Genomic DNA, 55175 nt, shown 5'->3' with positions numbered 1-55175 from the left:
TCCGCTTGGTCTTCCCTGCACCCATGCGAATCAGCGTACGGTCCGTGCGGCGGTGATCAGGACGTCAGCGCGACGCCGGCACCCGGTGAAGGTCGGTCAGACGGCGGCCGGAACCGGCTCGGACGTCTGCTTCTCCTTCTCCGGCTCCTTCTCGGGCTCCCGCTCCGGCTCGTCGATCGGCGAGCTGTGCGCCGCGTCGTAGGCCTTGTGGTCCAGCAGTCCCTCGCGGGCCGAGACGATGACCGGGACCAGCGCCTGTCCGGCCACGTTGGTCGCCGTGCGGATCATGTCCAGGATCGGGTCGATCGCCAGGAGCAGGCCGACACCCTCCATGGGCAGGCCCAGGGTGGACAGGGTCAGGGTCAGCATGACCGTGGCGCCGGTGAGACCGGCCGTGGCGGCGGAGCCGACCACCGAGACGAAGGCGATCAGCAGGTAGTCGCCGACGCCGAGGTCGATACCGAAGATCTGCGCGACGAAGATCGCGGCGATCGCCGGGTAGATCGCGGCGCAGCCGTCCATCTTGGTCGTCGCGCCGAACGGCACGGCGAAGGACGCGTACTCCTTCGGCACGCCGAGGCGCTCGGTGACCTTCTGGGTCAGCGGCATGGTGCCGACGGAGGAGCGGGAGACGAAGGCCAGCTGGATCGCGGGCCAGGCGCCCTTGAAGAACTGCAGCGGGCTGACCTTGGCGACGGTGGCGAGCAGCAGCGGGTAGACCACGAACATCACGATCGCGCAGCCGACGTAGATGTCGGCGGTGAAGGTGGCGTACTTGCCGATGAGGTCCCAGCCGTAGGTGGCGATGGCGTTGCCGATGAGGCCGACGGTGCCGAGCGGGGCGAGGCGGATGACCCACCACAGGGCCTTCTGGAGGAGTTCGAGGACGGACTCGCTCAGGTTCAGGATCGGCTGGGCCTTCTCGCCGAGCTGGAGGGCGGCGATACCGGCGACGGCGGCCATGAAGACGATCTGGAGCACGTTCAGCTCGGTGAACGGCGTGATCACGTCGGTCGGCACGATGCCGGTCAGGAAGTCGATCCAGGACCCGGTGTTCTCGGGCGCCGCGCCGTCGGCCGGGGTGAGACCGGTGCCGGCGCCGGGGTTGGTGACCAGGCCGATGGTCAGGCCGATGGCCACCGCGATCAGCGAGGTGATCATGAACCAGAGAAGGGTGCGGGACGCCAGGCGGGCCGCGTTGTTGACCTTCCGCAGGTTGGTGATCGACACCAGGATCGCGAAGAAGACGAGCGGTGCGACGGCCAGCTTCAGCAGGCCGATGAAGGTGCCGCCGACCTTGTCGAGGGTGGTGACCAGCCAGGAGAGGTCCTGGCTGCGGGCCAGCCAGCCCAGCAGGACACCGAGGACGAGACCGGCGAGTATCTGGGCCCAGAAGGGCACCTTGAAGTACTTCGTGAGGGAAGACACGGACGGGCTCCGTAAGGGGGACGGGACGCGGGGACGGACGCGCAGGGCTGACGTGGAGGACGACGGATGAGGGGGGAACGTCAGGGGCGACAGTTCGCGGACGCGCACCGACAGAGGTCCACGTGCAGGCGCGCCACGAGCGCGAGGCTCGGCGGCGTGTGGGGCGCGGCTGCGTGCTTCATGCACACGACTTTAACACCTGCGCTTTGAGACCCCCAAAGCCTCACTTTGAGAGGTGCGGGGCACCTATTGCCCGTAAAACGCAGATCGCCCCGGTTTCCTGTGGTGCGGGAAACCGGGGCGTGCGTGTGCGTGACGTTCGTTACGAGGTCTGGCCCTGTGCCCGTGCCGCGTCGTCGGCGGTGTCCTCCTGGCCGCGGTTGGCCTCGAGGTTGGCCTTCATCCGCTCCACGCGGCCGACGACCTGGACCGAGGCCCGGTCCCGCTCCTTGCGAAGGGCGACGTAGCTGATGGGGGCCGAGAGCAGCAGGGAGAGCAGGAGGATCCAGATGCCGTTGGAGTCGCCGAGACCACGTGGGAACACGCCGGCGTAGACGAGCCCCCAGACGGCCACGAGGCAGCCCACGAAGATCCCGAGGCGCATCAGCGTGTAGCGGAGCATCTCAATCCACTCTTCCGTTTCTGGCACAAAGAGGCACTGTCCAGTGAAACATGCCGTGTCGCCGGTCCCGCACGCGGGTCGGACGTCCCGCGGACGCGTCCCCGCGGCGGCTCCCGCGGACGAGTCCGCGGGCGGTCCCTGCGGACGGGACCCTGGGGAAGGGCCGGGCTCAGGCCAGTGGCAGCAGCATGAAGACGTCGTCGCGGTCGTCGCCCGGCGCCACCCGGATCGCGCCGGGCACCCGGCCGACCTCCTTGTAACCGCAGGACTCGTAGAACCGCTCCAGGCCGAGGCCGCCGCGGCAGGTGAGCCGGATCGCCTCGACGCCGCCGACGGTACGGGCCGCGTCCGCGGCGGCGGCCATCAGGTCCCGGCCGTAGCCCCGGCCCTGGTGGCGGGGGTGGACCATGACCGTGTAGAACCACAGCCAGTGCTTCATCAGCCGGTGCGTGTTCAGGGCGAGGAACGCGGTGGCGGCCACCCGTCCCTCCTCGTCGTGGCCGACGAGCAGGCGGATACGGCCCTCGGCCATGCCCACCATGTGTTTGACCAGCTCGGGGCGGATGTCCTCCCGCGTCACGGGCGGTACGAAGCCCACGGAGCCGCCCGCGTTGGAGACGTCGGTCCACAGGTCGAGTACGCCGTCGCGCAGGGCCGGGGTGACGGGCGGATCGAAGGTGAAAGTAAGGGACACAGTCCCATCGTAGCCATTACGCGAGTGCTTGTGCCGCCACCCGCAGATCCGAGACCAGGCCTCGGTACGCGCCGTCCCGGTCCTCGTGCGCCGCCCGCAGTACCGCCGACGGGTGCACGGTCGGCACCAGCCGTTGCGGGTGTCCGTGGATCTCCTCCTCCAGCACCGTGCCGCGCACCTGTGTGACGCGGAAGGAGGAGCCGAGCAGCGCCTTGCCGGCCGTGGCGCCGAGCACCACGATCAGTTCGGGTTCCACGCGGGCCGGCTCGGCGGCCGGCCAGGGGCCGCAGGCGGTCGTCTCGCGCAGGGTGGGCGCCTTGTGGATCCGGCGCTTGCGGGGCTCGGCCCGCGTGAACTTGAAGTGCTTGACGGCGTTGGTGACATACGCGTCCGCCGGGTCGATGCCGGCCTCCGCCGGCGCCCGGTCGAGGAGTTTCCCGGCGGGCCCGACGAAGGGTTCGCCCTGCCGGTCCTCCTGGTCGCCGGGCTGCTCGCCGACCAGCATCACGCGGGCGTCCGCCGTTCCGGCGCCGAACACCGTCCGGGTGGCGTCCCTGTGCAGCGGACAGCCCCGGCAGTCGGCGGCGGCCTCGCGCAGGGCGGGCAGGCCGCCGCGCGCGGGCACGAAGGGTTCTGCGGTGCAGCGGTCCTCCGGGGCAGTCGTCCGTGGCTTCACGGCTGCCGGGTACCCCGCTTCCCACCGACCGAGCCGGGTGGTGAGTGGGCGAGGAGGGCCCTCCAGGAGGCGGAGCCCCTGGAGGGCCGAAGGGAGCTGAGGCCCTTCACACCCGCATCGGCTGCGGCGACTCCCTGCGCGCCGCGTCGGGACCCTCGAACTCCCGGAGGATCTCGTACCGCGTGTTGCGCTCGACCGGCCGGAAACCGGCGTCGCGGATCAGGTCCAGCAGATCGTCGCGGGTCAGTTTGTTCGGCGTGCCGAAGTCGTCCGCGTCGTGCGTGATCTTGTACTCGACGACCGAGCCGTCCATGTCGTCGGCGCCGTGCTGAAGGGCCAGCTGGGCGGTCTGCACCCCGTGCATGACCCAGAAGACCTTGACGTGCGGGACGTTGTCGAACAGCAGCCGCGACACCGCGAAGGTCTTCAGCGCCTCGGCGCCGGTCGCCATCCGGGTGCGGGCCTGGAGCCGGTTGCGGACCTTGCCGTCCTTCATGTCCACGAAGTCGTGCTGGTAGCGCAGCGGGATGAAGACCTGGAAGCCGTTCGTCTCGTCCTGGAGCTCACGCAGGCGCAGCACGTGGTCCACGCGGTGGCGCGGCTCCTCGATGTGGCCGTAGAGCATGGTGCACGGGGTCTTCAGCCCCTTCTCGTGCGCCAGGCGGTGGATGCGCGACCAGTCCTCCCAGTGGGTGCGGTGGTCGACGATGTGCTGCCGCACCTCCCAGTCGAAGATCTCGGCGCCGCCACCGGTCAGGGACTCCAGACCGGCGTCGATCAGCTCGTCGAGGATGTCGGAGGCGGACATCCCGGAGATGGTCTCGAAGTGGTGGATCTCGGTGGCCGTGAAGGCCTTCAGCGAGACGTCGGGCAGCGCGGCCTTCAGTTCCCGCAGCGAGCGCGGGTAGTAGCGCCACGGCAGGTTCGGGTGCAGGCCGTTGACGATGTGCAGCTCGGTGAGGTTCTCGCCCTCCATCGCCTTGGCGAGCTTCACCGCCTCCTCGATGCGCATCGTGTACGCGTCCTTCTCCCCCGGCTTGCGCTGGAAGGAGCAGTACGCGCAGGAGGCCGTACACACGTTGGTCATGTTGAGGTGGCGGTTGACGTTGAAGTGGACGACGTCGCCGTTCTTCCGCGTCCGCACCTCGTGCGCGAGGCCGCCGAGCCAGGCCAGATCGTCCGACTCGTACAGCGCGATGCCGTCCTCGCGGGTCAGCCGCTCCCCGGAGCGGACCTTCTGCTCCAGCTCCCGCTTGAGCCCGGCGTCCATGCGATACCTCTTTCTGAGACTGACTCGTCAACCGTACGCCTCTGCTACTGGACCTCTTCCGGCAGCTCGCCCACCCGGTTCTCCCATTTGGTGGAGAGCACGATGGTCGTGCGGGTCCTGGACACGCCCTTCGTGCCCGACAGCCGGCGGATGATGCTCTCCAGGCCGTCCACGTCGGCCGCGCGCACCTTGAGCATGTAGGAGTCGTCGCCGGCGATGAACCAGCAGTCCTCGATCTCCCGCAGCTCCTTGAGCCGCTGTGCCACGTCCTCGTGGTCGGCGGCGTCGGAGAGGGAGACGCCGATCAGGGCCGTGACGCCGAGACCGAGCGAGGCGGCGTCCACGGTGGCCCGGTAACCGGTGATGACGCCGGCCGCCTCCAGCCGGTTGATGCGGTCGGTGACGCTGGGCCCCGACAGTCCGACGAGGCGCCCCAACTCCGCGTACGAGGCCCGGCCGTTCTCCCTCAGAGCCTGGATGAGCTGCCTGTCCACCGCGTCCATGCGATCGAAGCCTTCCACTGAAGAGTTCTGAAGATGTGGGTAACAAACGTGTGGGGGGAGGTGGTACTCAGATGATGCTCGGGTGCCGCTCGGACGGGCTCAGCCGGTCGGGCGTGCCCCGCCGAGGTCACCGCGCCAGCGGCGGTAGAGGTCGTGCCCGACGCCCGCCGCGTCGAGTACGCGTCCGGCGACGAAGTCCACCAGGTCCTGGATGTGCGTCGCCCCCGCGTAGAAGGCCGGCGAGGCGGGCACCACGGTCGCGCCCGCGTCGTCCAGTGTCACCAGGTGCCGCAGCGTCCGGCCGTCCAGCGGGGTCTCCCGTACGGCCACGACCAGCTTGCGACGCTCCTTCAGAATCACGCTCGCCGACCGCTGCAGCAGGTCCTTCGACAGCCCGAGCGCGACACCCGCGACACAGGCCGTCGACGCGGGCACGATCAGCATGCCCTTGACGGGGTACGACCCCGAGGACGGACCGGCCGCGAGGTCGCCCGCGCTCCAGTGCCGTACCCGGTCGCCGGTGAGGTCGACGTCGAAGGTGTCCGGCTTGCCGTCGGCGCCGCGGGCCAGCCACTCCCGCAGGTCGTGCCGCCAGTGGGCGTCCCGGAAGGAGATGCCGGTCTCGTCGAGCAGGGTGAGCCGCGAGGCCCGGCTGACCACCAGGTCGACGCTCTCGCCCGCGGCGAGCAGCGCCCGCAGTACCGCCGCCGCGTACGGCGTACCGGATGCTCCGGATACCCCCACGATCCAAGGCGTGCGCTGCGTCTGTCCTGGCTTCATGATGCCGAGCCTAGTCGCAGGCTCAGAGTGTTCAGACCGTGAGGCCCCGCACGAGCAGATCCAGCAGCGCGCACACGAACAGGGCGATGCCGATGAAACCGTTGACGGAGAAGAAAGCCCTGTTCAGACGGGTCAGGTCGTGCGGGCGCACGATGGTGTGCTCGTAGACGAACGCGCCCGCGACGATCAGCAGGCCGAGCCAGAGGAAGACGCCGGCGTCGGTGGCGACCGCGTACCAGGCGAAGAGCGCGGTGGTGACCGCGTGGCAGGCTCGGGCGCCCCAGATCGCCGCCGGGATGCCGAAGCGTGCCGGCACCGACTTCACGCCGACCTGCCGGTCGGTCTCGACGTCCTGACAGGCGTAGATCAGGTCGAAGCCGCCGATCCAGACGCCGACCGCGAGGCCGAGGATCACGGCCTCCCAGGACCACTCACCGGTGATCGCCAGCCAGCCGCCGATCGGGCCCATCGCCTGGGCGAGGCCGAGGATGGCCTGCGGGAAGTTCGTGAACCGCTTGCCGTACGGGTAGACCACCATCGGGATCACGGCGACGGGGGCCAGGGCGAGGCAGAGCGGGTTGAGCAGGGCCGCCGCGCCCAGGAAGACGACGAGGGCGACCAGCGCGCCGGTCCAGGCGTGCCTGACCGACATGGCGCCGGTGACCAGCTCGCGGTGAGCGGTGCGCGGGTTGCGGGCGTCGATCTCGCGGTCGATGATCCGGTTGACCGCCATCGCGAAGGTGCGCAGGCCGACCATCGCGACGGTGACCAGGAGCAGCCGGCCCCAGTGGATGTTCTCGTCCCACTCGTACATCGCGGTGAGGGCGGCGATGTAGGCGAAGGGCAGCGCGAAGACCGAGTGCTCGATCATCACCAGGCGCAGGAACGCCTTGGTGCGCCCCGGCTGCTGCGGTAGCGCGGCGGAAGCCGACGTCACAGTCCGTACTCCTTCCAGCGGCGGTCGACCTTCGCCGCCGTCTCGGGGTCGGACAGCACCATGTCCGGCCAGCCCCCGTCCCGCGTGTACCCCTCCTCGGGCAGCTTCTTCGTGGCGTCGATACCCGCCTTGCCGCCCCAGAACTGCTGGTAGGAGGCGTGGTCGAGATGGTCGACCGGGCCTTCGACGACGGTGAGGTCGCGGCCGTAGTCGGTGTTGCCGAGCGCGCGCCAGGCGACCTCGTGCAGGTCGTGGACGTCGCAGTCGGAGTCGACGACCACGATCAGCTTGGTCAGGGACATCATGTGCGCGCCCCAGATGGCGTGCATCACCTTCTGGGCGTGCTTGGGGTACTTCTTGTCGATCGAGACGATCGCGCAGTTGTGGAAGCCGCCGGCCTCGGGAAGGTGGTAGTCCACGATGTCCGGGACGATGATCTTGAGGAGCGGGAGGAAGAAGCGTTCCGTCGCCCGCCCGAGCGGGCCGTCCTCCGTCGGCGGACGGCCGACCACGATCGACTGGAGCAGCGGACGCTTCCGCATCGTCACGCAGTCGATCTTCAGGGCGGGGAAGGGCTCCTGCGGCGTGTAGAAGCCGGTGTGGTCGCCGAAGGGACCCTCGGGCAGCATCTCGCCGGGCTCCAGCCAGCCCTCGATGACGACCTCGGCGTGCGCCGGGACCTGGAGCGGGACCGTCTTGCAGTCGACCATCTCGATCCGCTTGCCCTGGAGGAACCCGGCGAAGAGGTACTCGTCGATGTCGCCGGGGAGGGGGGCGGTGGAGGCGTAGGTCACGGCGGGCGGGCAGCCGAAGGCGATGGCGACCGGCAGCCGCTCGCCGCGACGGGCGGCGACCTGGTAGTGGTTCCGGCTGTCCTTGTGGATCTGCCAGTGCATGCCGATGGTGCGTTTGTCGTGGCGCTGGAGCCGGTACAGGCCGAGGTTGCGGATGCCCGTCTCCGGGTCCTTGGTGTGGGTGAGGCCCAGGTTGAAGAAGGAGCCGCCGTCGTCCGGCCAGGTGAAGAGGGCGGGGAGGCGGTCCAGGTCCACGTCGTCGCCGTGCAGGACGACCTCCTGGACGGGGGCACTGTCGCCCTTCACCTTCTTCGGCGGTACGTGCGTCATCGCGCCGAGCTTGCCGAAGGCCTCGCGCATGCCGACGAAGCCCTGGGGCAGCTCGGGGCGGAGCAGTCCGCCGATCTTGTCCGAGATGTCGGAGTAGGACTTCAGGCCGAGGGCCTTGAGCAGGCGCCGGTCGGTGCCGAAGACGTTCATCGCGAGGGGCATGTCGGAGCCCTTCACGTTCTCGAAGAGCAGGGCGGGACCGCCGGCCTTGTTCACTCGGTCGACGATCTCCCCGATCTCCAGGTGGGGATCCACCTCGGCCTTGATGCGCTTGAGGTCGCCGTCGCGCTCCAGGGCCCTGAGCAGGGAGCGAAGATCGTCGTAAGCCATGCCGTCCAGTATCCCCGAGCGGCTACCCTGACCCTGTACCTGGGGGCCGTGACGCGTCCCCCACCCCTCGCTTCCGCTGGAGAGAGGCCCCATGCTCCGGGTGCTCATGTTCCTCGTGCCACTGGCGTTGAGCGTCTACGCGTTCATCGACTGCATCAGCACGAAGGACGCCGACATCCGTCACATGCCCAAGCCGCTGTGGGCGATCCTCGTGCTGCTGTTTCCGCTGGTCGGCTCGATCTCCTGGCTCATCGCCGGCAAGAAGCGACAGCCGGCCGGGGCCCCGGGAACGGCGCGCGGCGGACGGCGGCAGTGGGTCGCGCCGGACGACAATCCCGACTTCCTGAAGTCGCTGGGCGACCAGTCCGGTGACGCGGACGAGGGCCGGGGCCAGGGCGGCTCCGGCCCTCGGGACTCCGGCCACGGCGGCCCCGAGGACGACGAGGACCGCAAGGGCGGCAGGCGGGACGAGACCTGACGCTCCCTCCCGTCAGATCCTGGTCCAGCGCTGGGAGGCTGAGCCGGTGCACGTCGTGGTCGTCAGGCCGATCATGGACGCCCGGCGGTTGAGATCGAGGCAGCCACCCGTGGTGAGGTTCCTGAGCGAGCCGTTCGCCCCCTCCCGCCACTCTCCTCCCGCCTGACCACAGGCGGCCCTGACGAGCCAGGCGTTCGCGCTCCTGGAGTGGATGCACTGGGCCGTTCCCACGTTGAGGATCCTGAAGGCGCCGCCGGAGGTGCTCTGGAAGCGGAAGACGGCCATGTCGCCCGAGCAGTTGCCGTCGTCGATGGGGTAACCGACGTACATGCACTTTCCGCTCGACCCGTTCTTCAGCATGAAGCTGCCCGACGCGGACCCGCCGCCCTCCGGACCGTCACCGCCGCCCCCACTCACCCCGGACCCGCTTCCGGAGCCGGAGGACCCGTCCGAGCCGGACGATCCCGCTGAACTTGATGCCCCTTCCCCACTGGAGGAGCCACCCGCTCCGGAGGATCCGCCGGAGCCCGAGCCGCCGCCGGACGCCTCCCCCGCGGCTGCCGCGTCCCCGGCCCCGCCGGACGCGGTGCCGTTGCCGTCCTGCCCGCCGTCCTCCTCCCCTGCCTTTTCCTTGCTCTTGTCCTCCGCGTCCTTCTTCCCGTCGTCCTTCCCGTCGTCAGGGCTGCCGGAAGCGGAGGCGCTCGGGCCGGTCGAGCCGGTGGCGGGGTCAGCGGGACCCGGGGTGGCGGTCCCGGTGGCCCCGGGCGGCGCGCCCGCGGCCCGGTCCTTGTCCGATTCGCTCATCACGTACGGCAGCAGCGTGACACTGAGCGTCGCCCCCGTCACGACGACCGGGACCACGAGCGCCAGCACCTTCGCACGACGCCGCCGCTCACGCTTCTCCGGCTGTCCGCCCAGGGCCACGGGGGCGGACGGCAGTGAGGGTGCCGCCTCGTCCGGCTCGGGCATGTCCACGGGCTCCGGAACCTTCGAGGCGAAGGCCGCCCGCTCGGCCAGCGGACCGCTCACCACCTCGGGCCACAGGGGCGGGGTGAACGGCCCGTGCCGCTCCGCGGTCGCCACCAGCTCGGCCGCCGTCGGCCGTCCCTCGTGGTCCTTGTCCAGGCAGGACGCGACGACGTCGGCGAGCTCGGCGTCCAGCTCCCGCAGCGGCTGGAGGTCGGGTTCCTCGTGCACGATGCGGTACAGCACGGCGTGCCCGGACTCGTCGCCGAACGGCGGCCGGCCGGAGGCCGCGTACGCGATCACCGAGCCGAGCGCGAAGACGTCGACGACGCCGCTCGACGCCCGTTTCCCGGAGGCCTGTTCGGGCGACATGTAAGCGGGCGTGCCCACCACCATGCCGGTCCTCGTCAGCTGGCTCTGGTCGGCGGCCCGGGCGACACCGAAGTCGATGAGGGTGAGACCTTCGAGGGTCAGCATCACGTTGGACGGTTTGAGGTCGCGGTGGACCATGTCCAGCGCGTGCACCGACGCCAGGGCGGTGGCGGCCTCCCGCAGGATGAGCCACAGCGCCTCGGCGGGCAGGGGCCCATGCAGGTCGACGGCCTCGCGCAGGGTGATGCCGGGCACGTAGGCGGTGGCGAACCACGGCGGCCGGGCGTCCCGGTCACCCACGAGCAGCGGTGCGGTGGCCTCCTCGGGCAGGCGCGCGAGGTTGTCCAGCTCGTGTCCGAAGCGGCGCAGGAAGTCCTCGTCCTCGCCGGCCACCGAGGGCAGCACCTGCTTGACGGCCGCGTACCGGCCCTCGTGGACGCCGAGATAGACGCGTCCCATTCCGCCGACCCCTAGCCGCCCCAGCAGCGGGATCGGTCCGATCCGGCGTGGGTCGTCGCTCCCCAGCGGCTCGGCGCCACTGCCCGTGAGGCCGAATCCGGCTTCCCCGCTCAACTCTCTCCCCGTTCACCGGCTGCCGCGAGCTCCAGTGTGGGCCGTCACGGCCACAGAGCGAAAGCTACATGTTTAGCATGGCCGCCCCAAGTAACGCCTTGAGGACACTTGGTGAGTGGCCGTCAGGTCGGTCGGGACAGCGACTCGATCCGGGCGGCGGTGAGCGCCCGGTCGAAGGCCCGTACGTCCCGGACGGCACCGGGGAAGGAGTCGGCGGGCTGCCCGTCGTAGGAGGCCCGGCCGATCAAATGGCGGGCCGCCGACAGGGGATGGCGGGCCGCCGGATCAGCGGGCGTACGCGGCGAACTTCTCGACGGCGGCCGGCGTGACCGGGGTGAAGAAGTTGACCAGATTGCCGTCGGGGTCGCGGACCAGGAGCGCACGGTTGCCCCAGGGCATCGTCGTGGGTTCCTTGACGAAGTCCGCCACGAGCCCGGTCAGGTTCCGGTGCACGCTGTCCACGTCGTCGACGAGGAACTCGATGATGACGCTGCGGTTGTCGGCCGGGGCGGCGGAACCGGGCGCGAACATCGGAACGGTCCGGGTACTGCCGATCGCGAGGGTGCCCGATGCGGTACGCAGCTCGGCGAAGTCCTCGGTGGGCCGGCTCGCCCGCACTCCGGTGGCGCGCTCGTAGAAGTCGACGAGGCGGGACACGTCGTCCGTGATGACGCGGATCGAGACGAGGTTCATGAGGTTCGCTCCTGGTCGTTCGTCCGGCCGTCTGGCCGGTCATCGCTGATGACCGCACGCTACGAGCGGTACCAGACAGAATCCGACCGGTATCCGAGGCAGACTTCCAGACATGTCCCGTCCCGTGTCCCGCGTGCTCACCCTGCTGGAACTCCTGCAGGCGGGAGGCACCCGTACCGTGGCCGAACTCGCCGACCGGCTCGGCGTCGGCGAGCGCACGGTGCGCCGGTACGTCGACCATCTCGTCGACCTCGACATCCCCGTGGAGTCGGTGCGCGGCCGCTACGGCGGCTACCGGCTCGGCCCCGGCCACCGCGTGCCCCCGCTCATGCTGACCGACGACGAGGCGCTGGCCGTGCTGCTCGGCCTGGTCGCCGGCCGGCGGACCGGGACCACGGCGGCGGCGGGCACGGCGGGTGAGACAGCCGCGGCCAAGATCCGGAGAGTCCTGCCGGAGCGGCTCCGCCGCCGCCTGGACTCCGTGCTCGACTCACTCACCTTCACCGCCCCGCCCGGCGGGACGGCCCCTCCCGAGACCGCCGTCCTGCTCCCCGTCGCCGACGCGGTACACCATCACCGGCCGGTTTCGATCCGGTACACCGCCTCCGGCGGCCGGCGCAGCGAACGCACGCTGTACCCGTACGGGCTCGTGACGCACTCGGGCAGGTGGTACGTGACGGGAAGGGACCTCTCGGTCGGCGAGGAGCGGACGTTCCGGCTGGACCGCGTCACCGACGCCCGGGTCCTGCCGGGCTCGTTCGAACCGCCGGCCTGCCACGACCCGGCGGAGCGCCTCCTCAAGGCGCTCGCCACCGCACCGTACCGGCATGAGGTGACTCTGCGGGTCCGGGGAACCGCCGAGCAGATCCGCACCCGCCTCCCGGGCAGCGTCGCGACCGTGACGGAGGCGCCACCCGCGAGCGGCACGGATCCGGAGACCGAGACGGGGGCGGGGACAGGGGCGGAGGCAGGAACGGGAGCGGACGCCGGGCGCTGGTCGCGGGTCGAGATCCGCGCCGAGCGCCTCGACTGGCTGCCCGGCGTACTCGCGTCGCTGGACCTCCCGTTCGTCGTCGAGCGGCCGGACGAGCTGCGCGACCTCGTCGCGGCCCTCGCCGGCCGGCTCATGGACGCGGCCCGGCACAACCCGCCCGCCGGCTGACGAATGCGGCCCGGCACCGAGCGTGAGGCGCCGGGTCACCCGTCCTGGAAGACCGCTTCGGCCGTTGACGCGGTGACCGCGCGGGCGAGCCAGTGCCGGAGGACCTCGGGGTCACCGCATTCCTTGATGCGTGTGCGCACGTCGTCGGAGACGTCGAGACCGCGCTGCTCCAGGACCAGCAGGACATCCAGGGCACCCTGCTGCGCGCGGCCCTGTTCACGGCCCTGTTCACGGCCCTGCTCACGGCCCTGCTCACGGCCTTCGTCGCGGATTTCTTCGGAGATGTAGGACTTGTAGAAGGAGAGGTCCACAGCCACCAGGTTCCTCCAGAGGTGCTTGGCCGGGCGGTTGCCCATGCCCTGAGCGGTGAATTCGATGATGGGGGACGCGACGTCTTCTGGCGCGTCCTGCAACGCGGTGGACAGGGCCTTCAGTATCCCATTGACGACCGGTTCGGCGGCGTGTGTCGGCGGAACAGGGCCCCTTCCTGCTGGCCGTCGAGGCCCAGGGCAAGAAAGACCCGGACAAGCCCGCGAGCTGGGCGTACTACGTCTCGTACCTGTGGACGAAGTACCGACTGCCCACCGCTCTCCTGGTCGTCTGCCAGGACCACCGGACGGCGAAGTGGGCCCAGCAGGCGGTGAGCAGTGGACCGCCACAACTGCCCACCCTGTCCCTGCGGCCCCTGGTCGCCGGTCCGCACAACATGCCGGTGATCACAGACCCGGACGAGGCGGGTGAGGTCGGTCGGCAGCGCGGTGGCTCCTATGGGCTTGGGGATGTCGATCCCGAGGAAGCGCGAGACACGGCTGAACAGGCCGGGGTCGTGCTGGAAGATGCGGTGCATCGCCTCGTGGGGCGGGCTGACCATGGCATTCCGTTCGGATCAGTGGTGGTCGAGGGTCGCCGCACGGCAGTCGCGGCAGCGGACTCCGGGCTCTGGGGCGCGGATGCTGCGGTCACAGCCGTCGCAGTTCTGGAGCGGGTGTCGGACGGGAGTCGGTGAGGCAGCTGCCGGGGCGCGGTACGGGGCCGGGGGCGGCAGTGCGTCGGTGAGGCGGTGGGCGAGGAGGGCGGCCGGGCGGCGCAGGGGGTCGTCCGGCAGGCCGCTGGTCAGGGCGTGGCGTACGGCTGTGGTCCGGATGTCCCGTTCCAGCCAGGCGGCGACGCCGGGCGCCAGGTGGGCCGTGTCGGTCGCGGAGAGCAGCAGGCGGGAGTCGTGTCGTCGCAGGTCGGCGAGAAGATCTACGGCCGCCTGGAGAAGCGTGGGGGCCTTGCTGCTGGGCTGCGGTACGGCGGGGAGCGCCTTGCGGACGCCGGTGCCGCGCGGGCGGGACGACGCTCGCTCCGGTGCCGTGCGTGCCGGGGCCGCCGGTCGGGCCGGACAGGCGGTGCCCGCTGCTCGGCGCCGGGCCCGAGGGTTGTTGCAGGAGACGGTGCGGGTGACGACACGGCCGTCGGCGGCGCGTTCGCGTTCCCGGCGGAGGTAGCCATGGGCCTCCAGTTCGCGCAGGGCCGCGCTGATGCGGACCGCGCCCTCCTTGAAGCGGGCGGTGAGGCTCTTGATGTCCACGGGGGTGCCGAGGCGCACCGACTGGATGTACAGGCCCAGGCCTCTCGCCAGCAGGGAGAGGTCCGGGTGCTGGGCGAGGTGGTTGCCGACCACGGTGAAGTTGGCGATGTGTCGGACGTTGTCGTGGATGACGCCCGAACGGGGTGGGTTGTCGCCATCGGCGGACTGGGCGCGCGGGGGCACGCTAAGGTTTTGGGTACCCATCAGGAAGCTCTCTTCTTCCTCGGTGGTCAGGCCCTCGCGGGGATCGCTAGTCCCCGTCGAGGGCTGACATATGTCAGCGGTTAATGCGCTGAGCGTAAGGGAGTTGGGGGGCCCGAAAGCCAGCCCAACCGGCGATGTTCACCCGGGCGAGTGAGCCGATGCCGTGGGCGGGAGGGGTGGGGCTTGGTGAGGTTCTTTCTCCCAAGTGGTTCTTGTCGGAGATCGCCCGGATCTCCGTGACGCGGGAACCCGGGTTCCGGTGTCAGCGCAGCGCCGAGGTGAACGCGGACCACGCTTCGTGGGTGACGAACAGGGCGGGACCGTCAGGGTTCTTGCTGTCCCGGACGGGGACGGCGCCGGGGATACCGAGGGCCACTTCGACGCAGTTGCCGCCGTTTTCCCCGCTGTAGCTGCTCTTGGTCCAGGTCGTCGAGCCGACCTCGTGGCTTCCCATGGTTCTCGTACCCTTCCATCGCGTCGCCGATGACGGCGACCGTCTGGCGAGCCGAAAGTGAGTCCGCCCTGAGCACATCATAGGTGTGGCTGTGCTGCGTGTAGGCGGTCGGATCGCTGTTGAAATGGCCTCGGTCCAGCGATTCCGAGTACACCCAGCGCTCCCCTTCGGGCAGCTCGATCAAGGACATGGAGACGTTGGGGCGCAAGAGTTCGGGATAGGAAGCCGGAGCGATCTGGACGCGGATGTTGGGACGACGTCCGTGCTCCAGCAGCGCCGCACACTGGTCCCGCATGACCTCCGGGCTGCCCACCACGTTGCGCAAGCAGCTCTCGTCCATGACGACGACGTAGGAGGGACCACCGTCCGCCAGGAAGCGTTGCTGTCTGCTCAGTCGCGCCCGAACACGTTCCTCCAGTTCCTCTCCGTCCGCCACCCGCCCGAACAGGGCACGCGCGTAGCTCTCCGTCTGCAACAAGCCGGGTACCAACCGCTCCTGGTACTCCCGCAGAGCGACGGCGACGGTGTCCATCTCCGCCCTGCGCCGGAACCAGTCCGGATGCTCCACCTCCGGATACCAGTCGATCCGCCCCCACAGCCGCGCCAGCACCCCACCCGTGCCCAGCAACTCGTCGCACGTCTTCGCGAACGTGTCCTGTGGCACCCGCGTCCCCGTCTCCACCCGGGCGATGTGCGACCGGTCGCAGGGGATACGGACCGCCAGCCCCTCCTGCGTGAGCCCCTCGGCCTCGCGGAAGTGCCGCAGCACCTCGCCGAAGACGGCGGCCGTACTCGCCCCTGAGCCACCGGTGTTGCGTCGGCCCACGGCCTCTCCCCCTTCGTGACAGTGGACGAGTGTCACGCGTCAAGCGTTGATACCGACGATTCCCGTCGGCGAACCTCGGCACACCCAGAGTGACGGAGGTTGAGGATGGAACCGGTGGAATCGGTGAGACCCGGCACGCTCGTCTACGACCCGCGCAGCCGAAAGGTCGGCGAGTACCGGGGAACGGCGGGTCCCTGCGCGATGCTGCGGCCGGTCGGTGGCGGCCGGGAGTGGCAGGCGGACCCGGCGCTGATCCGGTCGGCGACGGCCGGGGAGCGGCTGAGCGCCGGCGTGTGGGCGGCCAACAACCGGTCTCTCACCGACGCGTTGACGGCGGAGCCGCTGGTCCCCGTCGGACCGCCGCCCGAGCCGGTCACCGGCTGCGCCACCTGTGCCCGGCTGGCCGAGCGGCGCGCACACGCGCGTGCCGCCGGTGACGGCAGCGCCGAGACCGACGCCGACGTGCTGCTGGCCCGGCACCAGCGCCACGGACACCGTGGGCGTCGGCTCTTCCGCTACGTACCGTTCACGATCGTCCAGGACCCGACGGCGCTCCCCGAGTACCAGGCGCACTGCGTGTCCGGCGACGACGCCGACTGCGGCGCCACGTCCGGCCCGTGCCCCGCCCCGGCGGATGTCGAGGAGTGGCAGCGCGGGCACACCCAGGAGACCCGGCACACCCGCTACCGGCGCTGCTTCGCCGACTACGCGGTACTGGAGTGCCGTGTCTGACGCAACGGCATCCCGGTACCCGGAGGAAGCCACGGCCCCGCAGTGGAGGTCGTACCGCCGTTCGAGGAGCCATCCGTTCCGTTGAACCGTGCCGACACACCAGGTGCGCGGTCGCGGACACGGCATTCCCTTGGTCGGGTCTGCCTACATCTGCGAACGGAGACCCCCCTCGTGCGAATGACCGACATCCAGCGCTGCGAGATCCGGCCCGGGCGCCTCGTCGAATGGACGCTCAGTCCCAGGACCCTCGACATCGCGGCGTCGCTGCCCGAGGACACGAGGCCACCGGCGTACATCCAGGAGTCGCACATCCGGACCGCCCGGTCGATCCGCGAGCAGGGTCTGTTCGTGCCGACGTGGCTCGGTACGGCCTTCGACATCCCGGGCCCGGTCGACCTCGACGTGCTCCAGGAGGCGCTGCGCGCCTGGACGCTGCGGCACGAGACGCTGCGCAGCGGCTTCCGCTGGAGTGGTGAGGCCGGTGACCCGGTGCGGCGGTTCACCCTGGACGCGGACGCGGTGTCCCTGCACCGTACGGACGTCGGCGACTTCCCGGACGCCACCGGCCTCGCCCGCCACCTCCGGGACCGCTTCGACCACGTCGCGGACGCCCTGCGCTGGCCCAACCTCATCTACACCACGGTCGTCCGCGACGACGGCGTCAGTGTCTACATGGCCTTCGACCACAGCAACGTCGACGCCTACTCCATCTACCGCATCCCCGCCGAGATCCACGAGTTGTACGCGGCCGGTGCCGAGGGCCGGACCGTGCCGCAGCCGCGGGTCGGCAGCTACGTCGACTTCTGCGAGGCCGAGCGGGCGGACGCGGACCGGATCGACGACGCCCACGACACCGTCGCCCGCTGGCGGGAGTTCATCCGGCGCTGCGACGGGCGGCTGCCGTCCTTCCCGGTCGACCTCGGCGTGCGGCCCGGTGACGCGCTGCCCGAGCAGCGGCTGCTGCGCGAGCCGCTGGTGGACGCGGCGGACGCCGCCGCCTTCGAGGCGTACTGCCGTCCCTACGGCGGCAGCCTGGTCGGCGTCCTGGCCGCCACCGCGCTCGTCGTCCACGAGATCGGCGGGGAGCCCGTCTACCGCACGGTCGTGCCGTTCCACACCAGGTCGCGGTCCCAGTGGTCGGATTCCGTGGGCTGGTACGTCGGTGGCGCGCCGATCGAGGTCCCCGTGGCGGGGGCCCACGACTTCCCGAGCGCCCTGCGGGCCGTCCGCGCCGAACTCCAGGCCAACCGGCGGCTGTCGCGCATGCCGATCGACCGGGTGCTGCGCCTGCTCGGCACGGACTTCCGCCCGACCTCGCCCGACATGTACTCGATCGTGTCGTACGTCGACGCCCGCGACGTCCCCGGCGCCGGCCACTGGCCGGACCGGACGGCGTACGCGCTGCTCAGGGTGTCGTACGGCGACCAGGTGTGCGCGTGGGTCACCCGGCTCCCGGAGGGCCTGTGGTTCGCGAGCCGCTACCCGGACACCGACATCGCGCACAAGAACCTGCGACTGTACGTCGAACGGCTGCGGGACATCGTCACGAGCGTCGCCCGTCCGCGTCCCTAGGAATCGCCTTTCGCCCCGCTCCGTATTGCTCTCTCACCCGTCAGGCCTCGGTCAGAGTTTGCGAACCGCATCAGCTGTGTAATGTTCCAACGTGTCGGAACCCGCAAGCTTTTCACTTGAGCCACTGACGGAGCAATGCGCTTCGATTTGCGCTCGCAAGGAGCATGTCGTTCTCGGGGTAAGCCCGGGAAACAGTTATTTCCGGGTCGCTCTCCTCACCGATCTGCTTCGCTGGCTCAGCGGCAGTTTCGCGCGGGTGGATGTCGTCGTCCCGGACGCGGCACTCATTCACACCTTCACCGCTCTCGGCTACGCACCCGAGCGGGCGGCAGGCAAGGTACGGGCCGAGATCAACGTGCTGCGCAACCGCGTCGTGCGTGCCTGGACCGCCGCGGGCGGCCCACGCGGCGGCGACGGCGTCCATCTGATGTCCGAGCTCACCGACCGGGCCCCGTACCGGAACGCGCTCGCGCGGTGCGAGGCGGCCCTGCGCACGGACCCCGAGTTGAGGGCGGCCTGCCTGGCCGCCAGCCGGGAGGTGCTGCTGTCCCGGCGTCCCGTCACGGAGCCCTCCGCCGACGAGGTCGAGACAGGACTGCGCTACCTGCTCGCGGAACTCCCCTTCTTCGTCGCCTCCGCGGACATCTTCGACGCGCCGTCCTCCCTGACCTTCTACCACCGACCGTTTCCGCTCGCCGGCCTGATCTTTTCCAGGCGCACCGGACTCGCGGTATCGGCACGACAGGCCTATGCCCTCATCCGGCCCGTCGATCTCGCCGTCGAAACCACGACACGATAAGGGAAGCCCCATGAGCACCGAGGCACTCGCACACACCGATCCCTACGCCAACCTCGCGGAATCGTACGACCGGCTGGCCGAATGGGCCATCACGGAGCAGCAGGAATCCGCACGCGGCCACATGGCCGATTTCCTCCAGGAATTCTGGGACACCGGGAACCATTCGGTGCGCCGGGTGCTGGAGATCTGCTGCGGTACCGGCCTGATGCTCTCCGAACTCACCCGGCGCGGCTACACCGTGACCGGGCTGGACCGGTCACCGGCGATGCTGGAGCAGGCCCGGCGGCGGCTGGGCGCGGACACCACCCTGATCCGGTCCGAGCTGCCCGGGATCCCGGCCGAAGCCGGTGAGTTCGACGCCGTCATCAGCGCCGCCGGAGGGTTCAACTACCTCTCCGAGTCGCGGATCGACGCCACCCTCGCCGCCGTGGCCCGCCTGCTCCCGCCCGGCGGAACGTTCGTCTTCGACGTCTACGGCCCGGGGTTCTTCGCCAAGATCTTCGACCCGTCGGCGCCGCGCGTCATGGCACTGGAGATGGAGGACACCTCCTACATCTGGACCTTCACCACGGCGGCCGACGGCGCCCACTTCGACATGGCCTACAGCCAGTTCCAGCGTGCGGGGAAGGGCGGCGGGGACGGTGCCGAACACCGGGCCGGGAACAGTGCCGAGGACGGGGCCGGGAACGGGGCCGGGAACGGGGCCGGGGAGTCCTGGGTCCGCACCCGGGACCTGCACCGCTTCTACCGGCTGCCCCACGACACCGTCCGCCGCCTGGCCGCCGCCCACGGCTTCACCGAAGCCGAGGTCCACGACAACTACACGTCCGCACCCTCCGGCCCGCACACGCTGTACGACACCTGGACCCTGACGCGGGACACCGCGTGACCGCCAAGGACATCCGGGCGGCGAACCTGCGGGACCCGGAGCTCTGCCGCGCCTACGCGGCCTGCGAATCCTTCCTCCGCCGCGACTTCGTGAAGCACTACCTCCCGCTCCGGCAGCTGCTGCCCCCCGGCAGACGCCCCTACTGGGACGCGATCCTCGCGTTCTCGATCCACGTCGACAACCTCATCGACGACGCCCGAGTCCCGGTCCCGCAGCGCACGGTCCGCTACGACGCCTACACCCGCGACTTCTTCGCGCTGCTGGACGGGGAGGACCCCTGGACCGGGCCGCCGTCCTCACGCCAGGACCGTCTGGGCCGGACCTTCGCCCGCGCCTTCGCCCACTTCACGCGCGTCTGGGACATCCCCCGCGACTCCGTCCGGCCGGCCCTGACGAACATCGCCGCCGATCTGCGCGTCACCGAGTACGCCTCCTTCCCGGATCTGGAGCGGCACATCCGCAGCACCGGCGGCGAGCACACCCTGTGGCTCAACGCCCTGCTGGGCTCTCGCGCCCACCGCAGCGAGGAGGCCAGGGAGCACGCCGTCTCCGCCCTCCTGGGTCTCCAGCTCACGGACAACCTGCGCGATCTCCGTGAGGACCTCGCGGACGGCCGGCTCTTCCTCCCCCTCGACGACCTCAAGGCGTTCGGGCTCGACCGTGCCGAGCTGGAGGCCGCCGCCCAGGACCGCCGTATGACGGACTCCCTGCGCGACCTGGTGCGCTTCGAGGCCGAGCGCGCGCGTGGCTACCTGGACCGGGCCGCCGACTGGTGGCGCTGGGCCGACGCGGGCTCACGGGAGCTGCCCCGGCAGTACGTGAGCATGGCCCGATGCGTCCTGCGTCAGGTCCCCCACTCCCGCCACGACGTCTTCCACCCCCCGGCCCTGCGAGGGCGGCTGGCCTGCGTGACCGCCGCGGGCGCCGGCCTCGCCCTCGGCTACGCCCGCAGGACGGCCACCCGCCGCTTCACGTCGCCCGGCGACAAGGCGGACCCCGCCCACGCCCCGGAAGGAAGCCGCCCGTCATGACGCCGGACCAGCTGGACACCATCGGTGACTACTACGACTCCCACGCCGAGCTGGCCCACGCGGTGCTGGGCACCCGAGCCATGCACAAGGGCTACTTCACCGGCAGCGCGGACCCCGCCACGTACGCCGAAGCCGCCGACCGCCTCACCCGGACGGCCGGGCGACGGCTCCGGCTCGGCCCGGACCACGCCCTGCTCGACATCGGGTCCGGCGCGGGCCAGCCGGCGGTGCTCCTGGCCGAGGAGACGGGGTGCTCCGTGACCGGCGTCGACGCCACCCCCGGCCAGGTGGCCGCCGCGCGGCGACTGGCGGCGGGCGCGACGGCCCCGGACCGGATCTCCTTCGAAACCGGCGACGTCAGACAGCTGCCGCTGCCCGCGGACGCCTTCCACCGCGCCCTGATGATGGAGGTCGTCTCCCACCTGCCCGACACGGTCACCGCAGGCAAGGCGGCGGCGTTCGCCGAAGCGGCCCGCTGTCTGCGCCCCGGCGGGCTGCTGGCGGTGGTGGACATGGTCCTGCCGCCGGCCGGGGCGTCCGGAGCACAGGCCGGGTCGTGGATGGACGACGTGCCCTCCGTACACCTGAGTACACGGCCACGGCTCCTCGAACTCCTCCGCGCGGCCGGGTTCGAGGTCCTGGAGGTCGAGGACCTGGCGGGGCACACGTGCCACAGCGGCCCTCGGACCCGTCATGAGTTCGACAGCCGCCGGCCCGAGCTGGCCGCCGCGTACGGACCCGATGCCGTCGAGCGGGTCGCCCCGGTCCTGGAGCAGGTGGCCGGCGCCGACGAGCACCTCGGGTACGTCCTCGTCACCGCCCGGGCACGCCCGAGGCCGCCCGGCGGGAGACGGCGAAGGCCGGTCCCCCGCGACCTGGGTCGCGGCGAACCGGCCTCGTGAGGATCCCGGTTCAGAAACCGACGGCCTGGAGGGCGCCCAGGCCCACGTCCGCGTAGGAGTGCTTGCCGGAGACGAAGATGTTGACGCCGTAGTAGTTGAACAGCCAGCAGGCGAAGGCGGCCAGCGCCAGGTAGGCGGCCTTGCGGCCCTTCCAGCCGGCGGTGGCGCGGGCGTGCAGGTAGCCGGCGTAGGCGACCCAGGTGATGAAGGACCAGGTCTCCTTGGGGTCCCAGCCCCAGTAGCGGCCCCACGCGTCGCCCGCCCAGATCGCGCCCGCGATGATCGTGAACGTCCACAGCGGGAAGACGGCGGCGTTGACGCGGTAGGCGAACTTGTCGAGGCTGGCGGCGGCGGGCAGCCGGTCCAGGACGGAGTTGGCGAAGCGGCCGGGCTTGCCGCCGGAGGCGAGCTTGTTCTCGAAGCTGTCCTTGAAGAGGTACAGGACCGTGGCCATCGCGCCGACGTAGAACACCGCGCCGCAGAAGATCGCGGTCGAGACGTGGATGTACATCCAGTACGAGTCGAGCGCGGGGACCAGCTGGTCGCTGGCGGTGTACAGGACCTTGACGGCGATACCGAGGTCCAGGATGACCATGGTGATCAGCGGGAGGCCGAGCCAGCGGACGTTCTTCCTCAGGACGAGCAGCAGGAGGTACACGCCGACGGCGACCGTCGTGAACGTGATGTTGAACTCGTACATGTTGCCCCACGGCGCCCGCTTCACCGACAGGGCGCGGGCGAGCACGCCGCCGGCCTCGAGGGCGAAGCCGAGCACGGTGAGCGAGATGGCGATCCGTCCGTAGAGGTCGCCCTTCTCGGTGCCGCCGTGCGCGCCCGGCCCGTCGGGCACGTCGCGGGTACCGGTCGCGGCGCGCACGACGACCTTGGGCCGCTCCAGTACGGCGGTGCCGCCGGCCTTGTTCACGGTGACGGCCGGGGCGGTCTTCGCCTTGGCGTCGGTGTCGGCGGTCAGCGCGGCGGCCGTACGGCCCACCTTGCTGCGGCTGCCGAAGGTCCACTCGGCGATGTACGCCAGGAAGGCCAACGTGTAGACCGCGATCGCGGAGTAGATCAGCGTGTTGCTGAGGTTCGCGAGGTCCTCGTTGGCCGCGGCGGCCAGATGGGTTGCGGCGGCGAGAGTCATTTCTCAGCCCCTTCGGCAGGTACGACGTGGGTGTCGGGGGAATCGGGGGTGTCGTCGTCGTTCTCGGGCGCGTCGTCGTCGCGCGGCACGTCGGGCCCGTCGGTGGCGTCAGGCGTGTCGGGGGCTTTGGACGCGTCGGGGTCGTCGGGGTCGTCGGGGGCCTGTTCGTACAGGACACCGGCGAGGTCGCCGAGCTCCTCGGGGAGCTTCGCGGACTCGCTGCGTCCCAGGCCGGCCATCTCCACGACCGTGACCCCGTCGGGGCCCTGGACGGCCCGCACCCAGACGCGGCGGCGCTGGATGAACAGGGAACCGGCCAGGCCCAGGATGGCGGCGACGGCACCGGCGAGCGCCCAGCCGCTGGCGGGCTGCTCCGTGACCTGGAAGCCGGCCCACTCCCGCACGCCGTCGAAGGTGACCGTGCCGGCGCCGTTGGGGAGGGTCATGGTCTCGCCGGGCTTCAGCAGCTTCTTGAACAGCTCGCCGTCGGAGTCCTTGAACTCCTCCAGGTTGGTCTTGTCGAGCTGGTAGATGCTCTTGGCGAAGCCCGCGTCGACGCCGAGGTCGCCGTGGTAGGCGGAGAGCGCGAGCGTCGGGTTGAGCAGCGCCGGGAAGGTCGAGTACATCGCGCTGCCCTCGCCGCCGTAGGTCGGCACGAAGAACGCGTTGAAGCCGAGCTGCTCCTTCTCGCCCTCGGCGTTGCGGTAGCCGTCGCGGACCATGACGGCGCCGGAGGATGTGACGTTGGAGTCCAGCGGCAGCAGGGCGGTCGCCTCCTTGTCCATGACGACGTCGCCCTTGGCGTCCCTGATGGTGAGGACGGGCGCGTAGCCGTGGCTGACGAGGTAGACCTTCGAGCCGTCGATCTCCAGCGGTTCGTTGACCTCGATGGTGGTCGACTCGTCCTCGCCGTAGGCGCCTTCGCTGTAGTCGACCTTGGCCTCGTAGATGCGCGGGGTGCCGCGGTTGGGGCCGCTCGGCTCGTAGGTGCCGTGGAAGTCCTTCAGGCTGAAACTGAAGGGGGCGAGGTCGTGGTCCGGGTCGAAGAGGTTGCCCGACTTGAAGTCGTCGTACTGGGTGAGCGTGTTGGAGAAGCCGTCGCCCTCCACGATCAGCTTGTTGCCCTCGTACTTGAACAGCTGGCCCCAGGCGAAGGCGATCAGCATCACGATCAGCGCGATGTGGAAGACCAGGTTGCCGGCCTCGCGCGCATAGCCCTTCTCGGCGGCGACGGCGTCACCGACGGTGTGGGCGCGGAAGCGGCGCTTCTTCAGCAGGGCGAGCGCGGCCTCACGGACCTGCTCGGGCTCGGCCGCCGTACGCCAGGTGGTGTACGCGGGCAGCCGCGTCAGCCGCCGGGGCGCGCCGGGCGGACGGCCGCGCAGCTGGCCGACGAACTGCCAGGTGCGCGGGACGATGCAGCCGATGAGGGAGACGAACAGCAGGATGTAGATCGCGGAGAACCACACCGAGCTGTAGACGTGGAAGAGGCCGAGGTTGTCGTACAGGGGGCCGAGGATGTCGTGGTTCTCGCGGAACTCCTCGACCTTCAGCTCGTCGACGCCGCTCTGCGGGATCAGCGAGCCGGGGATCGCGCCCAGCGACAGCAGCAGGAGCAGCAGCAGCGCCACCCGCATCGAGGTGAGCTGCCGCCAGAACCAGCGGGCCCAGCCGATGACGCCGAGGGAGGGGAGGTTGGGTGCCTCCTCCTTCGGGGCGGTGGAGAGCTGGGAGCCGGCGGCGCCGAGGTCCTGGTCCTCGCCGGCCGGCGAGGTGTCCTTCGCGGTGCCTTCCGGGGTGCCCGTCGGGGTCTTTCCCGTGGTGGTCTTGCTCATCGGTCAGATCCCTACAGTGAAGCCGTTGGACCAGGTCTGCATGTCCTGCACGATGCTGTCCCATACTCCGGTCAGCAGCAGCAGTCCGGTCGCGATCATCATGACGCCGCCGATCCGCATCACCCACACATAGTGGCGCTTGATCCAGCCGAAGGCGCCGAGCGCCTTGCGGAAGGCGACCGCGGCGAGCACGAAGGGCACGCCGAGGCCGACACAGTAGGCGACGGTCAGTATCGCGCCGCGGCCGGCCGTGCCCTGCTCGGAGGAGAGGATCAGCACGGAGGAGAGGGTCGGGCCGATGCAGGGCGTCCAGCCGATGCCGAACAGCGCGCCCAGCAGGGGGGCGCCGATCAGGCCGTTCACGGGCTTCTTGTGGAAGCGGAACTCGCGCTGGGTGAGCCACGGCATCAGCCCCATGAAGAAGACGCCCATGAGGATCATGAGCACGCCCAGCACCTTGGTCAGGACACCCTGGCTCTCCTGGAGCGTCTGGCCGAAGTAGCCGAACAGCGCGCCGCTGGAGACGAACACGGCGGTGAAGCCGAGGACGAAGAGCGAGGCGCCCGCGACCATCCGACCGCGCCGGGCCTCGGCGAGGTCGGTGCCGGTGACCCCGGTCACGTACGAGAGATAGCCCGGGACGAGCGGCAGGACGCAGGGCGAGAAGAAGGAGACGAGGCCGCCGAGCAACGCGATGGGCAGGGCCACCAGCAGGGCGCCGTTGAGCACGGTGCCGTTGGTTCCCGCCGTGGCGAGCGTGGACAGTGCGCTCACGTCACTGCTCCGACTTGGCCGGCTCGCCCGACTCGTCCGTGAGGTACGGGTCGAGCATCTTGCGGAGCTTCTCCTCGCTGAGCGCCTGGAGGGTGCGCGCGGCGACCTTCCCCTCCCGGTCGATGACGAGCGTGGAGGGGATGGCCTGCGGGTTGAGCGTGCCCTTCTCGAAGCGCAGCATCAGCTTGCCGGTCGGGTCGTACAGGCTCGGGTAGCTGACTCCGAACTCCTCCTCGAAGGCGCGGGCCGGACCGGTGGACGTGTCGCGGGTGTTGATACCGACGAACTGGACGCCCTGGTCCTTGACGTCCTGGTAGACCTTCTCGAAGTTCTTGGCCTCGGCCCGGCAGGGCGGGCACCAGGAGCCCCACACGTTGAGGACGACGACCTTGCCCTTGTAGTCGTCGACGTCGAGCTGCCCCCCGTCGACCGTCTCGCCGGACAGGTCGGGGGCGTCGGCCCGCTCACCCTCCTCGACGGTGGAGATGCCGTCCGCGCCGGTGACGAACCCGGTCTGGCCGCCGCCGCCCGAGGTGCCCCCGGAGCCGCAGGCGGTGGCGAGCAGCGCGACCGCGGCGGCGCCGGCGGTCAGGGCGACTCGGCGACGGACGCGGCCGGTGGTGCTGGCGGTGGTGCTGGCGCGGTTCGAGCGGTTCGAGAGGTTCGAGCGCAGGGGGGCGCGGCTGGCGGCACTCATGTGAAAAGTTTCGCATGTCCGTTCCGGGGATCTTGCGCACCCCCCTCAGGGGCGGAAACCCGCATTTCAGGCGGCGTTCCCGGAGGGCGTCGAGGTGCCCGTGCCGCTCTCCTGGAGGAAGGCACGCCAGCCGCCGGCCGGCCGCTGCCCCACCTCCACGGTCCGGAGCTTGGCGAGCACCTCGGGCTTCTGCACGTCCAGCCAGTCGGTGAACTGACGGAAGGAGACGAGCCGGATGTCCTGGCCGCTCCCCTTCTCCCGCTCCCGCGCGATGTGCTTCAGGGCTTCCTCGACGGCGTCCATGTAGATGCCGCCGTTCCACTCCTCGAAGTGGTTGCCGACGAAGAAGGGCGCCCGGTTCGACTCGTATGCCCGCTTGAAGCCGGATATGTAGGCCTGCGTGGCCTGCTCGCGCCAGCCCGGGTAGTTGTGGGCGGGCGCCTTGGTCGAGTTGACCGACTGGTTGGCGAGGATGTTGTAGTCCATGGACAGCACCTCGAAGGAGTGGCCGGGGAAAGGTATCTGCTGCAACGGCAGGTCCCAGATCCCGTCCTTCTTCGCCGGCCACACCTGGCGGCCGCCGGGCGAGGAGGCGTCGTAGCGCCAGCCGAGCTCGCGCGCCGTGGGCAGCAGGTTGTCCTGGCCGAGCAGGCAGGGCGTGCGCCCGCCGACGAGTTCCTTGTCGTAGTCGAAGGGCAGCGACGGCAGGTCGGTCCAGCCGGTGTTGGTCCGCCACTCCTTGACGAAGGACTTCGCCTGGTCGATCTCGCTGCGCCACTGCGCCGGCGTCCAGTTGCCGACCGTGCCGCCGCCGCCGCAGAAGTGGCCGTTGAAGTGGGTGCCGATCTCGTGGCCGTCCTGCCAGGCCCGGTGGACGCCCGCGAGCGTGTCCTTGATATGGGCGTCGGTGAGGTAGCCGATGTCGGAGGCGCCGCGCGGGTTGTTCGGCGGGTCGTAGAGGCGCTTCTTCGACTCGGGCAGCAGATACAGGCCCGAGAGGAAGAAGGTCATGTGCGCACCGTGCTCCCGGGCCAGGTCGAGGAAGCGCGGGAAGAGCCCGTTGCCGACCTCCCCCGCGCCGTCCCAGGAGAAGACGACGAACTGCGGCGGGGTCCGACCCGGCTCCAGCGGCACGGGCGCGTCCGGCTGGTGCGGCTGCTTGCCGGTGTACGACGTGGAGCCGTCCCCGATGGGCCGGGCGGGGGTCTTGCCGCTGCCGGGCGGCGAGGGCTCGCCGGAACCGCCGGTCCGATGGGACCCGTCCGACGATGTGCCGGACCCTGAGCCGGTTCCGGTGCCGGTACCGCAGCCCGCGAGCCCGGCCGCCGCCGCGGCGCCCGCGCCGAGTCCGAGCATCCCCCTGCGGGTGAGAGTGCGGGTGGAAGTGCGCATCGCAACCTCGTTCGTCGCGTCCTTGGGTGGTCACCCAGTCAGAGGACGCGACGAACGTGCGGGTTCCGGCAATTTGTGCGGATTAAGTGACGAGCGCCGCATACGGCCGGTTGCGCGACCGTATGCGGCGCCTGTCAGAACGAGATGGCCGTCAGCCCTGTCGGCTGAAGCGGTCCTCGGGCCGGAGCGGCCCTCAGGCCCCGTAGGCCTTGCCCTGCCCCTTGGCCGGCCTCGCTCCCGCGAGAAGGTGGGCGGGGACGAGGTCCCGCGCGGGTTCCGTGTAGCCGACGGAGACGATCCGGTCGCCCCGGTACGTGAACGTCGTCAGCGAGGCCAGCGTGCACTGCCGCTTGCGCGGGTCGTGCCACAGCCGACGCCGCTCGACGTACGACCGCAGGGTCCAGATCGGCAGCTGATGGCTGACGACGACGGCCTCGTGCCCGCGGGCCCGGTCCTTCGCGGCGTCCAGCGCGCCCATCATGCGCACGACCTGGTCGACGTACGGCTCACCCCAGGACGGCTTGAACGGGTTGACCACGTGCCTCCAGTTGGCGGGCCGGCGCAGAGCCCCGTCGCCGATGCCGAAGGTCTTGCCCTGGAAGACGTTGCCGGCCTCGATGAGGCGTGCGTCGGTGCCGAGGTCGAGGCCGTGCGCCTTGGCGATCGGCGTCGCCGTCTCCTGCGCCCGCTCCAGCGGGGAGGCCACGACGTACGTCACGTCACGCGGGGCGAGGTGCTCGGCGACCCGGTCGGCCATGCGCCGGCCCAGCTCGGAGAGGTGGTAGCCGGGCAGCCGGCCGTAGAGGACACCGGTGGGGTTCTCCACCTCGCCGTGCCGCATGACGTGGACGACGGTCAGCTCCTGATCGGTGTCGTGGCTCACGCGGTCGCCTCCGCGGCCGCGCGGGCCGCCGCCGGGAGGGCGTCGGCGATGCGCTGGACGGCACGCTCGTCGTGCGCGGTGGACACGAACCACGACTCGAAGGAGGACGGCGGCAGGTAGACGCCGTTCTCCAGCAGCGAGTGGAAGAAGGCGGTGAAGCGGAAGGACTCCTGCGCCTTGGCCTCCTCGTAGTTGGTGACCGGCCGGTCGGTGAAGAACACGGAGAACATGTTGGAGGCGGTCTGCACCGTGTGCGCGACGCCCTCCTTGTTCAGCGCCTCGGTGACGAGCCCCTGGATCTGCTCCGACACCGCGTTGACCTTGGCGTACGCGGCGTCGTCGAGCAGCCGCAGCTGGGCGAGCCCGGCGGCGGTGGCGACGGGGTTACCGGAGAGGGTGCCGGCCTGGTAGACGGGCCCGGCGGGGGCGAGGTGCGCCATGACGTCCGCGCGCCCGCCGAAGGCCGCGGCCGGGAACCCACCACCCATGACCTTCCCGAAGGTCATCAGGTCGGGAACGACGCCCTCGACGCCGTACCACCCGGCCCGGCTGGTCCGGAACCCGGTCATGACCTCGTCGGAGACGAACAGCGCGCCGTGGGCGGCGCACGCGTCCTTCAGCCCCTGGTTGAACCCGGGCAGCGGCGGCACGACGCCCATGTTGCCGGGCGAGGCCTCCGTGATCACGCAGGCGATCTCGCCGGGGTGGGCGGCGAAGGCGGCGTGCACGGCGTCGATGTCGTTGTACGGCAGCACGATCGTGTCGCTCGCCTGGGCACCGGTGACGCCGGGGGTGTCGGGCAGCGCGAAGGTGGCGACGCCGGAGCCGGCGGCGGCGAGCAGCGAGTCGACGTGCCCGTGGTAGCACCCGGCGAACTTGATCACCTTGGTCCGCCGGGTGAACCCGCGGGCGAGCCGGATGGCCGACATGGTGGCCTCGGTCCCGCTGGACACCAGCCGCACCTGCTCCAGCGGGGCGACCCGCTCGACCATCGCCTCCGCGAGGGCGACCTCGCCCTCGGCGGGCGTGCCGAACGACGTCCCGCGCGCGACCGCCTCCTGCACGGCGGCGATCACCTCGGGGCGGGCGTGCCCGAGGATCATCGGCCCCCAGGAACAGACGAGGTCGACGTACTCCCGCCCGTCGGCGTCGGTCAGGTACGGCCCGGTGCCGGACACCATGAACCGGGGCGTGCCGCCCACGGCGCCGAAGGCCCGCACCGGGGAGTTCACGCCGCCCGGCGTGACGACCGACGCGCGGTCGAACAGAGCCTGCGAGGCCGGTGCTTCGTATGGATATGTCAGTTCGCTCATGACCTGCGACTTCTCCGACCTTCTCGACCTTCTCCGACGTATCGGACTCTGCTCGGCCCCTGCGCGGCCTCTGCGCGGCCTCTGGTTGCCCAGGGTGACCTCCTCAGGGTAGACAACCCGCCCGATCGCTGTGCCGTCTGCCAGACTGGGACCCGTCCACGCAGCTCACACGGGCGGCGCGGAAAGGGGCTGCCGGCGTCCTGCGGACATATGACGGACATATGTTTCACCGCACGTTTCGGCGAGCGGCCGTGGGGGAGGTCACTGACACGATGATCGGGTTGCGCGGCGGGGGCCACGCGTCCTAGAAAAGCAGTCGGGTGGAGATATGCATCGCGGTGGCGGACTGGGCGAGGGGACCGACGACCTGGGTCCTCGACGTGCCCGGCGGGGAAGGCACCGACGCGAGGCGGCGGAATCGACCGAAGCACGTCAGACACACGGCACGCCCGGCGAACCCGACCGGTTCGCGGAGCGGACCGACCGGCCGGGGGCGGGGAGCGGGAAGGGTGGTCGGGTGGGGGTGACCTACAAGTACTTCGGCGCGCCCGACGGCGCGACCGCGGCCCGCGTCCCGATCTCGATGCGCCCCGAGGAGCTCGGCGGCGACGAGCTCGGGATGAACGGCATGTTCACCAAGATCAAGCCGGAGACCATGGCCGCCATGGTCCTCACCGGCATCGAGGGCGTGCCCCTGCACAAGGTCCCGCCCCTGGAACTGGTCGTCCTGCACCCCGACTACGCGGTCGTGAAACTCCCCATGACGGTCGTCGACCCCCTGCGCGGCATCGGCGAGGAGGCGGTCGGCGCGGCAGCCTTCATCTGGTCGACGGTGCCGGACCGGGGCGGACCGCGGGACGCGTTCAACGTGTACCAGTTGCTGCACGAGTGGCAGGACTTCTCGCACCGGCTGCACGAGGCGGGGCATCAGCCGTACTGCCTGGTGTGGCCCTGAGCTGGGGTTTCGTGAGGGGCGGGCGGGGTCTTCGGGCCTCGCCCTTCTGCGTGCCGGGGAGGGGCCGTCAGGCGGTCAGGGCACATTGAGGGCACATTGGTTTTGCTGGGGATGGTGATGTGCCCTGGGGCTCTCCGGTTTCCGGCGGCTCCGCGCCGGTGAAGGCGTCGTCGGGACGGCGGATGTCCTGGGCGGCGCAGGTCTCGGCGATGCGCAGAGCCTGGTAGCCGTCGGCGAGGCGGCCCTGCTGGCTGTAGGCACGAGCCGCCTCCACCCACAGAGCGGCGCGCCGCTCGGGACCGGGATGTGCCGGCGCATGAGGGGGCGGGCAGCTTGGAGGGCCACCCTGGGCGCCGACATCTGCGAGGTCACCCCATGACCACCCACGGCCGGAACCTGCGTCAGATCATTGCCACGACCGACGTCCACTCCGCCTTCCACAACGGCGCGCCGTTCCTGACCCACCTCCACGCGCTGCGGCCGACCTCGCTCATCGTGGACTGCGGCGACTTCTTCGAAGGCAGCGGGTACTACCGCCTCGCTCGCGGTGCCATCGAGGGCGAGATCCTGCTCAGGCTGTACGACGTGCTGGCGCCCGGCAACCACGGCTGGCGCCACCACTTCGAACCCGCCCTTCACCGGCGCACCGTCTGCGCCAATGCCGTCGATGCCCACACAGGCGACGCTCTGTTCCGCCGCCTGTACATCGCCGCCATCGATGGACGGCGCGTCGGCGTAACCGCCGTGATCGGCGGCAAGCCTTCCACTCGATCCCGGCCGCCCAGCGAGCCGGCCACTGCGTCACCGATCCGGTACAGGCCCTATGCGAGCTGATGCTCGCCCACCACCACGAGGTGGACAGCTGGATCCTGCTCAGCCACTCCGGCTTCGACGCCGACCGGAAACTCGCGGCAACCTGTCCCTCCCTCGACGTGGTCTTCGCCGGGCACTGCCACAGCGACCAGTACGGGCCGGTCCGCGTCGGCGACACCCTGGTCGTCAAGGGCCGGGAACTCGCCGACGGCTATGCGATCGTACGTCGCCAACATGATTGGGGGACGCTACAGCTAGGCCATATCGATAGGCAGCAAGGTCCGCAGGGGTTGCCAGTCGGTGAGGGGGGAGGGTTGCTGGAGTCGACCTCTGGCGGGGCCGCCGGCGGCGACTTCGATCTGGATGTACTGGTCACCGGAGAACACCCAGTAACGGCCGTCGTGTCCGGGCACGGGCAGGGCGGCGTCGATCCCACTGGTGAAGCCGGGCAGGCCACCGAAGGACTTCTTCCAACCGGCCAGGGAGCCCGGCCCGCTGATCCGACGCGCGGCCTGCGGGCTCTCCCCGGCCTCGACCAGCACATACCGGTCACCCGAGAACACCCAGAACCGGTCCCCCGTGCCCGGCACCGCCATCACCGCGTCGAACTGACGCGGGGTGGTCTTCACCTCGGGGCCGGCCGCCGGCGCGCGTGAGCTGTCGGCCGACCAGTACAGGCCCGTACCGACTCCGCCCACCAGCAGCGCTCCCGCCAGGACGGTGGCTTTCCATGGCTGGACACGGCGACGCCGAGCGGTGATCGGGGCACGGCGCCGGGTGGGCTGCGGAGGCCGGTGCTGCTGAGCGATGGCGGATTCCAGCGCATGGGTGATCATGACGGGGGTCGGCCGGTGGGCGGGTTCCTTGTGGAGCAGCCCTTCGATGATGCCGTGCAGGGCGCCCGCGCTCGGTGCGATCTCGGGCGGCTCGTAGACGACGGCGTGCATGACTGCCGTCGGCTCCGGGCGGGGGAAGGGTGGTGTGCCTGTGGCCAGGGAGCACAGCGTCGCCCCGAGGGAGAAGAGGTCGCTGGAAGAATCGGCGGGCAGGCCCCGCAACCTCTCGGGAGCCATGAACTCGACCGAGCCGACGACTCCGCCGGTCGCGGTGTGCGCTTGGTCGGCGAGCGCGGCGATCCCGAAGTCGGTGAGCACGGCGCTGCCGTCGGCCCGCAGGAGCACGTTGGCCGGCTTCACGTCACGGTGCAGGGCTCCGGTGGCGTGCACGGCTTCCAGTGCGGACAGCAGTTGGAGCCCGAGTCGGGCGACGTCACTCGTCGGCAGGGGGCCGCCTGCCGTCAGGCGATCGGCGAGTGAGCCCCCGGCGACCAGCTCCATCACGATCCACAGTCGGTCGTCGTACTCGACCAGGTCGTAGATGTCGATCACATGAGGATGAGAGACCCGGGCGATGGCGCGCGCCTCCGTCAGCACCCGGCGCATCCGTACCCGCCGGTCCTCTCCGTGGGACGCGATGTGCAGCTCTTTCACGGCGACCGTGCGCTGCAGCAGATGGTCCCAGGCACTCCATACGGTGCCCATCCCGCCGCTGCCCAGCCGTTCGGTCAGTACGTACCGCTCGGCGACGATCATGTGCCCATTACCGTTGATCACAGAGCCCCAACCTACAGGCTTCCGTGAACATGCCAGGTGAGGTGGCGCATCGGTCCTGCGGGGAGAACCGAGCGGCGGTCCAGTGGCCTTCGGGCGGCGGCGGGGAGACGGCGCGGCCCGTCGCCGACGGGAACGAACGGCCGAGGCGATGAAGTGCCGGTCTTACGAATCCGCTCGGGCCCCGGGCTCCGCGGCCTGGCGTACGGTCCCGCGGCGATGCAGCCCACCCGGACGTGCGGAGCCCGCGCGGCGAGCGTGGCGGTGAGCTGGTCGCGGCGCCGGCGACAGCCGCGGCGCATCCGGCGCAGATGCCGGTCGTAGGAGCCGGCCGCAGGCGACGAAGTCGGCGAGCGTGAGCTGATCCACGTCCCCCGACCACATCTCGCGTGGTCCCTTGGCCGCCAGTACGTCGTCCACGAGCCGGCCGGGCAGCGTCATCCAGCCGAGCCGGGGTGCCGGAGACAGGCTCTTGCCGGCCGAGCCGAAATGGATGACCCGGTCCGGGTCCAGGGTTCCGACAGCGGGCCCGAGCGCCCTTCCTCACTTCCTTGCCGGCCCTCCTTTTCCGGGCCGGCTGGGGCGATCCACCGGCGCAGAGGTGCCATAGGGTGCCGTCGGCGGCGACGCCGATGTCGGTAGCGCCACCCGGGACCGGCGTGTGGGCGCGTCAGGTCAGCAGGCCGCCCCGCCGCCCTTCACCGTCCGCTCGCGCCGAGCGGACGGCATGGGCGAGGCGTACTCACGGAAGCCTCCCGCGGTTCCTCGTCCCGCGCGCGGGCGTCGCGCCCCGTACGCGCGCTGTGATTCCGGTTCACTCCATCAGGGTCGACCGGGCCGTTTCCCTGCCCATTGATTCCTTCCCTCTCTCAGGATCGGTCTGCGGCAGGCGCGACGAGCGGCTTCTCAGTTTCCTCTGGTGGTCCTTGCCGCGCGGGTGAAGCGACGAACAGGAGAGGGGGACCAGCGTGCATCTGACTCCGCATGAGCAGGAACGTCTGATGATCCACGTGGCGGCCGATGTCGCCCAGCGACGCCGTGAGCGCGGTCTGCTGCTGAACTATCCCGAGGTCATGGCGCTGTTGACGGCGCATGTCTTCGAGGAGGCGCGGGCCGGGGCGACGGTCGACGCGGTGATGGAGTCCGGGCGCCATGTGCTGCAGCGCGGCGAGGTCATGGACGGCGTGCCTGAGATGGTCGACAACGTCCAGGTCGAGGCGACGTTCCCGGACGGCACGAAGCTGGTGACCATCAGCAGGCCGTTCGACGAGGCGTCCACCAAGGTGGACGTGCATCCCGGCAAGCCGGAACTGTTGCCGGACGAGGACGAACACCGGGTCGCCTTCAACGACGGCGCGACGCCCGTACCACTGGTTGTGCGCAACCCCAAGGACCGTCCGGTCCAGGTGGGATCCCACTTCCACTTCGCCGAGGCCAACGAGGGACTCAAGTTCCGTCGCGAGGCGGCCCACGGCATGCGGCTGCACGTTCCGTCCGGCACGTCCGAACGGTTCGAGCCCGGTGACAAGCGCACCGTGATGCTCGTGCCGATCGCCGGCGAGCGGATCGTCCACGGGCTCCAGGCCGACAAGAGCGAAGAGGAGAAGCACCTCGATGCCGGACAGGACTGAGAAGGACAAGCCCTGGGACCCGCTGCTGCGCTCCCGGTACGCCGACCTGTACGGTCCGACCGCCGGCGACCGGATCCGGCTGGCCGACACCAATCTCGTCCTGCGCATCGAAGCGGACTGGTGCGGTGGGCCGGGGCGCAGCGGCGACGAGATGGTCTTCGGCGGCGGCAAGGTGATCCGTGAGTCGATGGGCCAGTCGCACATCCCTCGCGACGATCCCCGCGAACCGGTGGACACCGTGATCACCGGTGCCCTGATCCTGGATCACTGGGGTGTGGTCAAGGCGGACGTCGGACTGCGCGACGGCCGTGTCCGGGCCATCGGCAAAGCGTACAACCCGGAGACCATGACGCCGCGTCCCAACGACGACCCGCGCGCCTCGGACTTCGTCGTGGGTCCCGAGACGGAGGTGATCTCCGGCAAGGGACGCATCCTGACCGCGGGCGGCGTCGACACCCACGTGCACTTCCTCTGCCCGAACCAGATCCACGAGGCGGTGGCGTCGGGCGTGACGACACTGATCGGTGGCGGAACCGGCCCGGCCGAGGGCAGCACGGCCACCACCGTGACGCCGGGCAAGTGGCACATCCAGCGGACCTTCGAGGCGCTGGACGCCTTCCCGGTGAACATCGGCCTGCTCGCCAAGGGCAGCACCGTCTCGAAGAAGGCTCTGCACGACCAGATCGCGGCCGGAGCGCTCGGCTTGAAGATCCACGAGGACTGGGGTGCCACCCCGGCGGTGATCGACGCCGCGCTGACGGTGTGCGAGGAGACCGGCGTCCAGGTGGCCCTGCACGCCGACTCGCTGAACGAGGCCGGCTTCGTGCAGAGCACCTTCGCCGCGACCAGGAAAGACCGCAAGTCCAAGAAGGCCAAGTACCGCAGCCTGCACATCTTCCACATCGAGGGCGCCGGCGGTGGCCACGCCCCCGACATGATCAGCCTCGCCGGCAAACCCAACGTGCTGCCCGCGTCGACGAACCCGACCCGGCCCTTCACGGTCAACACCGTCAAGGAGCACGTCGACATGATGATCGTGTGCCACCACCTCAATCCGGAGGTCGAGGCGGACATGGCGTTCGCCGACTCCCGGATCCGGCCCTCCACCATGGCCGCCGAGGATCTGCTGCACGACATGGGCGCCATCTCGATGATGTCCTCCGACGCCCAGGCCATGGGCCGCATCGGCGAGATGATCATGCGGACCTGGCAGACGGCGCACGTCATGAAGTCCCGTTACGGCCACCTGCGCGAGGACGACGCGCACGCGGACAACTTCCGTGCCCGCCGCTACGTCGCCAAGTACACGATCAACCCGGCCATCACCCACGGCATCGACCACGAGGTCGGCTCCGTCGAGACCGGCAAACTCGCCGACCTGGTGCTGTGGGAGCCGAAGTTCTTCGGCGTCAAGCCGCACATGGTCATCAAGGGCGGCCAGATCTCCTACGCCCAGATCGGCGACGCCAACGCCTCCATCCCCACCCCGCAGCCCTACCTCCCGCGCCCCGTCTGGGGCTTCGAGGGCCGCGCCCCGGCGGCGAACTCCTTCAACTTCGTGGCCGAAGCCGCCTTGGATGGTGAACTCGCCGAGATCGGGCTGCTCAAGCCCCTGCGCGCGATCCGCTCCACCCGGGAGGTCACCAAGGCCGACATGGTCCACAACAACGGCGTTCCGAAGATCGACATCGATCCCGACACCTTCGACGTCACCATCGGCGGGGCCACCACCTCCGACGTCCGTACCACGGTCGACGGGCAGGAAGTCGGACGCAACTACGCCACCGAGCTGCCCCTGGCACAGCGGTACTTCCTCTTCTGACCACCACAGCTTCTGATCCTGACCACCACGGCTTCTGACCACCACGGCCGGGGGGCCGGTCGCGCCCGCGCGACCGACTCCGGCACCTCCCCGCGAAAGGCGGTCTTGCCGCCCCATGAGCCGCACTGCCCTGCTCGTCCTGGCCGACGGCCGCTTCCCCGCCGGCGGGCACGCCCATTCCGGCGGCATGGAGGCCGCCGTCGCCTCCGGCCGGGTCCACGACGCCGCAAGCCTGGAGGCGTTCTGCCGGGGGCGGCTGCACACCGCCGGACTGGTCGCGGCCGGCCTCGCCGCAGCCGCCGCCGACGGCCACGACGCCCTCGCCCTGGACGAGGCCGCCGACACCCGCACCCCCGTACCGGCACTGCGCCACGTCTCACGCCGCCTGGGCCGGCAACTGATGCGCGCGGCCCGGGCCACCTGGCCCAGCACCGACCTCGACAACCTCGCCCGCCACCGGCCCCAGGGCGCCCACCAGCCGGTCGTGCTCGGCGTCACCGCACGCGCCGCCGGACTCACTTCACTCGACGCCGCACAGGCCGCCGCCTACGAGAGCGTCGGCGGTCCGGCGACCGCCGCGGTGCGCCTGCTGAGCCTCGACCCGTTCGACGCCACCGGCGTACTGGCACGGCTCGCCGACGAACTCGACACCGTCGCCGACACCGCGGCCGACGCGGCGGGGCGGACGGTGACGGAGGGGCTCACCGCCCTTCCCGCCGCCTCCGCTCCCCTGCTGGACATCACCAGTGAGCAGCACGCCGCCTGGACCGTCCGACTCTTCGCCTCCTGAACAGCCCTGACAGTTGCCTGGAGCATCCCGTGCATCTCGACCACCCCGTGACCATGCCGCACCGCCACACCCACAGTGCCGAACCACTGCTCGCCGACGGCAGCCGCCGCGCCCTGCGCGTCGGCTTCGGCGGACCCGTCGGCTCGGGCAAGACCGCGACCGTCGCCGCGCTGTGCCGCACCCTGCGCGACCGGCTCTCCATCGCCGTGGTCACCAACGACATCTACACCCAGGAGGACGCCGCCTTCCTGCGTCGCGAGGCCGTCCTGCCACCCGAGCGGATCACCGCCGTGGAGACCGGAGCCTGCCCGCACACCGCCATCCGTGACGACATCTCCGCCAACCTCGAAGCCGTCGAGGAACTCGAACAGACCCTGCACCCGCTCGACCTGGTCCTCATCGAGTCCGGCGGAGACAACCTCACCGCCACCTTCTCCCGCGGACTCGTCGACACCCAGGTCTTCGTCATCGACGTGGCCAGCGGCGACGACATCCCCCGCAAGGGCGGCCCCGGCATCACCACCGCCGACCTCCTCGTGGTCAACAAGACCGACCTGGCCCCCTACGTCGGCGTCGACCTGGACACCATGAGGGCCGACACCCGCAAGCAGCGGGGGGACCTGCCGTACGCCTTCACCAGCCTCACCAGCACCGACGGCGTCCAGCCGGTCGCCGACTGGGTCACCGGCTGCCTCGCCGCCTGGCGCGCCGACGGATCCACCCGGTGAACGTCACCACCGCGCGGACACCGGCCGTGTTCGCTTCGCCGGCCGGCGCATCCCTCCGCGCCGATGGTGGAGCGCACGGCCGGCGCTCCGCCGAACCCTCCCCGGCACACCCGTCCGGAGTCACCGCCACCGCCCGCATCCGGGCCGCCCACAACGGCCGCGCCACGACGGTCCCCCTCCTCCACAGCGACGGTCCCTTCCACCTGCGCCGGCTACGGGCCCACGGAGAGCAGGCGCGTGTCTGCGTACTCGGCGCGATGAGCGCGCCGCTCGGCGGAGACCGGCTCGCCCTCGACATCACCGCCGAGACACGCGCCCGGCTGGAGGTGACCGGCGCAGCCGCCACCATCGCCCTGCGCGGCCCCACCACCGCACCGGCGACGTACGACGTACGGATCAGGGTGGACGACGACGCGTCCCTGCACTGGCTGCCCGAGCCCCTGATCAGTACCCGGGGCAGCACCCTGCACCAGACGTTCGCCGTCGATCTCGCCCCCACCTCCCGCCTGCTCATGCGGGAGGAACAGCTTCTGGGCCGCTCGGGGGAGGCGCCGGGCCACCTCACCACCCACCTGACCGTACGCCGCGGCGGACGACCGCTCCTCGACCAGCACACCGCCTACGGCTTCCCGGCGCCGGCGTGGGACGGCCCCGCCGTCCTCGGACCCCACCGGGCGACCGGGCAGCTCCTCCTGATCGACACGACGCTGGGCATGCCCCAGAAGCCGCACGTCATCGGCGACGACCCGGCAGAGGGACACGCCGTACTGACCCCTCTCGCCGGCCCCCAGGCCCTCATCGCCACCGCCGTCGCCCCGACACCGGCCCAGCTGCGCCACCTCTTGGACACCGCCCTCGCCTACGTCTACGAGACGCCGCGGCCCGAAGCCGAAGGCGAGCACTAGATCCGTGAACGACGTGAACGACGTGAACGCCGAACCGAAGGACAGGAACATGCAACGAGCACTGATCGTGGTGGACGTGCAGAACGACTTCTGCGAGGGCGGCAGCGTCGCCGTGGCAGGTGGCGCCGAGATCGCCGTGAAGGTGCGTGACCTGGTCGAGCGCGCGGCGGAGGCCGGGTACCAGCACGTCGTGGCAACCCGCGACCACCACATCGACCCCGGGGACCACTTCTCCGACACCCCCGACTTCAGGACGTCCTGGCCCGTGCACTGCGTGGCAGGCACCCAAGGCTCCGACTTCCACCCGGACTTCCTCCCCGCCGTACACGCCGGAGCCCTCGATGCCGTCTTCTACAAGGGGGCTTACGAGGCTGCCTACAGCGGTTTCGAAGGCGCCGCCGAAGACGGGACGGGGATGACCGCATGGCTGCGGGAACAGGGCGTCACCGCCGTGGACGTCGTCGGAATCGCCACCGACCACTGCGTGAAGGCCACCGCCCTGGACGCCACCGCAGCGGGATTCACCACCCGAGTCCTGCTGGACCTGACCGCCGGCGTGCACCACGACACGATCGAGCAGGCCCGCGACGAACTCCGGCGAGCGGGGGTCGAACTGACCGGCACGCCGGTGGTCGCGGAGGCTTAGCGACAGCGCGAGGGCACATCCAGGGCAAATGAGCCTGGAAATCAGCGTTGACCGGTGAGAACTACGGAGACCTGCTTTCGTAGGTCAGTTCGTTCTTCCCTGATATTCCCCAGGTCAGCGCCCCGCCTCGTCCAATTGCTGCACGGGTGGCAGGACTTCAGCCCCCGGCTGCATGAGGCCCCGCACCAGCCGTACTGCCTGGTGCGGGGCCGGGCCGGCAGGCCCGCCCGGCCGGACCAGGACCAGGTTGGCCCGAAGTAGCCCCTTACGGCGCCCGCTCGCTCCATATACTTCAAACGTCAATTACTAGTCCCTGGTCTGCCGACCGACCTGCCCGTTCGCCTGGGGCATCCGCACGGGCGTGCCGGCCCCGAAGCACCCGATACGGGTCGACCCCGGCCAGTGTCCCCCCACCCACGGCAGCGTCTCCCTTGCGCCGCGGCGCCGGACCCGATGGGTACCGATCGCGCCGACGCGGGGGGGTGGATCGAGTACGACGCGGCAGGCCGCAAGCCACCACAGGAAGGCAGCTACATGAAGATCAGCACCTTCGTCAGCGGCACGGCAGGCGCGGCAGCCATGGCGATGGGCGCGCTGGCCGTGGCGCCCCCGGCCTCGGCCGCCGCCCCCACCACCGCAACCGTCCAGGTGAAGTGCGGGTACTGGGGTACGGGCACGGCCACGCTCCAGGCCCAGCACAACGGCAGAGTGGCGACCGTCTCCTTCTCGACACCCGTTGTGTGGGCGTCCCACTCCACCCCGGCCAACTCGCTCCAGACGACGATGACGCTGTCCACCGCGAGCGGCAAGGAGGTCACCTTGAGCGGGAAGGCCAACCCGGCCTGGACCTTGATAGGCCAGCCCTACGCCTCCGGCCCGGTGACGGGCGCCGTCACCCCGGGTGAGGCGCTGCAGTTCACGTCGATCACGAGCACGATCGGGGGCGTCACGGTGCACTGCGACGCCATCTCACCGCAGAGCCCGGGGCCGTTCGTCTTCTGACGCGTGCACATGGGCCAAGGAGGGCTCTCTCCGCCCGTGTCGGCTGCGCTGAGCAGGGTGGTGCAGCAAAGTGGCCGACGTACGAATGGCCGCCCCGTCACCGCTCGGCCGGTCCGACGCGGTGGCGGGGTGATCGCGGCGTGCGCAAGGGCTCGAGGGCTCGGGTGTCACCCCTCACCACATCACGGGGTGCCGCACGCACGCTTATGAGAGATTCCGCGTCTCGGCGCTTGCCGTCACGTCAGGGGCCGGCAAGCCGGCCAGCAGGCTGCGCCGGGCGGAGTCCACATGTTCCTCGGCCCGGCGTGCCAGTGTCCGGCTGTCGCCCGAACGCAGGAGAGCGGCAAGTTCCCGGTGCTCGTCGAGCACGCGCGCACGGTAGTGGTCGTAGGCCGCGTCGACGCGGCGCAGCTGGAACAGGTGCAGCTGGGAGCGGATGGCCTGCCACGCGGTGGTGAGCCTGCCGTTTCCGGCGGCACCGTAGATCTGGTCGTGGAAGGCGATGTCCAGTGCCACCAGTCGGTGTGCGTCGCTGCCACCGGCGATCTCGGTCGCCATCTCGTCCACCAGCCGATCCAGCCCGATCAGGTGCTCCGCGGTCGCGGCTCGCCGGGCGGTGGTCGCGGCCAGGCGGTCCAGTGCGGCCCGGAGCGCGTAGACCTCCTGGACGTCCTCGGCCGTCACCTCGATGACGGTGGTACCGCGGTGCCAGCCCCCGCGTACCAGCCCTTCCCGCTCCAGCCGGGCCAGCCCTTCCCGGACCGAGCCGCGGCTGACCCCGAGGCGTTCGGCCAGCTCCACTTCGCGCAGTGCGGCTCCGGGCGGGAAATGGCCGGAGAGGATGGCCGCGCGCACCAGGTCGGCGGCCTCGTCAGCCAGCCCGCGCCGGGCTGCCTTCGGCAGTGCAGATGACATGGACCCAATGTTGACATCCGGACAAGCGGGGAGACCAGTCCAGGTCCGAAGGCGGGGCTCGGCGCACAGTGTCCCAATGTTGACATTGCGACATCGTGTCGGTCACGCTGCTCGGACGCCGAGCTCGACGGAGGGATCCCGATGTCTCACCGACCCGCTGTTCACCTGGCCGTTCCGGTCGACGACCTGGTGGCCGCCCGTAGCTTCTACGGACAGGTACTGGGCCTGCCCGAGGGGCGCAGCACCGACCACTGGGTGGACTGGGACCTCGAAGGCCACCAGTTGGTGACCCACCTGGTGGCGGTCGCGCCGCAGCCGGCCGGTACCAGCGTGGTGGGGCAGCACCGGGTGCCGATCCCGCACTTCGGGCTGCTGCTGGAGGAACAGCACTTCCACCGGTTCGCCGAGCGGCTGCGGGCCGCCGGGGTGAGGTTCGACATCGAGCCGCACCTGCGCTTCCCCGGCGAGCCCGGTGAGCAGTGGACCATGTTCTTCCGTGACCCCGCGGGCAACGCCCTGGAGTTCAAGTCCTTCCGTGACGAGTCGATGGTGTTCGCCCGATGAGGGGCGTGCTGGTCACCGGAGGATCTCGGGGTATCGGCCGCGCCGTCGCGACGGCCTTCGCGGCCGGCGGCGACCGGGTCGCGGTGCAGTACGTCGGTCGCCGTGCGGACGCCGAACAAACCCTGCGGGAACTGCCCGGCACCGGACACACACTGCTCCAGGCCGACCTGGGCGAGCCCGGCGCGGCCGAGCGGGTCGTGGCCGAGGCGGTGGCCGCGCTCGGCACGGTGAACGTGCTGGTGAACAACGCGGCCGTGGCACCCGCGGCGGACACCCGGCACCCGATCACCGAGGCCCCGCTGGCACACTGGCAGCAGGTCTGGCGGCGGATGGTGGACGTCAACCTCCTGGGCGCGGCCGACTTGTGCTGGGCTACGGCCCGTCACCTCGTCGATCGGGGCTCCGGCGGTGCGATCGTGAACGTCGGCTCGCGCGGCGCGTTCCGGGGAGAACCGGATTTCCCCGCCTACGGGGCGACCAAGGCGGCGCTGCACGCCCTCGGCCAGTCACTGGCCGTGGCACTGGCCCCGCACGGCATCGCGGTCACCTCGGTCGCGCCCGGGTTCGTGGCCACCGAACGGCAGACGGCGAAGCTGTCCGGCCCCGAGGGCGAGCGCCTACGCGCGGAGAGCCCGTTCGGGCGGGTCGGCACCCCGGAGGAGATCGCCGCCACCGTGCATTTCCTCGCGTCCCCGGCCGCCGCATGGGCCTCCGGCACCATCGTCGACCTCAACGGCGCCTCCCACCTGCGCACCTGACCCTGGTCACCGTGGCCTCCTGCCCGCGGGAGCGGATGGTCTCTTCGACCGGGCGACCGGGCGACCGGGCGACCGGATGGCCGGGTGACCGGCTGTCCTGCGCCCGGTCACGACGTGCGTGCGGGCCATCGCGCGCGCCAGACCCCGTAGGCGGTTGACACCGACGGCCGGCACAAGGGTCCAGGCGGAGGCGTTGGCGACGGCGAGTGGACCAGGACGCCGAAGCAGGAGAACCCGATCGCCCCGCGCACGTCCCCGGCGCGGCCACCACGCCCGGTCGCCTCGTCCGGGCGCCTCGTCCGGGGCGTCGGCGCCGTCCGGCACGGGTCGTCGCCGTGCCTGCCGGACGCGTGCCTCAGCCGGAGCCCCGCACCGCCGCGAGGCACTGGTCGTAGAGGTCTGCCAGGTCGAGCTGTCCGTCGTGTCTGACGAACAGCTCGGTCGCCGTGTCGGCACAGGCGAAGACCGTCGCGATGATCGCCTTGGCACGCGGGTCGGGGGCCGGGCCGGGGGCGGTCCCCAGCCGCGCCTGGACGACCGGGACGAGCGCGGCCTGCCAGCGCAGTCGTTTCTCGAGGTAGCGGGCGTGCAGGGCGGGGGTGTCGAAGATGAGACGGGAGAGCTCCAACGCCTGCTCGGGAGTGTGGTTGGCGGTCAGGAGGAGCTCGAAGCCGGCGCGCAGGGCGTCCCACGGGGAGACCTCGGCGGGCTGCTGCTCGACGGTCCGCGTCAGCAGTTCGCCCAGCGCGTCCTGATCCCCGCAGACCATGTCCTCCTTGGTACCGAAGTAGCGGAACAGGGAACGCTGCGAGATCCCCGCCTCCCGGGCGATCTGCGCGATCGTCGTCTGCTCGTAACCCTGCTCGGCGAACAGGCGAAGCGCCGTTTCCAAGATCGCCTCGACGGCGACTTGTCGCGAGCGATCCCACAAGGTCGTCATGGACATCAGGCTATCGCCCCTGGACAGGAGCCGCCCGTATGGCATTAACTGCCAGGAAGGCAGCTACTGAGAGTAGGGCACCAAGTGGCAGCCCATGGGCCAGGCCGACGCGCACTCGGTCCGCGTGCCCGCCCCCGCACGGCCCGCCATCACCCCATCGCCGAGCCGAAGGCGCACACATGTCCACTGAGCCCCCCGAGCGCACCGAGCCCACCGAGCCCACCGAGCCCACCGCTCCTCCCTCCGACGAGTTACCGCCGTCCCGGCGCACGTTCATCGCGACGACCACCGCGGTGGGGAGTGCCGTCGCCGTCGGAGGCCTGGCCGCGGGCACGCCCGCGTTCGGCGCGGCACCGGCTGTCGCCGACGGGCCGCCCGGCGGTCGGCTCTCGCTGACGGTCAACGGCGAGCGGCACACCGTCACGATCGACAACCGGACCTCGCTGCTGGACCTGCTGCGCGAGCATCTCGGTCTGACCGGCTCCAAGAAGGGCTGTGACGCCGGTGCCTGCGGGGCGTGCACGGTCCTGGTCGACGGCCGCCGCGTCAACGCGTGTCTGACGCTGGCGATACGCCTGGAAGGCGCCGAGGTCACCACCATCGAGGGCCTGGCACCGGGCCCGGACGACGAACTTCACCCGCTGCAGCACGCGTTCATCGAGCAGGACGCCTTCCAGTGCGGCTTCTGCACCTCCGGCCAGATCATGTCCGGCATCGGATGCATCCGGGAAGGCCACAGCGGCTCCGCGGAGGAGATCCGGGAGTGGATGAGCGGCAACATCTGCCGCTGCGGCTGCTACGTCAAGATCGTCAAGGCGCTTCAGCAGACCGCACACGGGAATTGAGGTCCGGCCACCATGCACCCCTTCTCCTACACCAGGGCGTCCGACACCCGAAGCGCGCTGGCCGCCGGGCGGCGCGGCGGCCGGTACGTCGCCGGCGGCACCACCCTGGTCGACCTGATGCGCGAGACCGTCGAGCGCCCCCGCACGCTGGTCGACATCGGCGACCTGCCGCTGCGCGGGATCACCGGCACCGAAGACGGCGGACTGCGCATCGGCGCCCTGGTGCGGATGGCCGAGGCCGCCGCCCACCCCGAGGTGCGCACCGCCTACCCCGTCGTCTCGCAGGCACTGGAGCTCAGCGCCTCCCCGCAGCTGCGGAACATGGCCACCATCGGCGGCAACATCATGCAGCGCACCCGTTGCACGTACTTCCGCGACGTGAGCGCCGCGTGCAACAAGCGCGCCCCCGGCTCGGGATGCGCGGCACGGGACGGCTTCAACCGTACGCACGCCATCCTCGGCACCTCCGGCCACTGCGTGGCCACCCACCCCTCCGACGTCGCCGTGGCCTTCACGGCCCTGGAGGCGACCGTGAGCCTGCTCGGCCCGGACGGGAGCGAGCGCGGCGTGCGTCTCGCCGACTTCCTCCTGCGGCCCGGCAGCACCCCCGACCGCGAGCACGCCCTCCGGCCGGGCGAACTGATCACGGCAGTGGAGATCCCGGCCCATCCCCGCCCGCTCGGATCGGGCTACCTGAAGGTCCGCGACCGGCAGTCGTACGAGTTCGCCCTCACCTCCGCGGCCGTCGCTCTGCACGTCCGCCGCGGGGTGATCCGGGAGGCGAGGGTCGCCGCCGGTGGCGTCGGCACCGTCCCGTGGAGACTCCCCGCCGTCGAGCGGCACCTCGTCGGCGAACGGCCCTCGAACGCCCTGTGGACCGAGGCCGCCGGGCGGGCGGCCGAGGGAGCCCGCCCGCTGGAGCACAACCGCTTCAAGACCGAACTGCTCACACGCACCGTCGAACGCCAGCTCCGCGTCGTGGGAGGTACCAGGTGAGCCGCCAGCCGCAGGCAGCCGTCGGGGCACCGCTCTCCCGGGTGGACGGGCGGCTGAAGGTCACCGGCAGGGCCGACTACACCGCCGACCACGACGTCAGGGGCGTGGTCCACGCGGTCGTCGTGGACAGCACCGTCGCCCTCGGCCGCATCACCGCCGTCGACACCCGCGCCGCCCTCGCCCAGCCCGGTGTCCTGGGGGTGATCAGTCATCTCAACGCGCCCACGCTGGCGTACCGCGACAATCCCGGGGCGGCCATGGACCCACCGGTCGGCGAACGGCTGCACGTCTTCCAGGACGACCGGGTCCGCTTCTTCGGGCAGCCCGTCGCCGTGGTCGTGGCCCGGACGCTGGAGGCCGCGCAGCACGCCGCCGACCGGGTGAAGGTCTCGTACAGGGCGGAGAAGCCCTCGACCGACCTGACGGCGCCCGGCCTCCCGGTCAACGACCCCCTGCCGCGGCAGGACTACGAGCGCGGCGATCCGGAGGAGGCGCTGGCCGCCGCGGACGTGCGGCTGGAGCCGGCCTACCGGCTCGGCCGCATCCACCACAACGCCATGGAGCCGCACGCCACCATCGCCCGCTGGGACGGCGACAGGCTCACCGTCTGGGAGAAGACCCAGTGGGTGCAGGGGGCGCAGGGCGAACTCGCCGCCGTGTTCGGCATCCCGCCGGAATCGGTGCGTGTCATCTCGCCCTTCGTCGGCGGCGCGTTCGGCAACTCCGTGCGGGTCTGGCCGCACTCCGCCATCGCGGCCCTCGCCGCCCGCGAGACCGGGCGCCCGGTGAAGCTCGTACTGACCCGCGAGCAGCTGTACTACGGGGTCGGCTACCGGCCCGCCTACGAGTACACGCTGCGCCTGGGCAGCGACCGGAGCGGGAGGCTGGCCGCGATGGTCCACGGCATAAGGGCCGAGACGTCCGCGTACGAGCAGTTCCTGGAGAGCACGGTGACCGCGGGCCGGATGCTCTACGCCACGCCCCACGTCCGCCAGGCGTACCGGACCGTGCCGCTGGACGTGAACACGCCGACCTACATGCGCGGCCCCGGCTACGCGACCGCCGCGTTCGCCATCGAGTCGGCCCTGGACGAACTCGCCCACGAACTGGGCATCGACCCGATCGAGCTGCGGCTGCGCAACGAGCCGCGGGAGGACCCCTCCAACGGGCTGCCGTTCTCCACCCGGCGGCTGCGCGAGTGCCTCCGGGTGGGCGCCGACCGGTTCGGCTGGGACCGGCGCGACGCCGCGCCGCGCTCCACCCGCGACGGCGACTGGCTGATCGGTACCGGCGTGGCCGTCGGCTGCTACGACACCCTGCGGCTCGGGGCTCAGGCCCGGGTCAGGCTGGATGCCGACGGCACGGCCCTGGTGGAGTCCGCGTCCAGTGACATGGGCCCCGGCACCTACACCTCGATGACCCAGCTCGCCGCGGACGCGCTCGGCCTGAGCATGCGCAAGGTGACCTTCCGGCTGGGCGACTCCCTCATGCCGCCCTCCCCGCCCCACGCCGGCTCCCTCACCATGGCCAGCGTCGGCTCCGCCGTCCAGGGCGGTTGCGACGAGCTGCGGCGGCAGGCGATCGCGCTGGCCGTCGAGGACGAGGGCTCGCCCCTGTACGGCGTCGACGCCGACGACGTCGTCGTCCTCGGCGGCCGGCTGCGGGTACGTGGCAACCCGGCGCGCACGGAGACCTACGGGCAGCTCCTGGCCCGCAACGGCCGCGGCCACCTGGAGGCCCTCGGCTCCTTCACCCCGCCCTCGGGACCGGCGCGGTCCTCCCTGTACGCCTTCGGGGCGACGTTCGCCGAGGTCGCCGTCGACGCCCGTCTGGGCCTGGCGCGGATCCGGCGGATGCTCGGCGTCTACGACGCGGGGCGCATCATCAGCCCCAAGCTCGCCGAGAGCCAGGCCCTGGGCGCCATGGTCGGAGGCATCGGCCAGAGCCTGCTGGAGCACACGGTCACCGACCACCGCGACGGCCGGATCGTCAACGCCGGCCTGGCCGACTACCTCGTTCCCGTCAACGCCGACGTCCCCGACCTGCGGGCGGTCTACCTCGACAACGGGGAGGACCTCGATGCCGCCCCCATCGGCGTCAAGGGCCTCGGCGAGGTCGTCGCCGTCGGCGTGGCACCCGCCATCGGCAACGCCGTCTTCCACGCCACCGGCCGCCGCGTGCGCGAACTGCCCATCACCGTCGAAGCCCTGCTCTGAGCGGAGGCCGCCCGACGGACTCGTCGGCCTCCGCCGGCCCGGATCGGCCGAGGCTCGGCCACCCCGGACCGGCGGAGGCACGGCCGCCCCGGACCGGCGGAGGCACGGGCGCCTCAGGCCGACAGCCGCACGGCCACTCCAGACCGGACGCACGGCGACCCCGGACCGGCGGACGCACGGGCGCCCGGCGCTCGACGCGGGCCGACGGGCCGCCGGGCCGCGGTCGGCCGCCCGCTCAGGGGCCGCCGGTCCGGCCCACCCGTGCCTGACGCACGGAGGAGTCCCGGCTCACCGCCGGTTCGTCCGCGGCGGGGGCCGGGGGCGGCAGGGTCTCGCGGTGGGACCGGGCCACGGCCACCATGCTGTCGAGGGTGTCCCGGGCCCGCTGGAGGTCGTCGATCTGCGCCGTGATGCGCTCGTGTTCGCGGGCCATCCGTTCCAGCGTGGCGTCGGAGTTGTGCTTGCTCGGGGTGTCGCGGCACGGCATGAGTTCGGCGATGGTGCCGCTGGAGAGGTTGGCCGCGTACAGCCCCTGGACGTTGCCCAACCGGACCGTCATGGCCCCCATGAGCCGCGTCCGGGCCGCCGCCGGCGGTCTGGCCACGCCCTCCATGGCCACCTACTACGCACAGCGCGCCACGGCCGGACTGATCATCACGGAAGGCGTCCAGCCCAGCCTCGTCGGACAGTCCAACCCGGGCACGCCCGGCCTGCACACCGACGAGCAGGCGGACTCCTGGCGGCAGGTGACCGACGCGGTCCACACCAACGGCGGACGCGTCTTCGCCCAGATCATGCACGGCGGCCGGATCTCGCACCACGAGACCACCGGCCTCCAGCCGGTCGGACCGTCGGCCGTGCCCGGCGAGGGCAACGTGTTCACCCCGAGCGGCCCGCAGCCGGCACCCGTACCGCGGGCCCTGGAGACCCACGAGATCCCCGAGCACATCCGGTCCCACGTCGACGCCGCCCCCCGCGCCGTCGACGCGGGCTTCGACGGCGTCGAACTGCACGGCGCCAACGGCTACCTGATCTCCCAGTTCCTGTCGTCCAACGCCAACCTGCGCGACGACCGCTACGGCGGCTCGATCACCAACCGGATCCGCTTCGCCGTCGAGACGGTCGCCGCCACCGTCGAGTCCGTGGGCGCGGCCCGCACCGGCATCCGCCTGTCGCCGGGCGGCGGCATCTGGGGGGTGACCGAGGACGACGCGGCCGAGCTGAACACCGCTCTGCTGACGGAACTGGCCCGCTTCGACCTGGCATACGTCCACCTGGAGGCCACCACCGACGAGGACATACTCCTGCGCCTGCGCGAGACCTGGCCCGGCACCCTGATCGTCAACCCCACCGTGCCCGGCGGCCCGAAGCAGACCGGGAGGACGGAAGCCGACCACTGGCTGGACCTGGGCGCCGACCTGATCGCCTTCGGCCGCGGCTTCCTCGCCAACCCCGACCTGGTCGAACGCCTGCGCTCCGGCCTGCCCCTCGCACCCGTCGACGAGAACACCTTTTACCAGGGCGGCGACGCCGGATACCTCACCTACCCGACCTACCAGCACACCGCCGCCTGACCGGGTCCACCGGGACCTCCGGGTCCCGGTCGGTGTTCCAACCCCCTTCACCCGGAGGCAAGATGGGGCGCATGACTCTGGCCACTCCCGTACTGCGGACCGAGCGCCTGCGACTGCGCCCCTTCACCGACGCCGACGCGGACCTCCTCTTCGCGCTCCACAGCAGCACCTACGTGATGCGCTACTGGGACTCCCCGCCGTGGACCGAACCGGCGCGCGCCGAGCGCTTCCTCGCGGCCTGCCGGACGATGGCGGAGGAAGGCACCGGGGCGCGGGTGGCCATCGACCGCGCTCACCGACGAGGCGTACGCCCTGACCGCCACCGAGCAGGCCCGCACCTGGCCGAGCGCGCGCATCCTGTGGCTGCAGTTCTACATGCACCTGTACTGGGCGGCGAGCGCCACCGCCGGGGCCCTGGCCGGTTCCCTCGTCCCCGACGGCGTCACCGGCCTGGACTTCGCCCTGACCGCCCTGTTCACCGTTCTCGCCCTGGACGCCGTCCGCGGCCTGCGCGGCGACCTGCCCACCCCGGTCCTCGCCCTCCTGTGTGCCCTGGCCGCCCGGCTGCTCTTTCCCGGCCAGATGCTCCTCGCCGCGTTCGCCCTCTTCACCGCCGGGCTCCTGGCCCGCCACCTCGCCACCGGCAGGAAGCCCACCCATGTCTGACACCGGCTACGCCGTCGCCGCGATCCTCGTCGCCGCCGGCGTCACCTGGGCCCTGCGCGCCCTGCCGTTCGCCGCCCTGGCCCCACTGCGGGCCAGCCCCACCGTGCGGTACCTCAGCACCCGCATGCCCGCCGGCGTGATGGTGATCCTGGTCGTCTACTGCCTGCGTGAGCTGCCGGTCACCCAGCCGCGCGCCGTGGCCCCGCCGGCCGCCCTGGCCGTGACCGTCGGCCTCCACCTGTGGCGGCGCAACGCCCTGCTGAGCATCCTCGGCGGCACAGCCGTCCACGTGGCCCTGGCCAGCGCGGTGTTCGCGCACTGAGAGCCGGCCGTCGGTGTCCCAGCAGGCCCGCGGTCCGGCGCGGGAACCGGGCGTGCGGCTGTTCACCCGCACACCGACCGGACCGGCGCCCACCGTGGCCGGCCGCGCGTTCCCGCGGGAGCCTTCAGGAGGCTCGGGAGACTCACGAGGCCCGGGGAAGCCCTATGGCGTCCCGGTCGTGCCCGCGGCGTCGGCGCAGCGCGCGGCGAGTTCCGCGAAGGCGCTGGTCAGTTGTGGCGGGCCGACGACCTCGATGCCGGTGTCGAAGCGGCAGACCGCGGCGGCCAGACCGGTCCACGACCAGGAACCGAGCGTCAGGCGACATCGGTCCGGGCCGAGTTCTTCGACGACCCCGTCCTGCGCGAAGGGCGCCACGCTCCGCGCGGGGAGGTCGAGGAGGACCTCTCCACGGCAGGGCCAGTCGGCGGTGGAGCCGTCGGTGCCCCGGAAGCGGCCGGTGACGAACGCGGCCACGTCCTCGCCGGGAAGGTCGCGCGGGGTGAAGCGCGGGCCGGTGGGGATGCGGGGACGTACGCGGTCGACACGGAAGGTGCGCCAGTCGTCACGGTCCAGGTCCCAGGCGATCAGATACCAGTGACCCCGCCAGCTGACGAGGCGGTGCGGCTGCGTCCGCCGGGGCCGCCGGTCCGGGCCGGCGGAGTCGCTCCCGTAGTCGAAGCGCAGTTCCTCGCGGGCGTGGACGACGCGGCTCAGCTCCATGAGGAGCCGTGTGCCGGCCGGGGACGTGTCGCCGGTCCCGGGTGACGGGACCGCGGTGACCCGGAGCGTGTCGATCCGCCGGCGCAGGCGGGGCGGCATGACCTGGCGGACGGTGGCCAGGGCCCGTGCGGCGTCCTCGCCGATCGGGCCGTCGGCGACCGCGCACTGGAGGGCCAGCGCCAGGGCGACGGCCTGGCCGTCGTCGAACAGCAGCGGGGGCAACTGCGAGCCGGCGTCCAGGCGGTAGCCGCCGGAGGGGCCCTTGAAAGCACGGACCGGGTAGCCGAGTTCCCGCAGGCGGCCGATGTCGCGGCGCACGGTGCGCGGGGTGATGTCGAGCCGCTCGGCGAGGTCGTCACCGGACCAGTCGCGGTGCGTCTGGAGCAGGGAGAGCAGTGACAGCAACCGCGAGGACGTCTTCCGCATGCCGGCCAGTGTGCCCGCGGTACAGGACACAACCTGTCCGCTATCCCTGGAACGGTGGGCCCACGAGCCGCCGAGAGCAGGCGGGCCGACGGAGAACAAGGAGACGACCATGTCCGTCACGACCACCACCCACCTGAACTTCCGGGGCGACGCACGCGCGGCGCTGGACCACTACGGGTCCGTCTTCGGCGGTCGCGTCACCGCCGTCACCTACAAGGACACGGGCAACGTGCCCAACGAGAACGAAGCGGACTGGGTGGTGTGGGGCGAGGTCGCGAACGCCGACGGCTTCCACGTCATGGCGTACGACGTGCCCTCCCACCTGCCCTGGGAGCAGGGCGACAGCTCGTTCTTCGTCTCCGTGCGCGGTGACGACCCGGAGGAGATCGGTGCCCTCTGGCAGAAGCTGGCGGAGGGGTCGACGGTGGTGCAGCCTCTGGCGCCGTCGCAGTGGGCCCCGCTGTACGGCATGCTCACCGACCGTTTCGGCGTGACCTGGGTACTGGACGTGACGGCCCCGTACAACGGCTGATCCCCTCCCCGACCCGTCCGACCCACCGGTAAGGGGCCATGACCGTCCTCAGCGCACGCGCTCTCAACCGCGCCACCCTCGCCCGCCAGTACCTGCTCGAACGCACCGGCACGCCGGTCCGGGAGGCGGTGGCACATCTGTGCGGCCTGCAGGCCCAGGAACCGCAGGAGCCCTTCACCGGACTGTGGTCGAGACTGCACGCCTTCACGCCCGACCGGCTCGACCGGGCACTGACGGACCGGCACGTCGTACGCACCCACCTGATGCGCCGCACCGTCCACCTGGTCACCGGTGACGACGCACTCGCCTGGCGGTCCCGACACGACGCCATGCTGCGCCAGCGCGTGCTGGCCACCTACCGGCGCGAACTCGCCGGCATCGACCTCGGCGAAGTCGCCGCGGCCGGCCGGGCGGTCATGGCCGACCACCGGCCCCGCACGATGACCGAGCTGGTACGAGAGGTCCAGGACCGCCGGCCCGGCCCACCGCGCCGCGCCCTGGGCGAACTCCTCGTCGCCGCCCTCGTCCCGATGGCCCAGCTTCCCCCGCGCGGGCTGTGGCAGAAGAAGGCAGGCGTACGGAACCTGCCCCTGGCCACCTGGCTCGGACGCGATCCCGCCCCGCTGCCCGACGGCGCCGACGACCCGGTCGGACAGCGGCTCGTGCGCCGTTACCTCGCCGCCTACGGGCCCGCCGCCACCGCGGACATCCGCGCCTGGAGCGGCCTGGCCGGCCTGCCCGCCGCGGTCGAGGCCCTCCGGGACGAGCTGGTCGTCTTCCGCGACGAACGCGGCCGGAAACTGCTCGACCTGCCCGACGCGCCACGCCCGTCCCCGGACACGCCCGCCCCCGTCCGGTTCCTCCCCGCCTTCGACAACGCGATCCTCGGCTACCACGACCGCGGCCGCGTCATCGACGACGCCCACCTCGGCCTGTCCGTCGCGGGCCTGCGCGCCGTACTCGTCGACGGACGCGTCGCCGCCACCTGGACCACGCACGAACGACGGCTCCGCGTGACGCCCCTGCGGCCCCTCTCCTCCCGGGAGCGGGAGGCCGTCGGGGAAGAGGCCGGGAACCTGGCCGCCTTCCTGGATCAGGACATCGACGAGGTGGAGATCACGGCCCCCGCCGTCACCGTCGGCTGAGCACGAAGCCGTCGGTGGTGAGCGGAACCCGGAGGTGGCCGACTGGCTGCGAGGCAGGAGGGCGAGGTCATGGCCGCTCCCCGCCTCCGGTCTCGTACCGGGCGTGCGCGCCGGCCGGCCGGTGCGGCGGGCCGACGGCGCGGTCGATCGCCGACTCGACGGCGGCGATCCGGTCGGCGAGCAGGCCGAGGGCGGCGACGGCACGGGTCAGCTGGTCGTTCTCCGGGCCGCCGAGCACCTGGGCGCGCTGGTGGGCGGCCTTCAGCTCGGTCCAGCGCGCGGCCTGTGAGGCGGTGAGCGTGCCGCGCAGTTCCGCCAGTTTCAGCAGGTTCGCCTCGGCGCCCGTGGTGAGGGTCTGGGCCTCGGCCCGGTAGTGGTCCTCGACCAGCGCCGACAGCTCGGCGTCGTTCATGACCGGCTGGATCCGCTGGGCGATCCTGTTCATGTTGCGGTACGAGCCCTGCAGTCGGAAGGGCGGTTCGGTGCGGGTGCCGTCCGACTGGGCGGCGGAGGCGATGTACGCGGCGTTCACCGCGAGGACCGTCGCGCGGGCGGTGAGCAGGTGGCGCAGGACTGCGAGGACGCGTTCCAGTTCGGCCGGGGCGTAGGGGTGGGTGAGCCGGTCCGTCCGGGCGGTCGGGTCGTCCTCGGCGAGGCGGAGCAGCAGGTCGAGGTCGGCGCGGTCGCGGCCGGCGAGCGGGGCCAGGACCGGGTTGGCGGTGAGGGCGTTCTCGACGAAGCTCAGTTCGAAGGCGGGCCGCTTGCCCGTCAGGACGTCGCCGAGGTTCCAGACGTCGGCGCGGTTGGCGAGCATGTCGGGCACCTGGAAGCGGCTGCCGGACTCGGTGTAGGGGTTGCCGGCCATGCAGACGGCGAAGCGCTTGCCGCGCAGGTCGTAGGTGTGCGGCCGGCCGTCCCGTACGCCGTCGACGCGGCGGGTGGCGTCGCACAGCGGGATGAACTTCTGGAGCAGCTCGGGCGAGGTGTGCTGGATGTCGTCCAGGTACAGGAGGGTGTTGCCGCCCGCCGCGAGCGCGAAGTTGACCTTCTCGATCTCCTGTCGGGCGGTGGCGTTCGGGGCCTCGGCCGGGTCGAGCGAGGTCACGCCGTGCCCCAGTGCCGGGCCGCTGATCTTCACCAGCATGAGGCCGAGGCGGTCGGCGACGTATTCCATGAGTGTCGTCTTGCCGTAGCCGGGCGGGGAGACCAGCAGGAGCAGCCCGCCGGTGCCGGTGCGGTGCGCGGCGTCCGCGGTGCCGAGCTGTTTCGCGAGGCTGTCACCGACCAGCGGGAGGTACACCTCGTCGATGAGCCGGTTGCGGACGAAGGACGTCATCACACGCGGGCGGAACTCGTCCAGGCGGAGCCGGGCGCGCTCCGCGGCCACCAGGGTGGTGCGGTGCCGCTGGTAGGCGCGGTGGCCGGGGACCTCGTGGGCGCGGAAGGCGCGGGTGCGGGCGAGGAGTTCGTCGACGCGGACCGTGAGAGTGCCACCGCTGACACGCGGGTGGGCGCCGAGCAGTCCCCGTACGGTCCGGGTCAGCGGGGCGTCGCACGGGTAGCGAGGCAGGTCCGGGCAGAGTTCGGCGGCCACCGCCTCGGCCAGGTCGCCCGGCGTGGTGTCCGTGCCCGTGGACGCGGTGTACGCGGTGAGCCACGCCTCGACGAGCTGGCGGCGGGCGGTGGGGTCGCCAAGGGCGGCGAGATCCTCGTCGTAGGCCGGGCCGCCCACAGCGCGGCGGAACTTGTCCAGGAGGGTGCGGGTACCGGCGCCGAGGACGAAGCCTTCGGGGCCACTGGTGAGTTCCTCGACGAGGTACGCGGCCGCGGCTTGCGCGACCTCTTCCGTGACCTCCCCGGTGGCCTCTTCGGTGATGGCCCCCGCCAGCTCCAGGCGCAGGTCGGCGAGGGCGGGCGCGAGCCCGAACGTGTCCCGCGCGCGGGTCAGGGAGACCGCGCGCCGCCGCCAGTCCTGCCGGTCCCCGGGCGTCGTGCCGTGCGCCCAGAAGAGCTGGGCGGCGGCGCG

At 71.3% G+C, this 55175-nt stretch carries 55 protein-coding genes and 5 pseudogenes (2 of these 60 only partly in view); 28 read left to right on the top strand and 32 right to left on the bottom strand.

The window, feature by feature from the left end; translation table 11 throughout:
• The 10 genes from ACH4NX_RS13965 to ACH4NX_RS13920 form a co-directional block, all read right to left on the bottom strand.
• Positions 1-25 carry the start of a TetR/AcrR family transcriptional regulator gene (locus tag ACH4NX_RS13965; protein ID WP_398129642.1) on the bottom strand. It extends 692 nt beyond the left edge of the window, so the window shows 25 of its 717 coding nt (coding positions 1-25); the start codon lies at positions 23-25; its stop codon lies off the left edge, out of view.
• Positions 26-96: 71 nt separating this feature from the next.
• Positions 97-1428, bottom strand: coding sequence for a dicarboxylate/amino acid:cation symporter (locus tag ACH4NX_RS13960; protein WP_351389846.1), 1332 nt, complete (start codon positions 1426-1428; stop codon positions 97-99).
• A gap of 322 nt (positions 1429-1750) precedes the next feature.
• Positions 1751-2050, bottom strand: a complete 300-nt coding sequence (locus ACH4NX_RS13955; protein WP_279565028.1) for a DUF4229 domain-containing protein — start codon at positions 2048-2050, stop codon at positions 1751-1753.
• 169 nt (positions 2051-2219) lie between these two features.
• On the bottom strand, positions 2220-2744 hold the full coding sequence (locus tag ACH4NX_RS13950) for a GNAT family N-acetyltransferase (protein ID WP_351389848.1): 525 nt from the start codon (positions 2742-2744) through the stop codon (positions 2220-2222).
• 16 nt (positions 2745-2760) lie between these two features.
• Complete coding sequence (locus ACH4NX_RS13945) at positions 2761-3420, bottom strand: UdgX family uracil-DNA binding protein (protein ID WP_398129643.1); 660 nt, start codon at positions 3418-3420, stop codon at positions 2761-2763.
• A gap of 106 nt (positions 3421-3526) precedes the next feature.
• Positions 3527-4690 carry an aminofutalosine synthase MqnE gene (mqnE, locus tag ACH4NX_RS13940; RefSeq protein WP_351389853.1) on the bottom strand — a complete coding sequence of 388 codons (1164 nt, stop codon included), beginning with the start codon at positions 4688-4690 and terminating at the stop codon, positions 3527-3529.
• 44 nt (positions 4691-4734) lie between these two features.
• The gene (locus ACH4NX_RS13935; protein WP_007443788.1) at positions 4735-5193 is read right to left on the bottom strand and encodes an Lrp/AsnC family transcriptional regulator; all 459 of its coding nucleotides are present in this window, start codon (positions 5191-5193) and stop codon (positions 4735-4737) included.
• Between the two features lie 99 nt (positions 5194-5292).
• Complete coding sequence (locus ACH4NX_RS13930) at positions 5293-5973, bottom strand: UbiX family flavin prenyltransferase (protein ID WP_398129644.1); 681 nt, start codon at positions 5971-5973, stop codon at positions 5293-5295.
• 31 nt (positions 5974-6004) lie between these two features.
• Positions 6005-6910, bottom strand: coding sequence for a menaquinone biosynthesis prenyltransferase MqnP (gene mqnP / locus ACH4NX_RS13925; RefSeq protein ID WP_398129645.1), 906 nt, complete (start codon positions 6908-6910; stop codon positions 6005-6007).
• Positions 6907-8364, bottom strand: coding sequence for a menaquinone biosynthesis decarboxylase (locus tag ACH4NX_RS13920; protein ID WP_351389862.1), 1458 nt, complete (start codon positions 8362-8364; stop codon positions 6907-6909). Before ACH4NX_RS13920 ends, mqnP begins: the two co-directional genes overlap by 4 nt.
• A 91-nt stretch (positions 8365-8455) precedes the next feature.
• On the opposite strand from ACH4NX_RS13920, the gene ACH4NX_RS13915 reads away from it, so the two are divergent.
• The gene (locus ACH4NX_RS13915) at positions 8456-8842 is read left to right on the top strand and encodes a PLD nuclease N-terminal domain-containing protein (protein WP_351389864.1); all 387 of its coding nucleotides are present in this window, start codon (positions 8456-8458) and stop codon (positions 8840-8842) included.
• Between the two features lie 12 nt (positions 8843-8854).
• On the opposite strand, the gene ACH4NX_RS13910 is transcribed toward ACH4NX_RS13915, so the two are convergent.
• The 3 genes from ACH4NX_RS13910 to ACH4NX_RS13900 form a co-directional block, all read right to left on the bottom strand.
• Complete coding sequence (locus ACH4NX_RS13910) at positions 8855-10753, bottom strand: protein kinase (RefSeq protein WP_398129646.1); 1899 nt, start codon at positions 10751-10753, stop codon at positions 8855-8857.
• A 122-nt stretch (positions 10754-10875) separates the two neighbouring features.
• The gene (locus ACH4NX_RS13905) at positions 10876-11001 is read right to left on the bottom strand and encodes a hypothetical protein (protein WP_398129647.1); all 126 of its coding nucleotides are present in this window, start codon (positions 10999-11001) and stop codon (positions 10876-10878) included.
• A 37-nt stretch (positions 11002-11038) separates the two neighbouring features.
• Positions 11039-11446, bottom strand: coding sequence for a VOC family protein (locus tag ACH4NX_RS13900; protein ID WP_351389870.1), 408 nt, complete (start codon positions 11444-11446; stop codon positions 11039-11041).
• Positions 11447-11558: 112 nt separating this feature from the next.
• On the opposite strand from ACH4NX_RS13900, the gene ACH4NX_RS13895 reads away from it, so the two are divergent.
• Positions 11559-12608, top strand: a complete 1050-nt coding sequence (locus ACH4NX_RS13895) for a helix-turn-helix transcriptional regulator (RefSeq protein ID WP_398129648.1) — start codon at positions 11559-11561, stop codon at positions 12606-12608.
• Between the two features lie 35 nt (positions 12609-12643).
• Here ACH4NX_RS13895 and ACH4NX_RS13890 read toward each other — a convergent pair.
• From ACH4NX_RS13890 to ACH4NX_RS13875, 4 genes and pseudogenes are all read right to left on the bottom strand, one after another.
• Positions 12644-13479, bottom strand: a pseudogene (locus ACH4NX_RS13890) (hypothetical protein).
• A gap of 15 nt (positions 13480-13494) precedes the next feature.
• The gene (locus ACH4NX_RS13885) at positions 13495-14385 is read right to left on the bottom strand and encodes a helix-turn-helix domain-containing protein (protein ID WP_398129649.1); all 891 of its coding nucleotides are present in this window, start codon (positions 14383-14385) and stop codon (positions 13495-13497) included.
• A gap of 262 nt (positions 14386-14647) precedes the next feature.
• Complete coding sequence (locus ACH4NX_RS13880) at positions 14648-14761, bottom strand: DUF397 domain-containing protein (RefSeq protein ID WP_351389881.1); 114 nt, start codon at positions 14759-14761, stop codon at positions 14648-14650.
• The gene (locus tag ACH4NX_RS13875; RefSeq protein ID WP_351389883.1) at positions 14709-15665 is read right to left on the bottom strand and encodes a helix-turn-helix transcriptional regulator; all 957 of its coding nucleotides are present in this window, start codon (positions 15663-15665) and stop codon (positions 14709-14711) included. The genes ACH4NX_RS13880 and ACH4NX_RS13875 overlap by 53 nt, the downstream gene beginning before the upstream one ends.
• Positions 15666-15770: 105 nt before the next feature.
• Here ACH4NX_RS13875 and ACH4NX_RS13870 point away from each other — a divergent pair, with 105 nt between their 5' ends.
• From ACH4NX_RS13870 to ACH4NX_RS13845, 6 genes are all read left to right on the top strand, one after another.
• On the top strand, positions 15771-16397 hold the full coding sequence (locus ACH4NX_RS13870) for a hypothetical protein (RefSeq protein WP_398129650.1): 627 nt from the start codon (positions 15771-15773) through the stop codon (positions 16395-16397).
• Between the two features lie 171 nt (positions 16398-16568).
• A complete protein-coding gene (locus ACH4NX_RS13865) occupies positions 16569-17969 on the top strand; it encodes a condensation domain-containing protein (protein ID WP_398129651.1) in 1401 nt (466 codons plus the stop codon).
• Between the two features lie 91 nt (positions 17970-18060).
• Positions 18061-18768 carry a tRNA-dependent cyclodipeptide synthase gene (locus ACH4NX_RS13860; protein ID WP_398129652.1) on the top strand — a complete coding sequence of 236 codons (708 nt, stop codon included), beginning with the start codon at positions 18061-18063 and terminating at the stop codon, positions 18766-18768.
• 10 nt (positions 18769-18778) lie between these two features.
• On the top strand, positions 18779-19657 hold the full coding sequence (locus tag ACH4NX_RS13855) for a class I SAM-dependent DNA methyltransferase (protein WP_398129653.1): 879 nt from the start codon (positions 18779-18781) through the stop codon (positions 19655-19657).
• The gene (locus tag ACH4NX_RS13850) at positions 19654-20688 is read left to right on the top strand and encodes a squalene/phytoene synthase family protein (protein WP_398129654.1); all 1035 of its coding nucleotides are present in this window, start codon (positions 19654-19656) and stop codon (positions 20686-20688) included. Before ACH4NX_RS13855 ends, ACH4NX_RS13850 begins: the two co-directional genes overlap by 4 nt.
• On the top strand, positions 20685-21590 hold the full coding sequence (locus tag ACH4NX_RS13845) for a methyltransferase domain-containing protein (protein WP_351389897.1): 906 nt from the start codon (positions 20685-20687) through the stop codon (positions 21588-21590). The genes ACH4NX_RS13850 and ACH4NX_RS13845 overlap by 4 nt, the downstream gene beginning before the upstream one ends.
• 10 nt (positions 21591-21600) lie before the next feature.
• Here ACH4NX_RS13845 and ccsB read toward each other — a convergent pair whose 3' ends face one another.
• The 7 genes from ccsB to hemL form a co-directional block, all read right to left on the bottom strand.
• Positions 21601-22734 (bottom strand): c-type cytochrome biogenesis protein CcsB, encoded by a 1134-nt coding sequence (gene ccsB, locus ACH4NX_RS13840; RefSeq protein WP_351389899.1) that lies wholly within the window; start codon positions 22732-22734, stop codon positions 21601-21603.
• Complete coding sequence (locus ACH4NX_RS13835) at positions 22731-24569, bottom strand: cytochrome c biogenesis protein ResB (RefSeq protein ID WP_398129655.1); 1839 nt, start codon at positions 24567-24569, stop codon at positions 22731-22733. The genes ccsB and ACH4NX_RS13835 overlap by 4 nt, the downstream gene beginning before the upstream one ends.
• A gap of 3 nt (positions 24570-24572) precedes the next feature.
• Positions 24573-25343 (bottom strand): cytochrome c biogenesis protein CcdA, encoded by a 771-nt coding sequence (locus ACH4NX_RS13830; protein WP_351389905.1) that lies wholly within the window; start codon positions 25341-25343, stop codon positions 24573-24575.
• A 1-nt stretch (position 25344) separates the two neighbouring features.
• On the bottom strand, positions 25345-26040 hold the full coding sequence (locus ACH4NX_RS13825) for a TlpA family protein disulfide reductase (RefSeq protein WP_398129656.1): 696 nt from the start codon (positions 26038-26040) through the stop codon (positions 25345-25347).
• Positions 26041-26106: 66 nt separating this feature from the next.
• Complete coding sequence (locus ACH4NX_RS13820) at positions 26107-27432, bottom strand: hypothetical protein (RefSeq protein ID WP_398129657.1); 1326 nt, start codon at positions 27430-27432, stop codon at positions 26107-26109.
• 193 nt (positions 27433-27625) lie between these two features.
• Positions 27626-28273, bottom strand: coding sequence for a histidine phosphatase family protein (locus tag ACH4NX_RS13815; RefSeq protein ID WP_351390120.1), 648 nt, complete (start codon positions 28271-28273; stop codon positions 27626-27628).
• A 38-nt stretch (positions 28274-28311) separates the two neighbouring features.
• Complete coding sequence (hemL, locus tag ACH4NX_RS13810; protein WP_398129658.1) at positions 28312-29628, bottom strand: glutamate-1-semialdehyde 2,1-aminomutase; 1317 nt, start codon at positions 29626-29628, stop codon at positions 28312-28314.
• Positions 29629-29956: 328 nt separating this feature from the next.
• Between hemL and ACH4NX_RS13805 the strand changes: the two genes are divergently transcribed.
• Complete coding sequence (locus ACH4NX_RS13805; RefSeq protein ID WP_398129659.1) at positions 29957-30583, top strand: hypothetical protein; 627 nt, start codon at positions 29957-29959, stop codon at positions 30581-30583.
• A gap of 67 nt (positions 30584-30650) precedes the next feature.
• On the opposite strand, the pseudogene ACH4NX_RS13800 reads toward ACH4NX_RS13805, so the two are convergent.
• Positions 30651-30928: pseudogene (locus tag ACH4NX_RS13800) on the bottom strand (hypothetical protein); the annotation flags it as partial.
• A gap of 30 nt (positions 30929-30958) precedes the next feature.
• Here ACH4NX_RS13800 and ACH4NX_RS13795 point away from each other — a divergent pair.
• Positions 30959-31617: pseudogene (locus tag ACH4NX_RS13795) on the top strand (bifunctional metallophosphatase/5'-nucleotidase); the annotation flags it as partial.
• A gap of 33 nt (positions 31618-31650) precedes the next feature.
• Here the strand turns inward: ACH4NX_RS13795 and ACH4NX_RS13790 are convergent.
• Both ACH4NX_RS13790 and ACH4NX_RS13785 read right to left on the bottom strand, forming a co-directional pair.
• Positions 31651-33009, bottom strand: coding sequence for a protein kinase (locus tag ACH4NX_RS13790; RefSeq protein WP_398129660.1), 1359 nt, complete (start codon positions 33007-33009; stop codon positions 31651-31653).
• Positions 33010-33179: 170 nt separating this feature from the next.
• Positions 33180-33531 (bottom strand): annotated as a pseudogene (locus tag ACH4NX_RS13785) (PLP-dependent aminotransferase family protein); the annotation flags it as partial.
• Between the two features lie 443 nt (positions 33532-33974).
• Between ACH4NX_RS13785 and ACH4NX_RS13780 the strand changes: the two are divergent.
• From ACH4NX_RS13780 to ACH4NX_RS13750, 7 genes are all read left to right on the top strand, one after another.
• The gene (locus ACH4NX_RS13780) at positions 33975-34637 is read left to right on the top strand and encodes an urease subunit gamma (protein WP_351389920.1); all 663 of its coding nucleotides are present in this window, start codon (positions 33975-33977) and stop codon (positions 34635-34637) included.
• The gene (locus tag ACH4NX_RS13775; RefSeq protein WP_398129661.1) at positions 34621-36459 is read left to right on the top strand and encodes an urease subunit alpha; all 1839 of its coding nucleotides are present in this window, start codon (positions 34621-34623) and stop codon (positions 36457-36459) included. The genes ACH4NX_RS13780 and ACH4NX_RS13775 overlap by 17 nt, the downstream gene beginning before the upstream one ends.
• Positions 36460-36574: 115 nt before the next feature.
• Complete coding sequence (locus ACH4NX_RS13770) at positions 36575-37249, top strand: urease accessory UreF family protein (protein WP_351389925.1); 675 nt, start codon at positions 36575-36577, stop codon at positions 37247-37249.
• Positions 37250-37278: 29 nt separating this feature from the next.
• Entirely contained in the window at positions 37279-37977 is a 699-nt protein-coding gene (ureG, locus tag ACH4NX_RS13765; RefSeq protein WP_351389928.1) for an urease accessory protein UreG, read from the top strand.
• Positions 37974-38882: an urease accessory protein UreD gene (locus tag ACH4NX_RS13760; RefSeq protein ID WP_398129662.1), complete on the top strand. Its 909-nt coding sequence runs from the start codon at positions 37974-37976 to the stop codon at positions 38880-38882. Before ureG ends, ACH4NX_RS13760 begins: the two co-directional genes overlap by 4 nt.
• Positions 38883-38931: 49 nt before the next feature.
• The gene (locus ACH4NX_RS13755) at positions 38932-39528 is read left to right on the top strand and encodes an isochorismatase family protein (RefSeq protein WP_351389934.1); all 597 of its coding nucleotides are present in this window, start codon (positions 38932-38934) and stop codon (positions 39526-39528) included.
• A gap of 534 nt (positions 39529-40062) precedes the next feature.
• On the top strand, positions 40063-40530 hold the full coding sequence (locus tag ACH4NX_RS13750; RefSeq protein WP_398129663.1) for a hypothetical protein: 468 nt from the start codon (positions 40063-40065) through the stop codon (positions 40528-40530).
• A 204-nt stretch (positions 40531-40734) separates the two neighbouring features.
• Here ACH4NX_RS13750 and ACH4NX_RS13745 read toward each other — a convergent pair whose 3' ends face one another.
• On the bottom strand, positions 40735-41445 hold the full coding sequence (locus ACH4NX_RS13745) for a GntR family transcriptional regulator (RefSeq protein WP_351389939.1): 711 nt from the start codon (positions 41443-41445) through the stop codon (positions 40735-40737).
• 141 nt (positions 41446-41586) lie between these two features.
• Here ACH4NX_RS13745 and ACH4NX_RS13740 point away from each other — a divergent pair, with 141 nt between their 5' ends.
• Positions 41587-42009: a VOC family protein gene (locus ACH4NX_RS13740; RefSeq protein ID WP_351389941.1), complete on the top strand. Its 423-nt coding sequence runs from the start codon at positions 41587-41589 to the stop codon at positions 42007-42009.
• Positions 42006-42767, top strand: coding sequence for an SDR family oxidoreductase (locus ACH4NX_RS13735; protein WP_351389944.1), 762 nt, complete (start codon positions 42006-42008; stop codon positions 42765-42767). Before ACH4NX_RS13740 ends, ACH4NX_RS13735 begins: the two co-directional genes overlap by 4 nt.
• A gap of 355 nt (positions 42768-43122) precedes the next feature.
• Here the strand turns inward: ACH4NX_RS13735 and ACH4NX_RS13730 are convergent, their stop codons facing one another.
• On the bottom strand, positions 43123-43707 hold the full coding sequence (locus ACH4NX_RS13730; protein WP_351389946.1) for a TetR family transcriptional regulator: 585 nt from the start codon (positions 43705-43707) through the stop codon (positions 43123-43125).
• A 179-nt stretch (positions 43708-43886) separates the two neighbouring features.
• Here ACH4NX_RS13730 and ACH4NX_RS13725 point away from each other — a divergent pair, with 179 nt between their 5' ends.
• The 3 genes from ACH4NX_RS13725 to ACH4NX_RS13715 are packed head-to-tail and all read left to right on the top strand — an operon-like array spanning position 43887 to position 47764.
• Entirely contained in the window at positions 43887-44552 is a 666-nt protein-coding gene (locus ACH4NX_RS13725) for a 2Fe-2S iron-sulfur cluster-binding protein (RefSeq protein ID WP_398129664.1), read from the top strand.
• A gap of 12 nt (positions 44553-44564) precedes the next feature.
• Positions 44565-45548 carry a xanthine dehydrogenase family protein subunit M gene (locus ACH4NX_RS13720; RefSeq protein WP_351389951.1) on the top strand — a complete coding sequence of 328 codons (984 nt, stop codon included), beginning with the start codon at positions 44565-44567 and terminating at the stop codon, positions 45546-45548.
• On the top strand, positions 45545-47764 hold the full coding sequence (locus ACH4NX_RS13715; protein WP_351389953.1) for a xanthine dehydrogenase family protein molybdopterin-binding subunit: 2220 nt from the start codon (positions 45545-45547) through the stop codon (positions 47762-47764). The genes ACH4NX_RS13720 and ACH4NX_RS13715 overlap by 4 nt, the downstream gene beginning before the upstream one ends.
• Before the next feature lie 235 nt (positions 47765-47999).
• Here ACH4NX_RS13715 and ACH4NX_RS13710 read toward each other — a convergent pair whose 3' ends face one another.
• Positions 48000-48323: a hypothetical protein gene (locus tag ACH4NX_RS13710; protein WP_398129699.1), complete on the bottom strand. Its 324-nt coding sequence runs from the start codon at positions 48321-48323 to the stop codon at positions 48000-48002.
• On the opposite strand from ACH4NX_RS13710, the gene ACH4NX_RS13705 reads away from it, so the two are divergent.
• From ACH4NX_RS13705 to ACH4NX_RS13690, 4 genes and pseudogenes are all read left to right on the top strand, one after another.
• Positions 48262-49338, top strand: coding sequence for an alkene reductase (locus tag ACH4NX_RS13705; protein WP_398129696.1), 1077 nt, complete (start codon positions 48262-48264; stop codon positions 49336-49338). The two genes, ACH4NX_RS13710 and ACH4NX_RS13705, sit on opposite strands and share 62 nt — an antisense overlap.
• Positions 49339-49409: 71 nt before the next feature.
• Positions 49410-49628: pseudogene (locus ACH4NX_RS13700) on the top strand (GNAT family N-acetyltransferase); the annotation flags it as partial.
• Positions 49629-49713: 85 nt separating this feature from the next.
• The gene (locus tag ACH4NX_RS13695) at positions 49714-50004 is read left to right on the top strand and encodes a hypothetical protein (RefSeq protein ID WP_398129665.1); all 291 of its coding nucleotides are present in this window, start codon (positions 49714-49716) and stop codon (positions 50002-50004) included.
• Positions 49997-50326, top strand: a complete 330-nt coding sequence (locus tag ACH4NX_RS13690; protein ID WP_398129666.1) for a branched-chain amino acid transporter permease — start codon at positions 49997-49999, stop codon at positions 50324-50326. Before ACH4NX_RS13695 ends, ACH4NX_RS13690 begins: the two co-directional genes overlap by 8 nt.
• Positions 50327-50488: 162 nt before the next feature.
• Here the strand turns inward: ACH4NX_RS13690 and ACH4NX_RS13685 are convergent, their stop codons facing one another.
• Complete coding sequence (locus ACH4NX_RS13685) at positions 50489-51472, bottom strand: helix-turn-helix transcriptional regulator (RefSeq protein WP_398129667.1); 984 nt, start codon at positions 51470-51472, stop codon at positions 50489-50491.
• Between the two features lie 109 nt (positions 51473-51581).
• Here ACH4NX_RS13685 and ACH4NX_RS13680 point away from each other — a divergent pair, with 109 nt between their 5' ends.
• Entirely contained in the window at positions 51582-52004 is a 423-nt protein-coding gene (locus ACH4NX_RS13680; protein ID WP_351389969.1) for a VOC family protein, read from the top strand.
• Positions 52005-52042: 38 nt separating this feature from the next.
• Positions 52043-53149, top strand: a complete 1107-nt coding sequence (locus ACH4NX_RS13675; RefSeq protein WP_351389971.1) for a winged helix DNA-binding domain-containing protein — start codon at positions 52043-52045, stop codon at positions 53147-53149.
• Between the two features lie 67 nt (positions 53150-53216).
• Here the strand turns inward: ACH4NX_RS13675 and ACH4NX_RS13670 are convergent, their stop codons facing one another.
• On the bottom strand, positions 53217-55175 hold the final stretch of the coding sequence (locus ACH4NX_RS13670) for a DNA repair ATPase (protein WP_398129668.1). Its footprint extends 3051 nt past the window's final position; only the last 1959 of its 5010 coding nucleotides appear in the window; its start codon lies off the right edge, out of view; its stop codon occupies positions 53217-53219.

The organism is Streptomyces sp. NPDC017225 (assembly GCF_044331465.1).
Classification (GTDB): domain Bacteria; phylum Actinomycetota; class Actinomycetes; order Streptomycetales; family Streptomycetaceae; genus Streptomyces.
This window is presented reverse-complemented; position numbering and strand designations above follow the sequence as displayed.

Bases quoted from the DNA above. Each gene is read 5' to 3' on its own strand.
- ACH4NX_RS13690 (WP_398129666.1), top strand. From the start codon at position 49,997: ATGTCTGACACCGGCTACGCCGTCGCCGCGATCCTCGTCGCCGCCGGC.
- ACH4NX_RS13755 (WP_351389934.1), top strand. From the start codon at position 38,932: ATGCAACGAGCACTGATCGTGGTGGACGTGCAGAACGACTTCTGCGAG.
- ACH4NX_RS13705 (WP_398129696.1), top strand. From the start codon at position 48,262: ATGGTGCCGCTGGAGAGGTTGGCCGCGTACAGCCCCTGGACGTTGCCC.
- ACH4NX_RS13935 (WP_007443788.1), bottom strand. From the start codon at position 5,193: ATGGACGCGGTGGACAGGCAGCTCATCCAGGCTCTGAGGGAGAACGGC.
- ACH4NX_RS13745 (WP_351389939.1), bottom strand. From the start codon at position 41,445: ATGTCATCTGCACTGCCGAAGGCAGCCCGGCGCGGGCTGGCTGACGAG.
- ACH4NX_RS13825 (WP_398129656.1), bottom strand. From the start codon at position 26,040: ATGAGTGCCGCCAGCCGCGCCCCCCTGCGCTCGAACCTCTCGAACCGC.
- ACH4NX_RS13725 (WP_398129664.1), top strand. From the start codon at position 43,887: ATGTCCACTGAGCCCCCCGAGCGCACCGAGCCCACCGAGCCCACCGAG.
- ACH4NX_RS13775 (WP_398129661.1), top strand. From the start codon at position 34,621: ATGCCGGACAGGACTGAGAAGGACAAGCCCTGGGACCCGCTGCTGCGC.
- ACH4NX_RS13695 (WP_398129665.1), top strand. From the start codon at position 49,714: ATGCACCTGTACTGGGCGGCGAGCGCCACCGCCGGGGCCCTGGCCGGT.
- ccsB (WP_351389899.1), bottom strand. From the start codon at position 22,734: ATGACTCTCGCCGCCGCAACCCATCTGGCCGCCGCGGCCAACGAGGAC.
- ACH4NX_RS13900 (WP_351389870.1), bottom strand. From the start codon at position 11,446: ATGAACCTCGTCTCGATCCGCGTCATCACGGACGACGTGTCCCGCCTC.
- ACH4NX_RS13770 (WP_351389925.1), top strand. From the start codon at position 36,575: ATGAGCCGCACTGCCCTGCTCGTCCTGGCCGACGGCCGCTTCCCCGCC.
- ACH4NX_RS13820 (WP_398129657.1), bottom strand. From the start codon at position 27,432: ATGCGCACTTCCACCCGCACTCTCACCCGCAGGGGGATGCTCGGACTC.
- ACH4NX_RS13730 (WP_351389946.1), bottom strand. From the start codon at position 43,707: ATGACGACCTTGTGGGATCGCTCGCGACAAGTCGCCGTCGAGGCGATC.
- ACH4NX_RS13815 (WP_351390120.1), bottom strand. From the start codon at position 28,273: ATGCGGCACGGCGAGGTGGAGAACCCCACCGGTGTCCTCTACGGCCGG.
- ACH4NX_RS13735 (WP_351389944.1), top strand. From the start codon at position 42,006: ATGAGGGGCGTGCTGGTCACCGGAGGATCTCGGGGTATCGGCCGCGCC.
- ACH4NX_RS13915 (WP_351389864.1), top strand. From the start codon at position 8,456: ATGCTCCGGGTGCTCATGTTCCTCGTGCCACTGGCGTTGAGCGTCTAC.
- hemL (WP_398129658.1), bottom strand. From the start codon at position 29,628: ATGAGCGAACTGACATATCCATACGAAGCACCGGCCTCGCAGGCTCTG.
- ACH4NX_RS13955 (WP_279565028.1), bottom strand. From the start codon at position 2,050: ATGCTCCGCTACACGCTGATGCGCCTCGGGATCTTCGTGGGCTGCCTC.
- ACH4NX_RS13675 (WP_351389971.1), top strand. From the start codon at position 52,043: ATGACCGTCCTCAGCGCACGCGCTCTCAACCGCGCCACCCTCGCCCGC.
- ACH4NX_RS13855 (WP_398129653.1), top strand. From the start codon at position 18,779: ATGAGCACCGAGGCACTCGCACACACCGATCCCTACGCCAACCTCGCG.
- ACH4NX_RS13710 (WP_398129699.1), bottom strand. From the start codon at position 48,323: ATGACGGTCCGGTTGGGCAACGTCCAGGGGCTGTACGCGGCCAACCTC.
- ACH4NX_RS13750 (WP_398129663.1), top strand. From the start codon at position 40,063: ATGAAGATCAGCACCTTCGTCAGCGGCACGGCAGGCGCGGCAGCCATG.
- ACH4NX_RS13930 (WP_398129644.1), bottom strand. From the start codon at position 5,973: ATGAAGCCAGGACAGACGCAGCGCACGCCTTGGATCGTGGGGGTATCC.
- ACH4NX_RS13835 (WP_398129655.1), bottom strand. From the start codon at position 24,569: ATGAGCAAGACCACCACGGGAAAGACCCCGACGGGCACCCCGGAAGGC.
- mqnE (WP_351389853.1), bottom strand. From the start codon at position 4,690: ATGGACGCCGGGCTCAAGCGGGAGCTGGAGCAGAAGGTCCGCTCCGGG.
- ACH4NX_RS13720 (WP_351389951.1), top strand. From the start codon at position 44,565: ATGCACCCCTTCTCCTACACCAGGGCGTCCGACACCCGAAGCGCGCTG.
- ACH4NX_RS13870 (WP_398129650.1), top strand. From the start codon at position 15,771: ATGGAACCGGTGGAATCGGTGAGACCCGGCACGCTCGTCTACGACCCG.
- ACH4NX_RS13805 (WP_398129659.1), top strand. From the start codon at position 29,957: ATGCATCGCGGTGGCGGACTGGGCGAGGGGACCGACGACCTGGGTCCT.
- ACH4NX_RS13685 (WP_398129667.1), bottom strand. From the start codon at position 51,472: ATGCGGAAGACGTCCTCGCGGTTGCTGTCACTGCTCTCCCTGCTCCAG.
- ACH4NX_RS13845 (WP_351389897.1), top strand. From the start codon at position 20,685: ATGACGCCGGACCAGCTGGACACCATCGGTGACTACTACGACTCCCAC.
- ACH4NX_RS13895 (WP_398129648.1), top strand. From the start codon at position 11,559: ATGTCCCGTCCCGTGTCCCGCGTGCTCACCCTGCTGGAACTCCTGCAG.
- ACH4NX_RS13680 (WP_351389969.1), top strand. From the start codon at position 51,582: ATGTCCGTCACGACCACCACCCACCTGAACTTCCGGGGCGACGCACGC.
- ACH4NX_RS13920 (WP_351389862.1), bottom strand. From the start codon at position 8,364: ATGGCTTACGACGATCTTCGCTCCCTGCTCAGGGCCCTGGAGCGCGAC.
- ACH4NX_RS13885 (WP_398129649.1), bottom strand. From the start codon at position 14,385: ATGGGTACCCAAAACCTTAGCGTGCCCCCGCGCGCCCAGTCCGCCGAT.
- ACH4NX_RS13740 (WP_351389941.1), top strand. From the start codon at position 41,587: ATGTCTCACCGACCCGCTGTTCACCTGGCCGTTCCGGTCGACGACCTG.